The organism is Limnohabitans sp. (genome assembly GCF_030158565.1).
In the GTDB taxonomy this organism is placed as follows: Bacteria; Pseudomonadota; Gammaproteobacteria; order Burkholderiales; family Burkholderiaceae_C; genus Limnohabitans_A.
Map to the genome: position 1 here is coordinate 56707 of NZ_JAOASQ010000057.1, position 56883 is coordinate 113589.

The window sequence follows — 56883 nt, forward strand, 5'->3', positions numbered from 1 at the left end:
AGCAGCGTGCCGCGAATGCGGGCCTGGATGTTCTCTTCGGTCGTGTCTTCTTTCAGCCCCGCAAACTGGGCCGACAGCGCCTGCTTGAAGCCATCAAACAGCGGCGCAATCGAAATTTCGTCGTAACGCACATTCAGGCGCTTGACCATGTCGCGCGAATCGATCCAGCTGATGTCAGCCGTGTAGGGCGAGGGCATCATCACCGCATGGATCTTGTCGGCCCCGATCGCGTCCACCGCAATCGCCAGCACCAGCGCCGAATCGATGCCGCCTGACAGGCCCAAAATCGCGCCCTTGAAACCGTTCTTGCCCAAATAGTCGCGCACACCCAGCACCAGGGCGTCCCACAGCTCGGCATCGGCGCTGGCCAAAGGCACCAGGGCATCGGCCGCTGCGGTCAAGGCCACGCCCTGCTGGCCAACCGATGCCTGCACCGCCAAATCGGCCTCGCGAAAGCCCTCAGCCCGCGCCACGGTCTCGCCTTGGGCAGTGAGCGCAAACGAGCGCCCTTCAAAAATCACCTCATCCTGGCCACCCACCAAATGCGCGTAAATCAGGGGCAAGCCGCAATCGGCCACGCGCTCGCGCATGCGCTGCTCGCGCTCGGCACCCTTGCCTGCATGGAAAGGCGAGGCGTTCAGCACCGCCAGCAACTGCGCGCCGGCATCACGCGCAACGCGTGCCGGTTCGTCAAACCAGGCGTCTTCGCAAATGAGCAAGCCGACCTTCACGCCATCGACTTCGAACACGCCGACACCGTTGCCGGGCGTGAAGTAGCGGCGCTCGTCAAACACCTGGTAATTGGGCAACTCGCGCTTGTCGTAAGGGGCCACCACCTGACCCTCGCACAACACGCTGGCACGGTTGTGTCGGCGCGTCACCGCCACGCTGCGGGTGCGCAGGCCGCCGCCTTCGGGGTGGCCCACCACGACATGCAAACCTTTTAACCCGGCCAACCCGTGGGCCACTGTTTTCAGGGCATCATCACAGGCGTCAATGAAGGCGGGGCGCAGCAACAAGTCTTCGGCGGCATAACCGCAAATCGACAGCTCGGGCGTGAGCACCAGGCGCGCACCCTCGGCATGCGCCCGGGTGGCGAAGTCGATGATTTTTCGGGCATTGCCCGGCATGTCCCCCACGACGAAGTTGAGCTGGGCCACACGAATTTGGAGAGTCATACAGGTGCTGGAAAATGTGAGCTTGAATTATGTCACCCGGGTGCAGGACGACCTGAGCGCCATCGCGCCTGAAGCCTGGGACGGCCTGCTCGCCCGACAAGACGCGCCAAGCCCCTTCATGCAGCATGCCTATTTGTCGGCCATGCAGACCAGCGAATCGGCAGCGCCTGAGACCGGCTGGACGCTGCAAGTCATCAGCCTGTGGCGCAGCACCCCGCAAGGCGATGTGTTGGCCGCCGCCTGCCCGCTCTACATCAAGACCCACTCACGCGGCGAATACGTGTTCGACCACGCCTGGGCCGACGCCTACCAGCGCCACGGCCTCGACTACTACCCCAAAGCCTTGGTCGCCTCGCCCTTCACCCCCGTGCCTGGCAGCCGCTTGCTGGCCGAATCTGACGACGCCCGCCAAGGCCTGTTGGCCGCCCTACTGGACATTTGCCAAACCAACGATATCCCCTCGCTGCACATTTTGTTTGGCAGCGCGCAAGACCTGCAGGCCTGCGAACAAGCCGGGCTGCTGCAACGCGACCAAGTGCAGTTCCATTGGCAAAACCAAGGCTGGCGCGACTTCGATGACTTTTTGGCCAGCCTGACACAAGAAAAACGCAAAAAAATCCGGCAAGAACGCCGCAAAGTAGCCGAGGCGGGCGTCACGTTTCGCGCCGTGCGCGGCCCCGACATGACGGAAGGCGACTGGGCCCTGCTGCTGCGCTGCTACCAGCAAACCTATTGGGAACACGGTAACCCGCCCTACCTGACCCCGGCGTTTTTTGAATCCATGCGCACCGACATGGCCGCCAACTGGCTGTTGTTTGTGGCCGAACATGAAGCGCAGCCCATGGGCATCAGCCTGATCGGCCTGCACCTGGACGCACATGGCCAGCCCGAAGTGGCCTATGGTCGCTATTGGGGCGCGCTGGCTCGGGTGGACTGCCTGCACTTTGAAGCCTGCTACTACCAGCCCATCGAATGGTGCATCCAGCACGGCGTCAAGCGCTTTGAAGGCGGCGCACAAGGCGAACACAAAATGGCCCGCGCCCTGCTGCCCACCCCCACCCACAGCGCCCACTGGCTGGCGCATCCGTCGTTTTCAGAAGCGGTGGCGCGGTTTCTGGAGAGGGAAAAAGCGGGGGTGGAGAACTACCTGGAAGCGCTCAATCAGCACTCACCCTTGAAGAAGGGACCATGAAAAAACGCCTGCACGGTGTGTACCGCACAGGCGTTTTTGGGAGATTTCAACGGCTTCCAGCAGAGGCCGTTGAGACCGGCAATCAGGCCTTGTTGTAGTTGGCGATGCCGTCCAGGATTTCTTTATGGGCCGACTCAATGCCTTCCCAGCCCTTGACCTTGACCCATTTGCCTTTTTCGAGGTCTTTGTAGTGCTCAAAAAAGTGGGCGATTTGCTTGAGTTGCAGCTCGTGGATGTCGTCCAGCGACTTGATTTTGGCGTAGCTGGCCAGGATTTTCTCGGTGGGCACAGCCAACACCTTGCCGTCCATGCCACCTTCGTCTTCCATCAGCAAAATGCCAATGGCGCGGCAAGGCACGACCACACCTGGGGGCAGTGGGAAAGGGGTCATCACCAACACGTCGACCGGGTCACCGTCACCGGCGATGGTCTGGGGCACGTAGCCGTAGTTGGTGGGGTAGTGCATGGCGGTGCCCATGAAGCGGTCCACAAACAAAGCGCCGGACTCTTTGTCCACTTCGTACTTCACAGGGTCGGAGTTCATCGGGATTTCGATGATCACGTTGAATGCATCGGGTACTTTGCTGCCGGGGGTGACTTTGTTCAGGGACATGGTGTCTCGTTGGAAAAGTTGAAAGGAATGTCAATCGCTAGGGATTAACCCCGATTTTACTTTCACCGGGCTTGCGTCCCTTCCGCGTTGAGGGGTTTTGGGCTGTCTCTGGCGTGATTTCCAAATGCCGCAGGGGCATCACAATCGGGTCCATGCAACTGAATTTCATCGCCAACCAATCCGTTCCGGCCCTGGCAGGGCAAACCATCGATGTACTCGACCCGTCTGACGGGCTGGTGTTCGATCAGATCCCGCGCAGCCAAGCCGCTGACATCGATGCCGCGGTGCAAGCGGCCCGTGCCGCTTTCAACGGCCCTTGGGGCAAGCTGACGGCTGTGGAGCGTGGGCGCTTGCTCATGAAGCTGTCTCAAAAAGTGAGTGAGCACGCAGCCGAACTGGCCGCCCTAGAGCTGCGCGACTGCGGCAAGCCCACCAAACAAGCGGCTGCGGATTCGGTGGCTTTGGCGCGTTACTTTGAGTTTTATGCCGGTGCCTGCGACAAGCTGCACGGTGAGACCCTGCCTTACCAAAACGGCTACAGCGTGCTGACCTGGCGCGAGCCGCATGGGGTGACGGGCCATGTGATCCCCTGGAACTACCCGATGCAGATTTTTGGGCGCAGCGTAGGTGGCGCTTTGGCAGCTGGCAATGCCTGCGTGGTCAAACCGGCCGAAGACGCATGCCTGAGCCTGATCCGCGTAGCGCAACTGGCGGCCGAAGTCGGCTTTCCGCCGGGTGCCATCAACATCGTCACCGGTTACGGCCACGAGGTGGGCGACGCGCTGGCCCGCCACCCGGGCATTGACCACATCAGCTTCACCGGCAGCCCCCGCGTGGGCACGCTGATCCAGCAAGTGGCGGCTGAGCGGCACTGCCCCGTGACACTGGAGCTGGGCGGCAAAAGCCCGCAGATCATTTTTGACGACGCCGACCTGGATGCGGCCATTCCGGTGGTGGTGAATGCCATCGTGCAAAACTCCGGCCAGACCTGCAGCGCGGGCTCTCGCGTGCTGATCCAGCAAGGCATTTACGAACCGCTTTTGAAACGTCTGGGCGAAGCCTTCAGCCGCCTGCAAGTGGGCTCGGCCGCCATGAACCTGGACTTGGGGCCACTGATTCGCGCCAGCCAGTTGCAGCGCGTCACCGGCTTTTTGGACCAGGCCCGCGCCGATGGCATTGCCACCGTGGCACAAGGGCAAATTGCGGCGGGCGTGCCTGCGGGTGGCTTTTACCAAGCCCCCACCCTGCTGCGCGATGTGCCGGTGATGCACCGCCTGGCGCAAGAAGAAGTCTTTGGTCCGGTGCTGTCGGCGATGTCCTTCACCGACGAGGACCACGCTGTGGCTTTGGCCAATGCCACCGAATTCGGTTTGGTGGCCGGTATCTGGACGCGTGACGGTGGCCGCCAGTTCCGCATGGCCAAGCGCGTGCGCAGCGGCCAGGTGTTCATCAACAACTACGGCGCAGGTGGTGGCGTGGAGCTGCCTTTTGGGGGTGTCAAGTCCTCGGGCTATGGACGCGAAAAAGGCTTTGAGGCGCTGCTGGGTTTTACCACCCTCAAGACGGTGGCCATTCAGCACGGTTGAAGCCACTGGGTTCAACCCCTTTGTGTACCCCCACTTCATGGGCGCTCCAAGCTTTGGCTCCCTCGATTTGAGCTGGGATCCATACTGCTGTCCTCCCGAACTTGATCCGGGATCCATGCATTCGTCATCCTGGACTTGATCCGGGATCCATGGCATGCAAGTGAGATGAACCCCGGGTCTTCGCCCGGGGTGACAAATGCAAGGTCTTCGCCTGGGATGACAAATCAAGGGTCTTCCCGCGAGGTGATCCATGGGGCGCGGAGGCTGGGGCACAATCGAGGCCATGTCTGAACGCGTCATTCCGCTGGTTGACCAGCGCCACCCCAGCTTGCCTTTGCCCCCCTTGTCGGCGGGGCATGACCTGAGCACCCTGCCGCTGGACGGGCTGCGTCGCCCGCTGACCGATCTGCGCATCAGCGTGACCGACCGCTGCAACTTCCGCTGCAGTTACTGCATGCCCAAGGAGGTCTTTGACAAAGACTACGCCTACTTGCCGCACAGCCACCTGCTGAGTTTTGAAGAAATCACCCGCATCGCCACCGTGTTCGTGGGCCGTGGGGTGCGCAAAATCCGACTGACGGGCGGTGAACCGCTGCTGCGCAAGAACATCGAAATCTTGATTGAACAATTGGCCGCCCTGCGCACGCCCGATGGTCAGCCGCTTGATTTGACGCTGACCACCAACGGCTCACTGCTGGCGCGCAAAGCCCAGAGCCTGAAAAACGCGGGCCTGCAGCGCGTGACGGTGAGCTTGGACGGGCTGGACGACGCCGTCTTCCGCCAGATGAACGACGTGGACTTTCCGGTGGCCGATGTGTTGGATGGCATTGCCGCTGCCCAAGCAGCAGGCTTGGGGCCGATCAAGGTCAACATGGTCGTCAAACGCGGCACCAACGAGCATGAAATATTGCCCATGGCCCGGCATTTCCGGGGCACAGGCATCGTGCTACGCTTCATTGAATACATGGACGTGGGTGCGACCAATGGCTGGTGCATGGACGAGGTGCTGCCCAGCGCAGACGTCGTGCGCCTGCTGCATGCCGAGCTGCCGCTGGTGCAGCTGGACCCAGCCGCCCCGGGCGAGACCGCCGAGCGCTGGGGCTACGCCAACGCCCAAGGCGAGCACGACCCAAGTTTGGGCGAGATCGGCGTGATCAGCAGCGTGACGCAGGCCTTTTGCGGCGACTGCAACCGCGCCCGTTTGTCCACCGAAGGCCGCTTGTACCTGTGCCTGTTTGCCAGCCAGGGCTATGACCTGCGCCAGCTCTTGCGTGATCCCACTCAAGACGATACGGCGCTGGCCGCCACGGTGGACGCCATCTGGCGCGGACGAACCGACCAATATTCGGTGCTGCGCAGCCTGCGCGGCCCCGACACCGCCAGCGGCCCCGGGCGCCGGGTGGAAATGAGCTATATCGGAGGCTGAACGCCATGAACCACACAGCACCGGCCATCACGGGCCTGATTTTGGCGGGCGGGCGCGGCTCACGCATGGGCGGCATCGACAAGGGCCTGCAAAACTTTCGCGGCATGCCGCTGGCGCTGCAAACCCTGATGCGCCTGCAACTGCAAAGCCTGCCGCTGCAAGAAATTTTGATCAATGCCAACCGCAACCTGGCCGCCTACGAGTCCTTGGGCGTGCCGGTCTGGCCCGACAGCATCGATGGCTATGCGGGGCCATTGGCGGGCTTTCTCACGGGCCTGGAGCGCTGCGAAACCCCGCTCTTGCTCACTGTGCCCTGCGACTCGCCGCTGTTTCCACTCGATCTGGTTGAACGCCTGTACAAAGCCATGGATGAGCAAGACGCCGACATGGCGATGGCGGCTGCACCCGAGACCGATGGCGCGGTGCGCCCACAGCCGGTGTTTTGCCTGCTCAAAACAGAGCTGCTGGAGAGCCTGGTCAAGTTCACCCAAAGCGGTGGCCGCAAGATCGACGCATGGACGGGCCAGCACCGCTGCGCCATCGTGCCGTTTGACCAGAGCGGCGACAGCGCCCACGCTTTTGCCAACGCCAACACACTGGCCGAATTGCAAGAACTCGAATCACTTTGAACCGCGCGGCACGGCAGCGCCGTGCCCCATCGCCATTGTTATTGCCATGACCACCCCTGCCCTGTCCCTTGATCAGATCGCCGAGCGCCTGCAAGGCTACGACCCGCAGGCCTTGTCGGCCAGCCAGGTCAATGCGTTTTTGGCCCAACTGGTGCAGCCGGTGCGCGAACAAGAAACCGTGCCGCTGATGCAGGCGCACGGCCGCATACTGGCCCGTGACGTGGTCTCGCCCATCAGCGTGCCGCCGCACGACAACTCGGCCATGGACGGCTACGCCCTGCGGGGGGCTGAACTACAAGCCGGACAAGTCACGCCCTTCAAGGTCGTGGGTACCGCCTTCGCTGGTGCCGCTTGGCAAGGCAACGTGGGTGCCGGTGAATGCGTGCGCATCATGACCGGCGCCATCATGCCCGCCGGACTGGACACCGTGGCCCCGCAAGAGTTGGTGAGAACCGAGGGCGACACGGTGCAGATTGCGCCAGGCCTGCTGCAACCCGGCGACAACCGCCGTTTGCTGGGCGAAGACCTGATGGCGGGCCAAGCCGCCTTGTCGGCCGGGGCGAAATTGACTCCCGCCGCCTGCGGCCTGCTGGCCAGCCTGGGCATGCCCACCGTCACGGTGTGGCGCAGGCCCAAAGTGGCCTATTTTTCAACCGGCGACGAGATTTTGAGTCTGGGTGAAGCCCCCCGCGAAGGCGCGGTGTACGACAGCAACCGCTACACCGTGGCGGGCCTGGTGCAAGCACTCGGCTGCGAGTTGATCGACATGGGCGTGGTGCGCGACGAGCCTGCCGCGCTGGAACAGGCTTTCAGAGATGCCGCAGCGCAAGCCGATGCGGTCATCACCAGCGGCGGTGTCAGCGTGGGCGAGGCAGACCACACCAAGGCCATGATGAAAAAACTGGGCGATGTGGCGTTTTGGCGCATCGCCATGCGCCCCGGCCGCCCCATGGCGGTGGGCCGGATCACGCACGGTGAGCGCTCGGCCGTACTGTTTGGCTTACCCGGCAACCCGGTGGCTGTCATGGTCACGTTTGCCGCCTTTGTGCGCCCTGCCCTGCAGCAACTCATGGGCTGGCAAGCGCCGCCGCTGCCCTTGCTCAAAGCCAAAAGCACAGAAGCCCTGCGCAAGAAACCCGGCCGCACCGAATACCAGCGCGGCATCGTCAGCACCAACGCGACAGGCGAGTTGCAAGTCAGCATCACCGGCAACCAAGGCTCAGGCGTGCTCAGCTCCATGGTGCAGGCCAACGGCCTGATCGTGCTGGGCCATGCCCAAGGCAATGTGGCCGTGGGCGATGCGGTGGACGTCATGATGTTTGACGGACACCTCTGACGACCGCAGCGCCACAAAAAAGGGGCTGAATTTCTTCAGCCCCTTTGGATTTGAAACCTCCATCGGAACGGCTCAATGCGCGCCTGTCGCAGGCTCCTCCAGCGCAAGCGCCTTGTTCGGGCCAGGCACGCTCTTGCGGGCCAACAGCGAGTACATGGTGGGCACCACAAAGATGGTCAGCAATGTGCCCAAACTCATGCCGCCCACAATGACCCAGCCGATTTGCGTGCGGCTTTCAGCGCCAGCCCCTTTGGCCAAGGCCAGGGGCACAGCACCCAACACCATGGCACCCGTGGTCATCAGGATCGGACGCAGACGTTGGCCACTGGCTTTGACCAAGGCCTGCATGGTCTCCACGCCTTGTTCACGCAATTGGTTGGTGAACTCGACAATCAAAATGCCGTGCTTGGTGATCAAACCGACCAAGGTGATCAAGCCAATCTGTGAGTACACATTCAGTGAGCCCCCCGTCCATTTGAGTGCCAGTAAAGCACCGATCATGGACAGCGGCACCGACAACATGATGATGAAAGGGTCGATGAAGCTCTCAAACTGCGCGGCCAGCACCAAAAAGATGAAGAACAGCGCCAACACAAAAACGATCACCAAGGCACCTTGGGAATTGCGAAATTCGCGCGAGGTGCCATTGAGCTCGGTGGTGTATCCCGGCTTGAGCACCTTGGCTGCGGTGGCATCGAGGAACTGGAGGGCCTCACCCAATGAATAGTCCGGCGACAAGTTGGCGGTGATCGACACCGATCGGCGCTGACCAAAGTGGTTCAACTCACGGGGAGAAACACTTTCACGGATTTTCACGAGGGCTGACAACGGAATCATCGCGTCGTTACGTCCCCGGATGTAAATGCTTTCCACATCGTCTGGCGTGTTGCGGCCAGAGGCCTGTGTTTGCACGATCACATCGTACTGCTCGGCATCCCGCTTATAACGGGTGACCACGCGCCCGCCCAGCATGGTCTCCAATGCTTTGGCCACAGCATCCACACCGACCCCCAATTCGGCCGCTTTGGCGCGGTCGACTTCGATGCGCAATTCAGGCTTGTTCAAGCGCAAATCAACATCGGGCGCAACGATGCCGGGGTTCTTGGCAATTTCATCCAGAATTTCGCGCGTCACCGCATTCAAGTTCTGGTAACTGTCCGAAGTTTGGATCACAAAATTGACGGGGCGCTCACGAAAGCCTTGCCCCAACGATGGCGGGGTGATGGCAAACGCGTTCACACCGGGCAAACCATTGAATTTCGGGCCCAACTCACGGGCAATTTCCAGTGTGGTGCGCTGGCGTTTTTCCCAATCAACAGCACGGTAAATGACCGATCCTTGGGCCACTGTGGGGTTACCAATGTTGGCAAAAATGCGGTCAAATTCAGGGTAGGCCTCGCCCATGCGCTCCAACACTTTGGCATATCGGTCGGTGTAATCCAGGGTCGAGCCATCTGGCGCTGTGACGGTGGCCAACAAAGTGCCGCGATCTTCCATCGGGGCCAACTCTTGCTTCATGCTGGGATAAACCAGCGCAATTGCCACGCCACTGCCCACCATGATCAACAGCACCAGCCAACGCGCTTTGCGCAAGACCCAGCTCAACAAGCGCTCATAAGCATCTGACAAAGCCGTCAACAAGCGCTCCATCGTGCGGTCAAACCAGCCCGGGTTGGGGTTGTGCTTGAGCAACTTAGAACTCATCATGGGTGACAGCGTCAAGGCCACAAAGCCAGAGACGATCACAGAGCCGGCCAAGGCCAGCGCAAACTCCGTGAAAAGTTTGCCTGTACGACCGGGCGTAAAGGCCAAAGGCGCGAACACCGCAGCCAAGGTCATGGTCATCGCGACCACCGCAAAGCCAATTTCACGGGAGCCCTTGATGGCAGCCGAAAATGGGTCCAAGCCTTCCTCAATGTGACGGTAAATGTTCTCCAGAACCACGATCGCATCATCCACCACCAGACCAATCGCCAGCACCAGCGCCAGCAGTGTCAAGGTGTTGATGGTGAAACCCGCCAAAGCCATCATGGCAAAGGTGCCAATCAAGCTGACCGGGATGGTGATGATCGGGATGATCGATGCGCGAACGGTACGCAAGAAAACAAAGATCACCAGGGCCACCAAAACCACGGCTTCCACGATGGTCTTGAACACACTCTTGATGGAGCGGTCAATGAACACCGAGTTGTCGTTGGCCACCGTGATGGTGATGCCAGGGGGCAAGTCAGCTTCCAAACGCGGCATCATGTCGCGCACGCCTTTGGACAACTCCAGAGGATTGGCCGTGGCCTGACGAATCACACCTGCAGCTACAGCATGGCGACCGGCCAAACGAACTGCGCTGCGTTCATCGGCTGCAGCCTCTTCCACTTTGGCGACATCCCTGATTTTGACGGGAAAACCATTGACCGTTTTGAGCACGATGTCGGCAAACTGAGCCGGACGCGTGAGGTCGGTTTGCGAGGTCACCGTGAACTCGCGGTTGCTTGACTCAATGCGTCCTGCGGGCAACTCCAGATTGCTGCGTCGGATCGCATCTTCCACATCTTGTGGTGTGAGTTTGTAGCCTGCCAGACGTTCGGGCTCCAACCAGACCCGCATGGCGTATTTGCGTTCACCGTAGATGCGCACATCGGCCACACCCGTGACGGTTTGCAACCGGGGTTTGACCACCCGGTTGATCATGTCGTTGATCTGCAAGGGGTTGAGCGTGTCGCTCGAAAACGCGAGCCAAATCACCGGGAAAGCATCGGCCTCGACCTTGGCAATCACCGGCTCTTCGATGGCTTGAGGCAAGCGGTTGCGCACGCGTGAAGTGCGGTCACGCACTTCGGCGGCAGCCGTGTCAGCGTCTTTTTCGAGTCGAAAACGGACCGTGATCTGCGACTGCTCGGCACGGCTGATGGACGTGATCACATCCACAGCGTCAATCCCAGCAATCGAGTCTTCGAGGGGTTTGGACACTTGCGTCTCAATCACCTCGGCCGAGGCGCCTGGGTATTTGACACTCACAGTGACCGTCGGCTCATCGATCTTGGGATATTCACGCACCGACAAACGGTCAAAACTGACCGCGCCGATCAGCAAGATCAGCAGCGACATGACGACGGCCAGAACGGGCCTGCGGATGGATGTCTCAGCGAGTTGCATCTGCACCTCGCAAGCAAGGGTTGGGGCCACTCAGCGGCTTGGCCGCTGGTGCTGCACGGGCCACATTCGGATTGCCCGTGTTGTTCACCACACCGGCTGGGGACAAACCCGCTGAAGGCGCAGGCGGGACTGCTGCGACTGCAGGCGTTGAAGCGGTGGCAGCAGCACCTGCCACAGGCTTGCCACTGGCTGGACGAGACATGTCCACCACGCGCACGGGCGTACCGTCTTTTTGCAAGCGTTGATGACCGGCGACCACCACGGTGTCATCGAGTTCCAGCCCTTCCAGAATTTCCACTTTGCCAGGTTGGCGCAAACCCACTTTGACAGGCACACGCTGAGATATCAATGTCTCGGGTTTGTCACCGGGAATGACCTTGACCACGAAAGTGCGCCCGCCCTGCGGCACGATGGCTTCTTCAGGAATGACCAAGGCCGAGGGTCGAGAACCAAACACGGCATTGACGCGTGCAAACATGCCAGGGCGCAACTGCTGCTGGCGATTGTCAATGCAGCCACGCACACCCACCGAACGTCCATTGGCATCAATCAATGGATCGACAGCCTGCACCACAGCGGCAAATGAGCGCCCGGGCAAAGCATCCAAGGTCAGCTGTGCGCTCTGACCTGCGCGTACTTTGGCCTGAAAACGCTCAGGCAACCGAAAGTCCACCAGCACAGCATCGATGTCTTCGATGTTGACCACATCGGCGCCATCCTTGAGGTAATCGCCCACGTTGATTTGGCGCAGACCCGTGACGCCATTGAATGGAGCGATGATCTTCAGGCGCTGCAAGGTCGCCTGCGCCAAATCCAATTTGGCCTGGGCGACCTCCAAAGCGGCCGCACTTTCATCGAGCGAACGTTTGCTGATGAAATTTTGAGCCACCAACTCTTGGTTGCGCTTGTGGTTGGCGGCAGCAATCGACATTTCGGCTTTAGCTTGCGAGAGCTGAGCGGCCTGCAGCTGATCATCCAGTTGCACCAGCAGCTGCCCTTTGCTCACGCGCTGGCCATCGTTGAACAGGATTTTGGCCACACGCCCTGCCACTTCCGGGCGGAGCATGACGCCTTGGCGGGACCGCAAACTGCCCACCGACTGGGCTTCATCGACCAAAGTGATCGATGTGACTTTGGCGACCTCCACCGCTGGGGCCCTGGCTGCAGCTGGCGCTGTCGCCGCACTGGGCGGCTGATCACCCGAAGAAGGGCGCTGTGCCCACCAAGCCACACCAGACGCCACACACACACCGATCACTGCGATCAGCACGTACTTCTTTTGATAAGCCATTGCAGAAATCCCGCTACATTGAAGACGCAAACAGTTTCCGAATGTAACAGTCTTGTGCCCGATTCCCGCGAGGGAAAACGACAGGCTTGGCAGCCAAACACCTGTGTTTTCAGGTCTTTACATGAGGTTTACACGCCAAGAGTTCAGCGTTGGAGAACCTTGTCCACCCCTTTATTGGCCAATGCGTCGGCCCTTTCATTACCGGGGTCTCCCGCATGGCCTTTGACCCAGCGCCACTCAATTCGATGTCCCGCACTGGACACCACATGGTCCAACGCTTGCCACAACTCGACGTTTTTGACCGGTTGCTTGGATGCGGTACGCCAGCCTTTGGCTTTCCAGCCGTGGATCCACTCGGTGATGCCTTTGCGAACGTATTCGCTGTCCAAATAAAGCGTGACTTGGCAAGGCCGCTTGAGCGCTTTGAGACCTTCAATCACGGCCGTGAGTTCCATGCGGTTATTGGTGGTACCCAATTCGCCGCCAAAGAGTTCGTGGACATGCTGGCCAGATTGCAGGCGAACGCCCCAGCCTCCAGGACCAGGGTTGCCCTTGCAAGCCCCATCGGTATGGATAACAACGTGATTCAAGAGATATCTTTCGAGGCCGTCCGGCCGCTGATAGGAGAGTCTGATCTGGCCAAGGGCACAGCAGTTGCAGCGGGCGATCGTACAGTGCGCCAGCGACGACCGTCGAGCCAACGGCTACCGGACACCCGCTTGGTGGCCACAATCAAATAAACACCACCCAAAATCGGCCACCACCGCGGCCCTAATGCATCCAACCGGTCGAGTCGCCGCATCCAGCGTTCACTGGCCAAAGCCGGTGGCCAACCCATGAAGCGGCTGACCTGAACTTCAAATCCAAGCAAACGCAGCCAATCCCTTAAACGCCGGTAGCCAATCAGATGCGACTCAAAACTGCCCAGGTCACCCGTTTTACGCTGCGCTCGCTCATATTGCCACCCCCAAAAGCTCACGGGGTTCAAACCAGTAATGAGGACTTGGCCCTCCGGGATCAGGACCCGCTCTACTTCGCGCAAACAAGCGTGCGGATCGGCCGATCTTTCCAGCGCATGCGGCAAAACGACCAAATCCAGGCTATCGGCAGACCAAGGCCATGCCCGGCTGTCAAAACCCACATGCGGGTGCATCGGTGCATCGGCCCCGCTTGTGTTTGTATTGACTGAGGACTCGGCTTCAAATTCAGTCTGTGCCAACCAACGGTGCGGCATGCGGTTGCTTCGTAAACTGTGCAAATCTGGCCAGCCCAATTGCAAGGCGTGGTACCCAAAGACATCGGACAGCAGTTCGTCGGCTTGGGTCTGTTCCCAAGCCAGCAAGCGTCCAGCCACGGGCTGACCCAAATGGCCCAGCCAAGACGAGGCTGAATACTTACTTTCTATAATCGGGGACTCCATGAAACTCATCCCTTTGCCCGCATTCACAGACAACTACATTTGGTTGTTGCACGATGACCATCATGCCCTGGTGGTCGACCCCGGCGACAGTGCCGTGGTGTTGACTTGGCTGGCAGAAAATCCCGGGATCAAACTGGACACCATTCTAGTCACGCATCACCATGCCGATCACACGTCAGGGCTGATCGAGCTGACAGAAAAAACACAAGCTCAAGTGCATGGACCCGCCATGGAAATCATGCCACGGCCAGTCCATGGTGTTCAAGATGGGGATGAAATTGACTGGCATGGCCTTCGTCTGCAAGTGATCGATGTCCCCGGCCATACGGCAGGGCATATCGCTTTTTGGACCCAACAGGCAAACCAAGCGCCCCTGCTGTTTTGCGGTGACACCTTGTTCTCCGGTGGCTGTGGTCGCTTGTTTGAAGGCACGCCTGCACAGATGCTCAAGTCTCTTGACCGCTTGGCAGGTTTACCCGGCAACACACTTGTCTGTCCGGCGCACGAATACACCTTGTCCAACTTGAAATTCGCATTGGCGGTTGACCCTGATAATGCGGCACTGCAGACTTACTTTGATGCCTGCACACAGATGCGCCAAGAAGGCCTGCCCACTTTACCCGTGAGCCTGTCTACCGAGTTGGCAATCAATCCTTTTTTGCGAAGCCGCAGCCGTGCCGTGGCTGCCGCAGTTCAGCAACGCCAAGCATGGGCTGTGGACGATGTCTCCACCTTTGCCGCATTGCGTGCATGGAAAAACGAATTCAAATGAACCTGATTTTTCAGATGTGGTTTTCAAGCCGTCCTGCCGTTTTGGCGGTGACAGCAGGTTTTTGCCTGTTTCTCACCGGTTGCGCAAGTACTGCGCCAAACGCTGAATCGCCACCAGCGCCCGTGCAGGCTCCCGTGGTCAAGCCCAAGCCCGCCCAGACCGTGCAGGTCACCAGCAATGACACCTCTGTCTCACTCAAGCCCCGAGCCAACCTGGGCCTGACCCCCGTGACAGACATCTGGGAGCGCATTCGCCGAGGCTTTGCCATGCCAGACCTCGACGATGAGTTCGTGCGCAATCGAGAGCAGTGGTACGCCAGTCGGCCAGACTACATCTTGCGCATGACCGAACGTTCACGGCCATACCTCTTTCACATTGTTGAAGAGCTTGAGCGCCGCAATATGCCCACAGAGCTCGCTTTGCTGCCGTTCATCGAATCGGCCTTCAACCCGAACGCTGTGTCTTCAGCCAAAGCCGCGGGCATGTGGCAATTCATGCCGGCCACTGGCAAGTATTTCGACTTGAAACAAAATCTCTTTCGCGACGAACGCCGTGACGTGCTTGAATCTACTCGGGCCGCACTGGATTACCTGCAAAAACTCTACGGCATGTTTGGCGACTGGCACCTCGCTCTGGCTGCCTACAACTGGGGCGAGGGCAGTGTCGGTCGTGCTTTGGCTCGCAACAAAGCGCAAGGCAAGCCCCTCACCTACAGCGACTTGAACATGCCCAACGAGACGCGCTATTACGTCCCCAAGTTGCAAGCCGTCAAAAACATCGTGGCGCAACCTGAAGCGTTCAACACCCAATTGCCATTGATCCAGAATCACCCCTTCTTCAAGAGCGTGCAAATCGACCGCGACATTGACGTGACCGTCGCAGCACGACTGGCGGGCATCAGTGTTGAGGACTTCAAAACATTGAATCCTTCGATGAACCGCCCTGTGATACTTGCTGCAGGGACACCCCAGGTCTTGCTGCCTTGGGACAACGCCACAAGCTTTGAAATCAACTTGCAAAACCATGCCAACCAACGATTGGCCACTTGGACCGCTTGGCAAGCACCCCGCACGATGAAGGCGGACGAAGCGGCAAACTTGGTGAACATGCCCACAGATCTGCTTCGCTCCGCCAATGGCATTCCGCCCAACATGATGGTCAAAGCTGGATCGACCTTGCTGGTCCACCGCAAAGGACAACTGGACAACGATGTGACCGAACACACAGCCGACAACGCCCAGTTGGCCTTCGCACCAGAAATTGTCTTGCGCCGCATCATGGTCAGCGCCCGCAAAGGCGACTCACTGGCCAGCCTGGCAGCCCGACATGGTGTGAGCGCAGCAAGCATGGCCACTTGGAACAAGCTCAAACCCAATGCCCATTTGAACGCCGGCCAAAGTTTGGCGGTTTTGGTGCCCACATCCCAATCACCACGGCTGAGCGCCAAAGCCGCAACGCACAAGAGAACAGGGTCTGCGCCCGTGGCACGTCGACCCGCACCCAAGCTCGCCAAACGCTGAAGCAAAGCTCAAACGGCAAATCGGAGTTTTGATTTGCCTGCAAAATTGTTGGTGTAAAGACGCTCAAGTGATTGCCGACTCATCGGACCATAGCCCGTTAAACGGGCATGGGCCTGCCACGCGTTGAGTACAGGCTCGGCGTCGAACAAACCATCCATGGCGTACGATTCGCGCAGCTTCTCAAAAGCACCCAAGTACAGCGCTCGGTCACCCATCCAGTACGCTGGAGGAACATGTTTCAAAATGTCCGTCAAGCCAGCCGTCTGAAGCCATTTGAGTGCGTGGATCACCGCATCGCTCAAGGCCTGAGCCACTTCTGGCTGGCGTTGCAAAAATTCAGTCCGTGTGAACAAGCATGCGCCAGGCACATCCCTCGTCATCACCTTGCGCGTTGAAGTCATGGACCGAGCATCCCCCAATATGCGGATTTCGTTTTTTTGCTCAAGGCCATGCATCATAGGATCGGGGTTGCACAAGGCATCAATCGTGCCGTTGCGCAAGGCCTCTGAAACGCTGGCGGAAGTCCCGACTTCCACGAAAGTCACATCTTCGGGCAGCAAGCCGTGCTGCAACAACCATTGGCAAGACATCCAGTGGGTAGACGAGTCGAGGGCAGAAACGCCAATGCGGGCCCCCTTGAGTTCCATCACCGACCGCATGGCGGCGCCTTTGCGAATGGACACACCCAGCGCAATCTGAGGCGCGCGCCCCAACTGCACAAACCCTTGGTAACCCAGTCCTTTTTGCTGAAGGCCAAACAAATGCTCAAACGCGCCGGCTACAACATCGGCTTGGCCGTTGATGACGCTGCCCAAGGCTTTGCCGCCCCCCTCTTGAGAGACCCACTCCACGACCAAGCCCGCTTGCCGAAAATACCCGAGTTGCTCGGCCAGCGTCAAAGGCAAATGGTAGAGGCTTTGCCTTGCTGCCAATGAGATTTTGACCCGCAAGTTGGCGCGTGGGGCCTCCGCTGCTGACAACGCGCCACTGGCCAGCGACCCCAAGGATGCCAGCATGAATAAACGTCGTGGACGGATCAACCGCGACAAATTTGCACTCCCATTGAAACGACCGATGATTCGATGTTCAGAGCTTAAATGCGCAGATATAAGTTCGCATCAGGATCAATCCTGAGCGGGTTTTCACGTAATGGATTGCAAGTATTGGAAAGGGTCGTTTGCCGAGCGCCTGGCACCATTCACGTGGTTGCCAACTCAGCGCCTGTCGACCAGTGCATGCGCGATGGTGCCCAAATCGACATATTCCAGTTCACTGCCCGCAGGCACGCCACGTGCGAGCCGGGTCACCTTGATGCCCTGCTGGCGAATCATCTCTGAGATGACATGTGCCGTCGCCTCACCTTCGGCCGTGAAATTGGTGGCCAAAATCACTTCCCGCACCAGACCATCACCCACTCTTTTTTTGAGTTTGGCCAAACCAATATCGTGTGGACCAATCCCATCGAGGGGACTGAGTTTGCCCATCAACACAAAATACAAACCGCGGTATGTGTCCGTTCGCTCGATCGCAGACTGGTCTGCAGGCGTTTCGATCACACACAACTGACTGCGCTCGCGCGTCGCATCCTGGCACGTGTCGCAAAGCTCTGCTTCGGTGAAAGTGTGGCAACACGCACAGTGCCGGACGTTGTCCACTGCATTTTGCAAAGCGACTGCCAATTGACGCGCTGTAGCCCTGTCGTTTTGCAGCAATTGAAATGCCATGCGCTGTGCGGATTTGATGCCCACACCCGGCAAGCCCTTGAGGGCTTGAACCAAAGTGGCGAGTGCGTGGGTATCAGCCATGAACAGCAGCGCTTTCGATGAACGGTCAGAAAGGCAGTTTCATGCCCGGTGGCAATCCAGCCGTCAGCTTGCCCATTTTTTGCTGGGACACTTCTTCGGCGTGACGCACCGCATCGTTGAATGCAGCGGCCACCAAGTCTTCCAGCATGTCCTTGTCATCGGCCAGCAGACTCGGGTCAATGGTCACGCGGCGCACATTGTGCTTGCAGGTCATCAAGACCTTGACCATGCCCGAACCGGACTGGCCTTCGACTTCCACATTGGCCAATTCATCTTGGGCTTTTTTCAAGTTGTCTTGCATGGCTTGCGCTTGTTTCATCAAGCCAGCGAGTTGTCCTTTGTTGAACATGGAATTTCCTTCAATTTCAGTTGTTTCAGTGAGAAGAGGTCAGATCACCTGCAAGCTGCCGGGCACAATGCGCGCGCCGAAATCCCGCACCATGGTCTGCACCAGCGGATCGTTTTCAATCAATTCCTGAGCGGCCACCATCTTGGCGGCAGCAGCGACAGCCAAGCGCTTGGCTGGACAGTCGAGCACAGGACCGAGCTCGATTTGCAAGCGCACTTGACCATGCCCTGCTGCGGCCAAAGCCATTTGCAAGCGTTCACGGCTGGCCGGGTGGTTCAAGGATTCACGCTCAATGCGCAGCATCCACTGGTCAACATCACGCGCCACCAGTTGCGACTGCAAAGCCAATTCGCGCACCAGTGCTGTGATGGCTTCTTGCGCCAACAAGCCCTGCACCACGCCAAACCAGACATCGCCTTCTGCGGTGGTCTGCAAGGGTGTGGTGGGCGCAGTCTTGGGCACATCCACACGCACAGAGTCAGAGGCTTCACGCACAGGCAAAGAACGCAAACCCGACTCGACTGGCACAGACGGAGGCAAGGACGCCACAAACGCATCTGCGGCATCGTCGCCGAAATAATCGGAGGCGTCAGGCAGATCCTCCCAAGGTGGCGGCTCAGACACCGGCGCCATTGGAGGCGCTGCCGAAGGCGCAGCACTGGGCGCAATCGCTGCTTGTGACGCTGCTTGTGACGCTGCTTGTGACGCGGATGGTGGAGCTGGTGGAGACTGCGGGGCTGGTGCTGGCCTGGGCGCGACCACCGCAGGCGAAGGCGCTAAAGATGGCTGCGCAGGTGTGGCCGGGACTTCAGTTACTGGGCTACGGCTGATTCGCGGACTTTTTTTTTCAGCCGATCCTGCTGTTGGTTTGAACGCCAACAAGCGCAGCAAAACCATGGTCAAAGCAGCATACTCATCAGGCGCCAAACCCAACTCGGGACGCCCATGCAGGCACAAGCTGTAAAGCAGCTGTGTTTCCTCTGCGGGCATGGCGTGGGCCAAATCGGCCAAACCCTGGGTATCGGGATCATCGCCGTCTTGCGCCATGCCTGGCACCATCTGCATCACGGCCATGCGTTGCAACAGCATCGCCATGTCTTCCAGCGTGGCCGCAGCAGATACACCTTGCAGACGCAAAGCATTGACCTGCCCGACCACGGTCGCACCATCGCCTTCGGCCAAAGCACCGATGAGCTGCAACACATGGGTGCGGTCCACACTGCCCAGCATTTGACGCACGCCCGCTTCTTGCAGTTGGCCGTTGCCGAAAGCGATGGCCTGATCGGTCAAGCTCAAGGCATCACGCATCGAACCCCGTGCGGCCCGAGACAACAAGCGAAGTGCTTGCGGTTCAGCACTCAATTGTTCGGTGGCCAGCACGCGTGTCAGGTGTTCAAAAACGGTCTCTGGCGCCATCGGACGCAGATTGAACTGCAGGCAACGCGAGAGCACCGTGACGGGCACCTTTTGCGGATCGGTCGTTGCCAAGACAAATTTCAGATATTCAGGGGGCTCTTCCAGCGTCTTCAACATCGCATTGAAAGCGGTGTTGGTGAGCATGTGCACTTCGTCGATCATGAAGACCTTGAAACGCCCCTGCACAGGCTTGTAAACCGCTTGCTCCAGCAGGCTTTGCACCTCGTCAACGCCGCGATTGGACGCGGCATCCAGCTCGGTGTAATCGACAAAACGACCGGCATCGATGTCACGGCAAGCCTGGCAAACGCCACACGGCTCAGCGGTGATGCCGCCTTGCCCGTCTGCACCTTGGCAATTGAGCGATTTGGCCAAGATCCGGGACACCGTGGTCTTGCCCACGCCCCGCGTGCCCGTGAACAAATACGCATGGTGCAAACGCTGTTGCACCAAGGCATTGGTCAAGGCCTGAACCACGTGCTCCTGCCCCACCATTTCGGTGAAATTGCGAGGGCGGTATTTGCGCGCGAGAACAAGGTAAGACATGCTTCTGATTCTATCGGGCCGCAAAGCCATTCCGGGAAATGCAGCCATCAAAGCCCCAAGTCCTGCGCATAAAAAGGGAAAAAGTATGGCCAGGCACAGAAAGCCTCCTAAGCTCGCCTACAATTAAAGGCGACGGGCCTTCCCGCATGGTGAAGCGGCCAACCGGGTCAGGTGGGGAACCAAGCAGCCCTAACTGTGGAGCCAGTGCCGGGGTCAAGGCTCGTCAACTTCTTGCGTTAAAGTGAATTAGATCAACAGGTTACCGTGAATTCGGACCTGAACTCTGTTCATTTGTATCACTCAACTGTGTCACCTTGTATCTAACAGGAAGGTCACATGGCACAGTTAACCGGTCTTTTCGAACGTGGGGGCGCTTACTACCTCCGAGTCGTTCTTCCTCTTCACCACCCTCTCTTAGACCGCTACAAAAGCGGCAAAGTAGTCAGTTCTCTTGGCCGTTGTAGCCATCGTGAAGCCATACGCTTGGGGATGATCAAACGAGCTGAGATTCTTTGGGGCGAATTACGCCATCCGAAAAGAATAGACATAGCGACAGACGTCAAGCACCATCAAAGAGCAACGCCCAATACAGTAAAACTTGTGTTGCTTCGTGATGTGTACGACCTCTGGGTTAAAGCAAGCCGTAGAACTGCAGATTCAATTGCTGCCTGCAATCGTGCAGTGAAGCTCTTTGAGCAGTACACACACAACCCACCATTGAACCAAGTGACTCGAAGCTTGGGGAATGAATTTCGCTCATTTGACCTGCCCCCATTGAGCCATACCAAACCGATGGAACTGAGTCCGCTAATTTTGGAGAATGGCGGATATGAAGACCACACGATTTACCGACGAACAGATCATCGGATTCCTCAAGCAAGCTGAAGCGGGCATGGCCATCAAGGACATTTGCCGCTCTGGCGGCTTTAGCCAGCCGACCTTTTACAAATGGCGCTCGCGCTTTGGCGGCATGGAGGCCTCCGATGCGGCCAAGCTGCGCGACCTGGAAGCGGAGAACAACAAGCTCAAGAAACTGCTGGCCGAGGCGCATCTGGACATCCACGCCCTCAAAAGCGTCTTCGGCGTAAAGCGCTAGCCCCGCAGGTCAAACGCGAGGCCATCACCCAGATGATCCAGACCCATCTTCTGTCTGAGCGCCATGCGTGCTGCCTTGTGGGGCTAAGCCGTGACAGCTTTCGCCACCCGCCTAAGCGTGATGCGCTGACGCAGGCCCTGGGCGAACGCATCGTGGACATTGCCCACGTACGCCGCAGATTTGGCTACCGCCGTATCCACGATCTGCTGCGCCCGGAGTTTCCGGGCGTCAACCACAAGCGGATCTACCGCTTGTACAAAGATGCCAACTTGGCCGTGAGAAGGCGCAAGAAGGCCAAGCGCCCACCGTGTGAGCGGGTGCCCTTGCAACTGGCGCAAAAGGTCAACGATGTTTGGAGCATGGATTTCGTCTCGGACATCTCTTGAAGTTCGATGCAGGATACCGCCGTCAAGCAGGGCATAGAAATTGAAGCCTTCCGCTTGGGCTGACAAACCCGCGCTGCCGAGCAAACACACGAGCAATGATTTTTGAAACACAGTTTTCATGAGACCTCCAGGTGGATGACAAAGGAATGCAAATCGCATCCATTGCTGCACCGCAACAAACATGCCAAGGTCTCAGACCATTCATTGCACCGTGAAAGGTCTTTTTCGGCAAATTGCGCACACCGAAAGTGCGCAAAAAACCAAAATTACGGAAATCAAGTGTGCTTCATCAAAAACTTGGGGCATTCCCGTTGGAGTCATTCAACAGAACAAATGCCCCGCAACAAGGCACGCCAACCTGCCCCAGGCACTTGATAGGACTCAGAAAAAGAAATAGGCGCCGCATGGGCGCCTATTCAAAATACCCCACCGAGTGGTGAGGGTCTTCCCCGATCAAGCCATACGGCGACGCAAAGAAGGAAATGGCAAAGCTTTGACCTTGTTGGAGCTCACCAAGCGGGGGGCCTGAGGCGCTGCGCGGAGCAAGTCCGCGACCAGCGCGTCCGCATTGGCGTGTGCGCCTGTTCGGTTGGATTCAAACGCCAAACGGGTTTGCTGGGCCACTTGGGCCACAAAATTTTGAGGGTAATCCCGAACATTGAAACCTCGCAGGGCCATCACTTTCATGAAGGCGTTGGCCGCCTCTTCAACGGCACACTGGTATTCTTTGGATGCATCTGGAGTCATGTCGACCTCGTTCATTGGATGAAGTTACTCACACATCCACAACGCAGCACAAGACCATTAGGAATACATCGATTTCAAGTTTTTTTGAAAATATTTTCCAAAACACCGTGCGCTGCCTGTTTTCCACTGGCCAGACAGGCCGTCAGCAAGTAACCGCCTGTGGGGGCCTCCCAGTCCAACATCTCCCCTGCGCAATAGACATGGGGACAATTTTGGAGCATTAAGTCTGCCGTCAGCCCTTCGAATGCCACGCCCCCTGCCGTGCTGATCGCTTCGTCCACAGGTCTAGCCGCCTTGAGTGGCACACGCAATCCTTTGATGTGACGGGACAGTTTTTCGGCTTGGCTCAAGTCCTCTGGAGGACAAAGCTCATGCAAAAGCCCCATCTTGACCCCATCCAGACCCAAACGGCTCTTGAGATGACTGGACAAACTGCGACTGCCGCGAGGCCATTTGACTGCAGACAACACCTGATCGATAGACTTGTCCGGCAGCAAGTCCATCACCAGCTCGGCCTGGCCGTGGGCTTGGAGGTCATCTCGCAAGCCAGCGGATGCGGCATACACCAAACTGCCCTCGATGCCAGACTCGGTGACCACAAACTCGCCTTTGCGGGAAAGCCGGGCTGGCGCCTTGTCGTCACCCACCACCGGCACAAAAATCGCCACGGACTTCATGGGGTGCCCGGCAAACCGGGTCCGGAAGTGATCACTCCAACCTGCGCCGCCCCGTCCAAGGACATCAAAGCCGCAATTGGCTGGCTTCAGGGCATTGACGGCAACGCCTTGAGCACCCAACAAAGGCACCCAGGCGCCATCCGAGCCCAAGCGTGGCCAACTCGCACCGCCCAATGCCAACACAGTGGCACGGGCGCTCACGGCCAACATGGTCGATGTTGCAGAAGACTTGAAAAACAAGCGATCGCCCTGCCAACCCAGCCACCGATGGCGCATATGAAACTGGACGGGCACGCCCGAGGCCGGATGCCGCAACCTGTGCAGCCAGGCCCGCAGCAGCGGTGCAGCTTTCATCTCAGTCGGGAAAATACGGCCAGATGTCCCCACAAAAGTCTCTACGCCCAAGTCATGGGCCCAGTCCCTGACCCCTTGCGCATCCATCACATCCAGCCAGCGCCCGACTTCGCAGACCTTATCGCCGTAGCGCTGACGAAATGAAGCCGCATCTTCAGAATGGGTCAGATTCAAGCCGCCCCGCCCCGCCAGCAGAAACTTGCGTCCCACCGAAGGCATGGCATCAAACAGATGCACGCGCACCCCGGCCTGAGACAAGACATCGGCGGCCATCAGGCCCGCAGGCCCGCCTCCGACGATGGCGACATCCACAACAAGATCGGATGATGGGGTGGCTGGGGGAGTTGGGGTGATCAAAGACATCAAAACAAAGGGTGGCAACACACGCGTGACAGATGCGTATGTCTGGATTCTGTCAAAATAGCTGTAACTTTAGCCGCATCTTCAATGTTCACAAGGAAAAGGCCATGGCCAGCGATTTGATCAAACACATCACCGACACCAGTTTTGACGCCGACGTCCTCCAGTCGAGCCAACCGGTGGTTGTCGACTTCTGGGCCGAATGGTGCGGCCCCTGCAAAATGATCGCCCCGATCTTGGACGAAGTGGCTGGTGCCTACGAAGGCAAACTGCAAGTGGCCAAAATGAACGTGGACGAGAACCGCGACATCCCAGCCAAGTTCGGCATCCGTGGCATTCCCACCTTGATGATTTTCAAGGACGGTCAACTGGCAGCCACCAAAGTCGGCGCCATGAGCAAATCTCAATTGACAGCCTTCATCGACCAGCAATTGGCCTGATGGCGCATAGCGGCGGCATGAACCGCAGGCCAACAGATAAAACCGGGACATTCGTACCCGGTTTTTCTTTTTCTGGCCTTGCAAAAAACCTGTCATAATTTCCAGCAAGGCATCCCCAACAGGGAAATTCGCCTTACTCACCGGTCGATCCTGCCCCTGACCTCGGGCGACGCCCGGTTCTGAACACCTCCACTCGGTTCACTGATGACGATCCACAACGGGTCGTTGATATACAGGCCAACTCCCATGCATTTGAACGAACTCAAGGCACTTCATGTGTCCGAACTCCTGAAGCAAGCCGACACGCTCGAAATCGAGAACACCGGCCGCATGCGCAAACAGGAGCTGATGTTTGCCATCATCAAAAAGCGCGCCAAAGCGGGCGAACAGGTCTTTGCCGATGGCGTGCTCGAAATCTTGCCGGACGGTTTCGGCTTTTTGCGCAGCCCAGACTCCAGCTACACGGCCAGCACCGACGACATCTACATCAGCCCCAGCCAGGTGCGACGCTTTAACCTGCACACCGGCGACATGATCGAAGGTGAAGTGCGCATCCCCAAAGATGGCGAGCGCTACTTTGCCCTGACCAAGCTCGACAAGGTCAACGACGACCTGCCCGAGAACAACAAACACAAGGTCATGTTCGAAAACCTGACGCCCCTGTTCCCCAAAGAGCAGATGCGTCTGGAGCGTGACATCAAGGGCGAAGAAAACATCACCGCCCGCGTGATCGACATCATTGCCCCGCTCGGCCGTGGCCAGCGCGCCCTGATCGTGGCGCAGCCCAAGTCGGGCAAAACGGTGATGATGCAGCAGATCGCCCACGCCATCACCGCCAACTACCCCGATGTGCACCTGATGGTGTTGCTGGTCGACGAGCGCCCGGAAGAAGTGACCGAAATGCAGCGCAGCGTGCGCGGCGAAGTCATTTCGTCCACCTTTGACGAGCCCGCTTCGCGCCACGTGCACGTGGCCGAGATGGTGATCGAGCGCGCCAAGCGCCTGGTCGAGCTGAAAAAAGACGTGGTGATCCTGCTGGACTCGATCACCCGCCTGGCCCGCGCCTACAACAACGTGGTGCCTTCCTCGGGCAAAGTGCTGTCTGGCGGCGTGGACGCCAACGCCCTGCAGCGCCCCAAGCGTTTTTTTGGCGCGGCCCGCAATGTGGAAGAAGGCGGCAGCCTGACCATCATCGCCACCGCCTTGGTCGACACCGGCAGCCGCATGGACGAAGTGATCTTTGAAGAATTCAAGGGCACCGGCAACTGCGAAATTCACCTGGAGCGCCGCCTGTACGAAAAACGCGTGTTCCCGGCCATCAACTTGAACCGCAGCGGCACCCGACGCGAAGAGTTGCTGCTCCAGCCCGAAGTGCTGCAAAAAACCCGCATCTTGCGTCAATTCATGTACAACATGGACGAAATCGAAGCAATGGAGATGGTCTTGAAGAGCATGAAAGCCACCAAGAACAACTCCGAGTTCTTCGACATGATGCGACGCGGCGGTTGATGCTCTATAATCGACAGGTTTTGCGGAAAGTGCACTCAGATAGGCTGAAGTGTGGCTACCGTAGCGAAAATAAAAGGATTTCCCCATGAAAGACGGCATTCACCCCAACTACCGTGAAATTTGCTTCCAGGACATGTCCAATGGTTTCAAGTTCGTGACCCGCTCATGCGCTAACACCAAAGAAATGATCACCATGGAAGACGGTCGCGAGTTGCCTCTGTACAAGCTGGACACGACCAGCGAGTCGCACCCCTTCTACACCGGCACACAAAAGTCGGTCGACAACATGGGCGGCCGTGTGGAGAAATTCCGCAACCGTTTCGGCAAGATTTCCAGCGGCAAATAATCGGCTGGTCGCAATCCCCACAAGGGCAGTCCGGGCAACCGGCCTGCCCTTGTTGCATTGGGAAACCACTTTTCACAACCTCCAGACCTGCTATCTTCTGATTCTGTGAACCACCCTACCCCAGCCATCGTTGCTCAAAATGCTGTGCGCCGACTGCCGCGCCTGGCTTTGATTTTGCTTTGTGCAGCCTATGTGCTGCCTGGTTTTTGGGGACGTACGCCCTGGAAATCCAACGACATCGAATCGTTTGGCTACATGCTCCAACTGGCCCAACCCGCTTTGGGTGAAATGGTCAGTTGGCTCAGACCCACCTTGCTGGGACAGGTGGACGACAACCTGAGTTTGCTGCCCTATTGGCTGGGTGCCGCCGCCATCCGTTGGGCACCCACAGGCTGGGAAGATGTTTTTGCTCGCATACCGTTCATGGCCATGCTGGTGATCACATTGACCTCGACTTGGTATGCCGTTTATGCGCTGGCACGTCACCCTGCCGCACAGCCCATCGCCTTTGCTTTTGGCGGAGAAGCCAAGCCCAAAGACTACGCTTGCGCACTCGCTGACGGTGGTTTATTAGCCCTGTTGGCCTGCCTGGGGCTGGCACGTTTGTCGCACGAAACGACACCGGCGCTAACGCAGCTGTGTCTGTCCTCACTGCTTTTTTTCGGCCTCTCCACGTTACCGCGACACCGCATCCCAAGCGGCATAGCCATCGCCGGTGGCATGTTGGGACTGACACTGTCTGGGGCGCCCAGCTTGGCCTTGTGGCTGGGCGTTGGCGGTTCACTGATTCGCGCCGTCGCCCATCAAGATCCGACGCAACGCAAACTCAGCATGCTCGACTTGGGCACATTGGCATTGCTTTGTCTGCTGTGCATCACCACGGCGGGTGCGCTGGACCTTTGGCGCTGGCGCGTGGTCGCGCATCAGATGGTGGACGTCCATGTTCTCGCCAAACTGATCATGTGGTTCACTTGGCCTGCTTGGCCACTTGCGCTGTGGTCCCTGTGGCGCTGGCGCAATCAGCTTTCACAAGGCTGGCGCTACCCGCATTTGGGTTTGCCTATTTGGTTTGCGGCCGTCACCATTGGCGCCACATGGTTCACTGGCCTGTCCGATCGGGCCTTACTGGTTTCACTGCCTGCAGTGGCCACTTTGGCCGCATTTGCATTGCCCACCTTGCGTCGCAGTCTGAGCGCATTGATCGACTGGTTTACCCTCCTGTTTTTCAGCGTGTGTGCCCTGATCGTCTGGGTCGTCTGGATCTCCATCCAAACGGGTATACCAGCCCAGCCGGCCGTTAACGTCGCCCGACTGGTACCGGGCTTCACGCCGGAGTTTTCATGGCCCACCTTGGCGCTGGCACTGAGCGCCACAGTGGCATGGTTGGCTTTGGTCAAATGGCGCATTGGACATCACCGCACAGCCATCTGGAAAAGCATGGTTCTGCCCGCCAGTGGTGCTGTACTGTGCTGGCTGCTGGTCATGAGCCTGTGGTTGCCCATGCTTGATTTTTCGCGCAGCTATGCGCCGATGGTCAAAAAAGTCACCGACGTCACTGGCCCGATCGCCTGCCTGCAATATGCAGGGATCACCAGGGCTCAAGGCACGGCTTTTCATTGGCATGCCAAAGTCAAACTTATGCCAGCCCAAGCCCCCCAATCGGAATGCCGCTGGCTGATCGTGGACAGTGCCAATCTGCCCTTGCTGTCAACCAAGCTTCAAATGCTTGGCTGGACACCAGCTGGCAAAGCACGCCGCGTCCAGAGCAAAGAAGAAGGCATGGTCATTTTTCGCCCAACACGGCCGCTGCCTTGAGCGATGTCTGAGCTGGGCATCATCGCCCGTCACGCGGGCACAGTGCTCATCGGCCAATTGGCCGTCATGGCCTTTGGTGTGGCCGACACCTTGATCGCCGGCCGTTACAGCCCACAAGCCTTGGCAGTGCTCTCACTGGCCTCATCGATTTACATCAGCATTTATGTGGCGCTCAACGGCCTGCTTCAATCGGCGCTGCCGGTATGGGCTCAGTTGCGCGGCGCGGGCCGCTCGGTAGAGATTGGCCAATCCGTTCGCCAAGCACTCTATATTTGTGCGGGTGCAGCCCTCATCGGTTGCACTGGCTTGTGGTTTCCCGAACCTTGGTTGAGCTGGACCGACGTCCCCCCTGCACTTTGGCCCGATGTGCGCAAATACCTTCGGGTACTGGCCATCGCGCTGGTGCCTTCCTTGCTGTTTCGCATGTACAGCACGCTCAACCAAAGCTTGGGCTACCCCCGGTTGGTGACTTTCTTGCAAGCAGGTGCCTTGCTGGTGAAAGTTCCTCTGTCCTGGGCTTTGACCTTCGGCATTGACCTGAGCCTCATCCAAACCGAGGGCATGGGAGTGGTGGGCTGTGCCTGGGCCACACTGGGCGTGAATACATTCATGTGCCTCACTGGCCTTTACTTGCTGCGCACGCAAGACATTTACCACCCGTACCAGTTGTGGAGAAAACTGGAGGCGCCACAGTGGCCTGCACTTTGGCGATTTCTGCAACTGGGTGTGCCCGCCGGCTTGTCCATCATGGTGGAAGTCACCTCATTCACTTTGATGGCCCTGTTCATTGCTCGTCTGGGTGCCGTGTCTTCCGCCAGCCATCAAATTGCCGCAAATTTGGCTGCCGTGCTGTACATGGTGCCGCTGGCCCTGGGCATCGCCAGCAGCGCACGCACAGGCTTTTGGCTGGGCGCAGCGCAAGCACACAAGGCACGCCAAGCAGCGGGCCTGGGGATTGGACTGACCATACTGGCCGCACTCTTCGGTGCCGGCTTGCTGGGCACATTCCGGGCCGACATTGCACAAGCGTTCACCACCGATGCGGCCGTGGCACAGGCTGCAACTTTGTGGCTGGGCTGGGTCGCGCTTTACCACTTGGCAGACGCGGTACAGGCCGTGTGCGCTTTCTTGCTGCGTTGCTATGAGATCACCTTGGCGCCCTTGATCCTCTATGCCACATTGCTCTGGGGGCTTGGCCTGTATGGCGGTTACCGCCTCGCCTACCATGGCATCGGTCCTTGGGCACAGCGCCCCAGCGTGGACGCCTTCTGGATGACCAGCACAGTGGCCTTGGCCATCGTGTCAGCCTTGTTTGCGGCGCTGGTTGGGCACGCTTCGCGCCCCAAGCACAAACCCTGAAGCCAGCGCCTTGCATCCCTGATCAGTCACGCAAGCAACCTCAACCTTTTGGAATTTGGGTTAAGGTCAATTCTTCACCAATAACTTTTCAAGTCCGCCATGATCCTCGAAATCGCAGACATCCGCATCCAGCCAGGCCAGCAAGCCGCATTTCAAAAAGCCATCGAGCATGGTCTGAGCACGGTCGCCAGCCAAGCCAAGGGCTTTCGCGGCGCCAAAGTCAACCACGGCATTGAAAATCCCGAACGCTATGTGCTGCAAATTTTCTGGGACACGCTGGAAGACCACACCGTCGGTTTTCGTGAATCGGACTTGTTCACCCAATGGCGAGCGATCGTCGGCCCCTTCTTTGCAGCGCCACCGCAGGTCGAACATTTCAACCTGACTTTCCAGTCAACCTGATCCAATAACCTGATCGGCTTCACTGCGCTTCATGACCGGCCACCAAGCGGGTCAGTAAATCGACAAACTGCAATTGGTCGGCAGCGCTCAAGGGCGCCAAAATTTGCGTTTGGACATCCGCCACCGCAGCCTGCATGTTGGCCAAGGCTTCCACGCCTTGCTGCGTGACAACCAGAAGTTTGCGCCGACGGTCCGTGGCATGGGGCTGTCTGCGCAACCAACCTTTGGACTCCAAACGGCCAATCACCGATCCCGAGGTGGCAGGATCAAAAGCAACACGTTTGGCCAAGGTGACCTGATCAATATCAGGTGTGTCTTGCAAGGCGTTCAAGATGGCAAATTGCACCGGCGTGATGTCGGCCTCGGCCAGGCGTTGCGCAAAAATACCTACCGCTATTTGCTGTGCACGCCGAATCAGGTGCCCCGGTGCAGTGGCCACATCCAAACGCTTCGTCATGCTGTCAAGGCTTCCGTATTTTTTAGGGTTATTGCGGGGCGGCATTGCGATGCCCAGCCTCTATAGTAAGCCCACTTACGAACACATTTTCACGACGCCCTTCCTCCCTTCACAGAAAGTCACCATGCGTTTTGTATTCGAACCCTCAGCACCAGTTTCTTTGCCGGTCACAGGCCAAGACGAGCGTTTCCCGGTACACCGTGTTTATTGCGTAGGACGAAACTACGAAGAACACGCCAAAGAAATGGGCTTCACAGGCCGTGAACCCCCCTTCTTTTTTCTCAAGCCCTCCGACAGCTTGGTGGTCGTGGATGCGGGACAAAGCGGCACCATGCCCTATCCCAGCCTCACCCATAACCTGCACCACGAAATTGAACTCGTCGTGGCCATCGGTGTGGGCGGCAAAAACATCAAGGCAGCAGATGCCGAAAAGCACATCTACGGCTATGCCGTGGGCTTGGACATGACACGCCGCGATCTGCAAAACGACATGAAAAAACAAGGCCGACCTTGGTGCATCGGCAAAGCGTTTGACCAATCAGGCCCCATCGGCCCCATCACCCCAAAAGACAGGGCTGGTGATGTGAACAACGCCGAGATCAGTCTGCAAGTCAATGGCGTCGACCGTCAACGCAGCAGCGTGGCCAAATTGATCTGGAACATTGCCGAAACCATCGAGCACCTCTCCGCTGCCTGGGAACTTCAAGCGGGCGACCTGATCTTCACGGGCACCCCCGAAGGTGTTGCAGCAGTCGTACCAGGTGACCGACTGGTGGGCCAGGTGGCTGGACTGGGCAGCTTGAGCATTGTTGTTCAGCAATGAAAAAAAGTGCATGAAAATCCAAAATACCAGCATTTACCCGCATAAATTCCGATTTGACTTGCAACATAATTCATGTCTAATTCATTCCGATCCCATGGCATTGGGTAAACACCAATTAACCGACCGCTTGGTTGGTTTTAAGATCCATCGCAAGACAAACCCCTTAGGAGCTCTCTGAATGAAACAACTGTTGAAACAAACCGCCTTCGCCGCTGGCCTGGCGCTCATGGGCTTGGGCGTCAACGCTCAGACCGTCACACTGAAAGTTCACCACTTCCTGGGCCCACAGTCCATTCAGCACACCACGATGCTGGGCGATTGGTGCAAAAACATCGCTCGTGACTCCAAAGACCGCCTGAAGTGCGACATCTTTCCTGCCATGCAATTGGGCGGCACACCAGTGCAGTTGTATGAACAAGCCCGTGACGGCGTGATCGATGTGGCTTGGACTTTGCAAGCCTACACACCCAAACTGTCCAAACTCGAAGTGTTCGAGTTGCCTTTCATGATGACCAACGCTGAAGCCACCAGCCGCGCCGCTTGGGACTTTGCACAAAAGTATGCACAGGAAGACTTCAAAGACGTGAAGATGCTGGCCGTCCATGTGCATGGACCAGGCAACATCTACTCCAAGTCCAAGGCCGTCACCAGCATGGCCGACCTCAAAGGCATGAAAGTGCGCGCCCCTACGCGTCAAGTGAACAAGATGGTCGCTATGATGGGTGCCACGCCAGTGGCCATGCCTGTGCCACAAGTGCCTGAAGCCTTGTCCAAGGGCGTGATCGATGGCGCCGTGATTCCCTACGAAGTGGCACCTGGCCTGAAGGTCAACGAGTTGACCAACTTCACGGCAGAAACCGACCGCAGCTACAACGCGCTCTACACCACCGTGTTCGTGGTCCCCATGAACAAGGCCAAGTACGAATCTTTGCCTGCCGATCTGAAAGCCGTGATCGACAAAAACTCTGGCCGTGAAATGTCTGCCTTCTTTGGCAAAACACAAGCAGGTCAAGACGTGCCCAGCAAGAAGGTGTTCGAAGCTTCCGCCAACCAGAAGATCAGCATCATCCCCAAGGCTGAACTGGAAAAGTGGAAAAAAGCCACCGACCAGCTGGACGATGCTTGGGTGGCTGAAATGACCGGCAAAGGCATGGACGGCAAGGGCATGTTGCAATCTGCCACCGACCTGATCAAGCAATACACCAAGTAAGTCAACGACTGAGAACCTGAGCAAAGGCTGATGGCAGCTGGCTCAGGTTTTTTATCGCCTATAGTTTGAGTCTTTGCCAGCGTCTTCGCTACCCGTCGAACTGGTTCTTGCGCTCATCTTTTATATACCTGCAAACACCATGATGTTTTCAAACTCTCTGGAGCGGATTGCCCGGCTCTGCAGCATATTGGGAGGGTTGGTCATGACCGGCCTGATGCTGATGACTTGCTACAGCCTGATTGGCCGCAACTTTTTCGACACCGCCCTGATCGGCGACTTCGAGCTGACTGGGGTCGGCGCTGGCGCCGCCATTGCGCTGTTCATGCCGCTGTGCCAACTCAAGCGTGAAAACATCATCGTTGACTTCTTCACGGCCAAATGCAGTGAGGCCTTCAACTTCAAGCTCGACCGCTTGGGCGACCTGTTCATGACCATCATTTTTGTGTTGCTGGCCTGGCGTTGCGGCGCTGCAGCCATCAACGCCAAAGAGACCATGGGTGCCTCCATGCTGCTGGGTTTCCCTGACTGGATCGTGTTCACCAGCATGTGCATCCCCTTCGGAATCACCGCACTCATTGCTGCAATGCAAGTTCTCACCAAATTTGAAAACAACGATAAGGCCTCGTCATGACCCCGATCACTTTGGCTTTGCTGATTTTCGGCATCATGCTGCTGCTCATGATCGTGCGCGTCCCCATCGCAGGCGCCATGTTCCTGGCCGGTACGGCCGGCTTCATCCTGCAGACCGGCGTATCGCCTTTCCTGAACTTCCTGAACAACCTGGCCTTTGCCCGTCTGGCCAACTACGACTTGTCGGTGATTCCCTTGTTCATCTTGATGGGCCACTTCGCCACGCAAGGCGGCATCAGCAAGGCCCTCTTTCAATTTGCTGCTGCGGTGATGGGTCGCTTCAAGGGCGGCTTGGCCATGGGCGCTGTGCTCGCCTGCGGTGCATTCGGTGCGATCTGCGGCTCATCCGTGGCCACGGCCGCCACCATCACGGGTGTCGCCTTGCCTGAAATGAAACGCCACGGATATTCAGGTCGCCTGTCCACAGGCACACTTGCTGCGGGCGGCACCTTGGGTATTTTGATCCCCCCCTCTGTTCCCTTGGTGATCTATGCGATCCTGACAGAACAGAACATCGCCAAACTGTTTGCTGCCGCCATGATGCCCGGCATCATCGCGATGGTGGGTTACATGATCGCCATCGCGATTTATGTGCGCTTGGTCCCTGGTCAAGCACCTGACCAAGAAGAGCGTGAAAGACTGACGCTCGAATCTCTCAAAGGCATCTTGCCCATCGCCACCATCTTCATCATCGTCTTCGGCGGTATTTATGCGGGTTACTTCACACCCACTGAAGGTGCCGCTGTTGGCGCAGCGTCCACTTTTTTGGCGGCCCTTTTGAAACGTGAATTGACTTGGGAAAAATTTCTCAATTGCTTTCACGCCACCGCACTGAGCAGCGCCATGATCTTCATGATCTTCATGGGTGCTGACGTGATGAACGCTTCATTGGCGCGCACCCAAGTGCCCGGTCAATTGGCAGAACTGGTGGTCTCGATGAACCTGGCGCCATTGATGGTGGTCTCCGGCATTTTGTTGCTCTACGTTTTGCTGGGCGCTGTGATGGACGAGTTGTCCATGCTCTTGCTGACCATCCCGATCTTCTTCCCCATCATCATGAAGCTCGACTTTGGCATGACCCCGGAATACACCGCCATTTGGTTCGGCATCATGGTGCTGATGACCGTGGGCTTTGGCATGCTGGCTCCCCCGGTGGGCCTGAACGTGTATGTGGTCAACGGCATGGCCAAAGACGTACCGCTGAGCGAAAGCTACAAAGGCATCATGCCTTTCCTGATCAGCGACACCATCCGGACCTTGCTGCTGCTGTTCTTCCCGGGCATCACGCTGTTCCTGATCCCGTACCTGACCTGATCCCATACAGTCTCGACAAAAGCCTCCACGGTCAAAGACCCTGGAGGCTTTTTTCTGAGGGAAATGGTTAGACTTGCAGCCAGCCCACACACTTGAAGCACCCACATGATGTTTGACCGCACCATTCGATACTGCCGGCAATGCGGCGCACCCGTCGCCCGCCGCCTGCCCGATGACGGTGACACCCGTGAGCGCGCCATTTGCACCGTCTGCCACACCGTGCACTACGAAAACCCGCTCAATGTGGTGGGCACCGTGCCATGGTTGGGCGACAAAGTCTTGCTGTGCAAACGCAACATCGAGCCGCGCAAGGGCAAATGGACCTTGCCGGCAGGCTTCATGGAACTGGGTGAATCCACTTCGCAAGGCGCTGCCCGAGAGACCACAGAAGAAGCCGGCGCGCAATTCATCATGGAAGACCTGTTCACCGTGATGAGCGTGCCCCGAGTGGGCCAGGTGCATTTGTATTACCGCGCCCGCCTGACCAGCGACGTGTTCGACCCTGGCCATGAAACGATGGAAGCACAGCTGTTCAGTGAATCCGAGATTCCCTGGGATGAACTGGCATTTCGCACCGTGCGTGAAACACTGGAACATTACTTTGTGGACCGGGCGCGTGGTGCATTCGGCACACACGCTTTTGACATCGAATAAAAAATCCACGACAGCCCCGGATTTCCCGCTGACCACTTGGATAATGAAGTCGTTGACTTCACTTTTTTTCGAAATTCAAAAAGGCTTCGCATGATCAAATCCTTCTGTGCCCTTCTGACCAGCAGCTTGGTGGCTGCTGCCGCCATGGCTCAAACTGCAGCACCGGCTGCAGCCCCAGTGCCCACCATCGTGCCCGCAGTGACCACCGCACCTGCGACTGCCCCAGCGGCTGCAACGCCAGCCAAAGCAGAAGCACCGGTGAAGAAAAAGCACGCACAAAAGGCGGACAAAAAAGCGGACAAAAAGGCTGAAAAGAAAACAGCCAAAAAAGCCAAGAAAAGCAAGAAAAAAAGCAAAAAGTGATCGCTTGGACCATCTCCGATGAGGCATGACGCTTGCAGCGCAGCCGCAAAAAAGGCCACCGCGAGGTGGCCTTTTGCATGGACAAGATGAGCGGTCTACTCAAACATTGATGGCCTCAGCTGAGCCTGCCAGTTTGCGCAATTCAAACTTCTGAATCTTGCCGGTGCTCGTCTTGGGCAACTCACCAAACACCACCGCACGCGGTACCTTGAAGCCCGCCAGGTGTTGCTTGCAGTGCGCCACGATCTGCTCGGCTGTGACCTGGGCATCGGCCTTCAGCTCCACAAAGGCGCAAGGCGTCTCACCCCAGCGCGCATCGGGCTTGGCCACCACGGCCGCGGCCAGCACGGCAGGGTGACGGTACAGCACATCTTCTACCTCGATCGATGAAATGTTCTCGCCGCCCGAGATGATGATGTCCTTGCTGCGGTCCTTGATCTTGAAATAGCCGTCCGGGTACTGCACCGCCAAGTCGCCGCTGTGGAACCACCCGCCCGCAAAGGCCTCTTGCGTGGCCTTGGGATTCTTCAGGTAACCCTTCATGGTGATGTTGCCCTTGAACATGATCTCACCCATGGTCTCGCCGTCTTGCGGCACGGGCTGCATGGTTTCGGGGTTGAGCACCCGCACATCGCGCTGCAGGTGGTAACGCACGCCTTGGCGGGCGTTCAAGCGGGCCCGTTCGCCAATGTCCAGCGCGTCCCATTCGGGGTGTTTGGGGCACACGGTGGCGGGGCCATAGACCTCGGTCAGGCCGTACACATGGGTCAAATCAAAACCCATTTGCTCCATGCCTTCGATCATCGATGCGGGCGGCGCAGCGCCCGCCACCATGGCCTTGATGCCTGTGGGCACACCCGCCTTCATGGCGGCTGGGGCGTTGACCAGCAAGCCGTGCACGATGGGCGCGCCGCAGTAATGCGTCACGCCATGGTCGCGCATGGCATCGAACATGGCCTGGGCATCGACCTTGCGCAAACACACGTTCACGCCCGCACGCGCCGCCACCGTCCACGGAAAGCACCAGCCATTGCAATGGAACATGGGCAGCGTCCACAAATAGGCCGCATGTTTGGGCATGTCCCATTCCAGGATATTGGAGATCGCATTGGTCGCCGCACCCCGGTGGTGGTAGACCACGCCCTTGGGGTTACCGGTGGTGCCGCTGGTGTAGTTCAGCGCAATCGCGTCCCACTCGTTGGCGGGCAGGCTCCAGGCAAAGTCGGCATCGCCACGGGCCACAAAACCCTCATAGCTCACTGACCCCAGCTTTTCACTTGGGCCGGTGTACAGCGCGTCCTCCACGTCGATCACCAAGAGCGGTGTCTTGGACTGTCGCAGCGCCAGCGCCTTTTTCATGGTGCCCGAAAACTCCGGGTCCACGATCACCGCTTTGGCCTCGCCATGGTCGAGCATGAAGGCGATGGTTACGGGGTCCAGTCGGGTGTTCAGGGCGTTGAGCACCGCACCGGCCATCGGGATGCCGAAATGCGCCTCCACCATCGGCGGTGTGTTGGGCAAGATCACCGCCACCGTGTCGTTCTTGCCAATGCCCGCCTGCACCAGCGCACTGGCCAACTGGCGGCTGCGGCGGTAAGTGCTGGCCCAGTCCTGGCGCAAATCGCCGTGCACGATGGCCAAACGGGTGGGGTACACCTCGGCCGTGCGCTCGATGAAGCTCAAGGGCGACATGGGCGCATGGTTGGCGGGGGTCTGGGGCAAATCCTGGTCGTAAATCGAGGTCATGACTTTTCCTGTGGCGATCAATGGGCTGATTGGACACAGTTTGCCTGACCCGAGGCTGAAACCCCATGAGGGCCATCCCGCAGGTGTGGTCCGCTTATCGGCGAAAATAGCCCGATGGCCATCCCCCAGTCTTTCATCCAGGAGTTGCTGTCCCGCGTCGACGTGGTCGACATCGTGGGCAAGTACGTGCAGCTCAAGAAAGGCGGCGCCAACTTCATGGGCCTGTGCCCTTTCCACGGCGAAAAATCCCCCAGCTTCAGCGTCAGCCCCACCAAGCAGTTTTTCCACTGCTTTGGCTGCGGCAAAAACGGCAACGCCATCGGCTTTTTGATGGAACACGCGGGCATGACCTTCATCGAGGCGGTGAAGGACTTGGCCCAGCAAACCGGCATGGTGGTGCCTGAAGAACAACAATCGCCCGAAGACCGTGCACGCGCTGCAGCCCAAAAGGCCAAGCAAGACAGCCTGAGCGATGTGCTGGAAAAAGCCGGTCAGGCCTACCGCGAGCAGCTCAAAATCACCCCACATGCCATTGACTACCTCAAGGGCCGGGGCCTGTCGGGCCAGATCGCCAAGCGCTTTGGCCTGGGCTACGCACCCGAGGGCTGGCGCAGCCTGGCCAGCGTCTTCCCCAAATACGACGACCCGCTGTTGGCCGAATCGGGCCTGGTCATCGTCAACGAAGAAGACGACAAACGTTACGACCGTTTTCGCGACCGCATCATGTTCCCGATCCGCAACATCAAGGGCGAATGCATCGGCTTTGGTGGGCGGGTGATCGGCAGCGGCACACCCAAGTATTTCAACTCGCCCGAAACCCCTGTCTTTCACAAAGGCCGCGAGCTGTACGGCCTGTACGAAGCCCGCGAAGCCCTGCACAGCGCGGGCTATGTGCTGGTGACCGAAGGCTACATGGACGTGGTGGCCCTGGCCCAGCTCGGCTTTGCCAACGCCGTGGCCACGCTGGGCACAGCCTGCACGCCCGACCATGTGCAAAAGCTGTTCCGCTTCACCGACTCGGTGGTCTTCAGCTTTGACGGCGACGGCGCAGGCCGCCGCGCCGCCCGCAAGGCGCTCGACGGTGCCCTGCCCTACGCCACCGATGTGCGCAGCATCAAGTTTTTGTTTTTGCCCGCCGAGCACGACCCCGACAGCTATGTGCGCGAGTTCGGCCAAGACGCCTTTGCCGAGCAGATCAAGCAAGCCATGCCCCTGTCGCGCTTTTTGATCGAAGCGGCCAGCGCCGACTGCGACCTGCAAACCGCCGAAGGCCGCGCACGCCTGTCCAGCCAAGCCCGCCCGCTGTGGCAACTGTTGCCCGAAGGGGCACTCAAGCAGCAATTGCTGTCGGAGCTGGCGCAACTGATCCAGTTGGAAACCTCAGGGCTCGAAAAACTCTGGGGCCAGCAAGCCGCCAGTGACCAGCGCTTTGCACCCGCAGCCCGCCCTGCGGCGGCATCCGCCTCCCAGTCGGCCAACGCGGCCTTCAGCCAAGCCAGCAGCGCAGGGCATGACGATTACCCCCACTTTGAGCCGCACTACGTCGAGCCGCCTGCTTGGTCAGGCGCAAACACCTTTACCCCCTCGAACGGCAGCAGCTGGAAAAACAAGAACCCCAACTGGACACCCGGCTTCAAGGGCAACAGCCGCTTCAAGCGCGACCAAGCACCGCCCTACACCGGTCCGCGCACCATACCGGCCAGCCGGGCCGACCACGCGGCACGCCTGCTGCTGAGCAATATGGCGTTGTGGGAAACGCTGGCTGGAGAAGACCACGCCATGCTGTGCGCCCTGCCAGAGCCGCACGGTCCCCTGTTCGCTTGGCTCGAATCTCAGTTCCACGAACACGGCGCACTGGGCTGGTCTGCGCTGCAAAGTGAGATGCAAGCCCAAGCCTTTGCAGATGACGCCAAACGCTGGATGGCGCAGGACAATCTGGGCACCACACCCGGCCAAGAAGACGCCACCCCGCCCGAGCCACACGAAGCACGGCAAGAGCTGCGCAGGCTGCTCAACATGATGTTGATCGACCGCTTGAAACAACTCGAAACCGAGGCGCTGACCCAAGCCAGCTCAGGCCAAGACCCCGAAGCCCAGCAACGCTGGCGCAGCCTGCACGAGCGGCGCAAAGAACTCATGGCCGCAGCGGCAATCACCTCCGTTCAGTGAACATCTCCTGAGGTCTCACGCGCACGGCGCAACGCCCGAAGACGGGTTTTACTTGCCCACCAGCTGATTGAGCTTGTCGGCCTCAAAGTTTTCGTGCGTGGCGGCGTCGCGTGGCAGCTGCACCTGTTGGTGCGCGCAGAGTTGCTCCAGCGCTTTCCAGATCATGGCGATCTGGTGTTCCTGTCCGGCGGCATTGTCGATCAAGCCGCGCATGGCCTGGCTCAGCGGGTCGTCGTTTTGCGTCACGCCATAGGCCGAAAAACCCATTTTGGACGCCACTTCTTCGCGCTTGGCATCCTGCTCGGCCTGGATGATGCGGGCCGGGTTGCCCACGGCCGTGGCCCCTGCAGGCACCGGCTTGGTCACCACCGCATTGGAGCCCACCTTGGCGCCATCGCCCACCGTGAAGCCGCCCAGCACTTTGGCGCCAGCGCCGATCACCACATTGCGGCCCAGCGTCGGGTGGCGCTTGGCCCCTTTGTAAAGCGATGTGCCGCCCAGCGTGACGCCGTGGTAAATCGTGCAGCCCTCGCCAATCTCGGCCGTCTCGCCAATCACGATGCCCATGCCGTGGTCAAAAAACACGCGCTCGCCAATCTGGGCGCCCGGGTGAATTTCAATGCCCGTCAACCAGCGCGAGATGTGCGAGATGAAGCGCCCCAGCCACTTGAAGCCGTGGTTCCAGCACCAGTGCGCACGGCGGTGCAACACCAAAGCGTGCAAACCCGGATAGCAGGTCAAGACCTCCCAAGCGGTGCGGGCCGCAGGGTCCCGGTCAAGGATGCACTGGATGTCGGAGCGAAGGCGAGAAAACATAGCCTCTAGTCTATCGCTTGGCCTGAGTGGCCTGGATCATGGCCTTGGCCACCCCACGCAGGATGTGGATTTCTTCGGGGCTCAGCTCCGCCCGGTTGAACAACTGGTTCAAACGGGGCATCAGTTTTTTGGGCGCGGCCGGGTCCAGAAAACCAATGTCGGTCAACGCCTGCTCCCAATGCGTGAGCATGCCCGCGACCTGCTGCGCATCGGCCTTGTCTGCCGGTGCGATCACGTCTTGCACCGGAAAACCGCCCAAAGCCACCCGCCAGTCGTACGCAATCACCTGGATGGCCGAGCCCAGATTGAGCGAGCCGAACTGCGGATTCGTCGGGATCGACAGCGCCACATTGCAGCGGTAAACGTCTTCGTTTTTCATGCCGAAGCGCTCGGAGCCGAACAAAAACGCCACGCTCTGCGCGGGGGCTCCCGCTTTCGTCAGCTCGGCAAAGTGCTCACGGGGCGAGCGGGTGGGCGGGCCAAAGTCGCGCGGCGTCATGGCCGTGGCACACAAATGGGTCACGCCGTCCAAAGCTTCTTCGAGCGTCTCAACCACGCGGGCTTTGGCCAGCACATCGTTGGCACCGCTGGCGCGCTGGATGGTTTCTTCCTTGCGCAGCACATTGGGCCAGCGCGGTTTGACCAGCACCAGGTCGTCAAAGCCCATGACCTTCATGGCCCGGGCGGCCGCCCCCACATTGCCGGCATGGCTGGTTTCTATCAGGATGAATCGCGTTTGCATGCCCCGATTGTCCATGCAAGACCTGCTGCCCCCGGGACAAACCGCCCCATCTGGCGCAAAAGTGCGCCACAAAAGCCCAATTTCGTGGGAAAATCATGGCTTGCCTGCGTGATCGTGCGTGGGCCCATCCCGTTCTTCACACAATTCATGTCGTCCAATCTCCACCCCATGCTCAACGTGGCCATCAAGGCTGCGCGCGCCGCTGGCGCCATCATCAACCGCGCCGCGCTCGACGTTGAGGCTGTTCGCATCTCGCAAAAGCAAGTCAACGACTTTGTGACCGAGGTCGACCACGCGAGTGAAAAAGTCATCATCGACACCCTGCTGACCGCCTACCCTGACCACGGCATCCTGGCCGAAGAGTCGGGCAGCCAGCACGGCAACCCCAACGCTGACCACATCTGGATCATCGACCCCCTGGACGGCACGACCAACTTCATCCACGGCTTCCCTGTTTATTGCGTGAGCATTGCCCTGCAAGTGCGCGGCAAGATCGAGCAAGCCGTCATTTACGACCCCACCCGCAACGACCTGTTCACCGCCACCAAAGGCCGTGGCGCGTTCATGAACGACCGCCGCCTGCGCGTGAGCAAGCGCATCCGCCTGCAGGAATGCATCATCTCCACAGGTTTCCCCTTCCGCAAGGGCGACAACTTCAACCAGTACCTGCGCATGATGGGCGACGTGATGCAACGCACCGCTGGCCTGCGCCGCCCAGGTTCCGCCGCCCTTGACCTGGCCTATGTGGCTGCTGGTTTCACCGATGGTTTCTTTGAAACCGGCCTCTCGCCTTGGGACGTGGCTGCAGGATCGCTGCTGGTCACCGAAGCCGGTGGCCTGATCGGCAACTTCACCGGCGAGTCCGACTTTCTGGAACAAAAAGAATGCCTGGCCGGTGCGCCGCGCATTTACGGCCAATTGGTCACGATTTTGGGCAAGTTCAGCAAATTCGCCAGCGCTGGCGACAAAGCCGCTGCGCGCAGCGCCGTCGATACGCTGAGCCGCGAACGCACCTCGGACAGCCACGACCCGGAGGCCGAAGCGCCTGACGCAGCGGCTGATGGCAGCGAACCCAAAGACGCACCGTTTTAAGCCATGAGCGCGCTCGACCTGAGTGCCCACACCCCCATGATGGCCCAGTACCTGGGCATCAAGGCGGAGTTTCCTGACACGCTGGTGTTCTACCGCATGGGCGACTTTTACGAGTTGTTCTTTGCCGACGCCGAAAAAGCCGCCAGCCTGCTCGACATCACCCTCACGCGCCGTGGCCAGTCGGCAGGGCAACCGGTGGTCATGGCGGGCGTGCCCTTCCATTCGGTCGAGACCTATCTGGCCCGCCTGATCAAGCTGGGCGAATCGGTGGCGCTGTGTGAACAGGTCGGCGACGTGGCCACGGCCAAAGGCCCGGTGGAGCGCAAAGTGGTGCGCGTGGTCACCCCCGGCACCCTGACCGACACCGAGCTGCTGCCCGACAAGAGCGAAGCCATCTTGCTGGCCGTGCACCAGGCGGGCAAAAACCGCTGCGGCCTGGCGTGGCTGAGCGTCACGCAAGGCGTGGTGCATCTGGCCGAATGCGCACAAGACGAACTGGCCGACTGGATCGACCGCATCAGCCCCAGCGAATTGCTGGCCAGCGCAGGCATGACGCCCACGTTTGAGCAAAAGCTGCGCGCCCTCAAAACCACCGGGCGCGGCAGCTGGGCACTGGCCCTGCGGCCCGATTTTCAGTTTGACGCGGGCCTGGGCCAGCGCAAGCTGCTGGAGCAACTGCAAGCCGCATCACTGGCCGCCTGGAGCGCCGACACGCTGAGCGACGCCCAAGCCGCCGCTGCGGCGCTGCTCACTTACGCCGAACACACCCAAGGCCGCAGCCTGCCGCATGTGCAGCGGGTGCAGGTGCAGCGCTCGGACGCGCTCATTGACCTGCCCGCCAGCACCCGCCGCAACCTGGAGCTGACGCAAACCCTGCGCGGCGAGGATTCACCCACGCTGTTTTCGCTGCTGGACACCTGCATGACCGGCATGGGCAGCCGCCTGCTCAAAAGCTGGCTGCTGAGCCCACCGCGTGACCGCCAAGCCGCGATGGACCGCCTGCAAGCCCAAGCCGTGTTGCGCGGCGAAAGCGGTGCTGGCGTGTGGAGCAGCCTGCGCGAACAGCTCAAAGGCGCGAGCGATGTGGAGCGCATCACCGCCCGCACCGCGCTGCGCCAGGTGCGCCCGCGCGAGCTGGTCGCCCTGCGCCATGCGCTGGCGCGTGCGGCCTCGCTGTCCACGCAACTGCAAGCCCTCAAGCCCGAGCCCGGCAGCTTGCTGGCCGGTATGGCCCGCTGGCTCACGCCGCCCACCAACTGCGCCGAGCTGCTGCAAATGGCCCTGCTTGAAGAGCCCGCTGCGCTGGTGCGCGACGGCGGCGTGATCGCCGACGGCCTGGACGCCGAGCTGGACGAGCTGCGCGGCATCCAGACCAACTGCGATGCGTTTTTGCTCGACTTGGAAACCCGCGAAAAAGAGCGCACCGGCATTGCCAACCTGCGCGTGCAGTTCAACAAGGTGCACGGCTTTTACATCGAGGTCACGCAAGGGCAACTCGACAAAGTGCCCGACGACTACCGCCGCCGCCAGACCCTGAAAAACGCCGAGCGTTTCATCACGCCCGAGCTCAAAACCTTTGAAGACAAGGCCTTGTCGGCGCAAGAGCGGGCTCTGGCCCGCGAAAAATGGCTTTACGAAGGCCTGCTCGACCAGCTGCAGCCCTATGTGCCCGCGCTCACCGCTTTGGCGCAGGCCATGGCTTCGCTCGACGTGCTGTGCGCCCTGACCGAGCGCTCGCTCACCCTGAATTGGTGCGCGCCCGAGTTCACCAAAGAGCCCTGCATCGAAATCCGCCAAGGCCGCCACCCGGTGGTCGAGGCGCGGCTGGCTGAAATGTCAGGCGCCAGCTTCATCGCCAACGACACGGTGCTGGGCCCGCGCCAGCGCTTGCAGATCATCACCGGCCCCAACATGGGCGGCAAATCGACCTACATGCGCCAGGTGGCACTGATCGTGCTTTTGGCCAGCATCGGCAGCCATGTGCCCGCCAGCCGCTGCCGACTCGGCCCCATCGACGCCATCCACACCCGGATCGGCGCGGCCGACGACCTGGCCAACGCCCAATCGACCTTCATGCTGGAGATGACCGAAGCCGCGCAAATCTTGCACAGCGCCACGCCGCACAGCCTGGTGCTGATGGACGAGATCGGGCGCGGCACCTCCACCTTTGACGGCCTGGCGCTGGCCAGCGGCATCGCCACGCACCTGCACAACAAAACGCAAGCCTTTGCGCTGTTTGCCACACACTATTTCGAGCTGACCGAATTCCCGGCCACGCACAGCGCCGCCGTCAACATGCATGTGAGCGCGGCCGAGTCCGGCGCGTCCATCGTGTTTTTGCACGAGCTACAACCCGGCCCCGCCAGTAAAAGCTATGGCGTGCAGGTGGCGCGGCTGGCGGGCATGCCTGCTGCCGTGCTCAACCACGCCCGCCATGCGCTTAGCGCGCTCGAGTCGGGCGCGCAAGATGCTCGCGCCCAAGTGGACCTGTTTGCCCCGCCGCCCGAAGCCGAAGCCGCTGGCCCCACCGCTGTCGAAGCGGCCCTGGCCCAAATCAACCCCGACGCCTTGAGCCCCCGCGAGGCGCTCGATGCCCTGTATGCCTTGCAGCGCCTGCTGCCGAAAAATCAAGAGTGAATTCATGACTTATTGCGTTGCCGTCAAAACCCGAGCAGGTCTGGTGTTCCTCTCAGATTCCCGCACCAATGCGGGCCTGGACCAGATCAGCACCTTCCGCAAAATGATCGTCTATGAAAAAGCGGGCGACCGCTTCATGACTTTGTTGTCAGCGGGCAACCTGAGCATTTCTCAATCAGTGCGCGAAGTGCTGCAGATTGAAAAACTGGTCGAGCCTGGCCAAGACGAACCGCTCACCATCTGGAACGCCAAGAGCATGTTCGATGCGACCCGCGTGCTGGGCGCAGCCGTGCGCCGCGTGTACGAGCGCGATGCCGCAGCCCTCAAAGCCTCGGGCGTGGAGTTCAACGTGTCCATGATCTTCGGCGGCCAGATCGGCGGCGAGGGCATGCGCTTGTTCCAAGTCTATTCGCCCGGCAACTTCATCGAAGCGACTGACGAAACGCCTTACTTCCAGATTGGCGAGTCCAAATACGGCAAGCCCGTGCTCGACCGCGTCATCACGCCCGACACCCCGCTGGACGAAGCCGCCAAGTGCGCCCTGGTGTCGATGGACTCGACCCTCAAATCCAACCTGTCAGTCGGCTTGCCGCTGGACATGGTGGTCTACAAAGCGGGCAGCCTGCAAACCGACCGCATCATGTGCATCGACGAGCACAACCCCTACTTTCAGATGCTGCGCTCCAGCTGGGGCGACAAACTGCGCCAGATGTTCGACAGCATCGAAGACCCCATGTGGAACGGCGGCGCGACCGACATCCCGCTCATGGTGCCGCCCACCCGCAATGCCTTGCTCAAGAAAATCACCACACCAGACGAAAAACTGATCTGATGGCCGCCCGCATCGTCTTCTCGCACGGCAACAGCTTTCCGGCCAGCACTTACCGGGTCTTGTTCGACAGCCTGCGTCAGCGCGGGTTTGAAGTCGATGCGGTCGAAAAATTTGGCCACGACCCGAAATACCCGGTCACCAACAACTGGCCGCACCTGGTGCAGCAGTTGGCTGACTTTGCGCGTGAAAGACAAAGTGACAGCGAACCCGCCTTTTTGGTGGGCCACTCACTGGGCGGCATCCTGAGCCTGATGTGCGCAGCCCGTCACCCCGAGCTGGCGCGTGGCGTGGTGCTGATCGACTCGCCCGTGCTGGGCGGCTGGCGCGCCACCACGCTGGGCCTGGCCAAACGCACCCCTTTGATCGGGGCGCTTTCACCCGGACGCATCAGCCAAAAGCGCCGCCACCACTGGCCCAGCGCACAGGCCGCGCTGGAGAGTTTTCAGCACAAAAAATCCTTTGCCCGCTTGGACCCGCAGGTCTTGCGCGACTACATCGAGCACGGCACGCACGACGAAGGCGGCCAGCGCGTGCTCAGTTTTGACCGCGATGTGGAAACCGCGATCTACAACAGCCTGCCGCACAAACTCGACAGCCTGCTCAAGCGCCACCCGCTCAAATGCCCTGCGGCCTTCATCGGCGGCACGCACTCGGCCGAAATGCGCCAGGCGGGGGCAGAACTGACCCACAAGGTGGTCAAGGGCCGCATCATGATGCTCGACGGCTCACACCTGTTCCCCATGGAAAAGCCCCTGGCCACGGCAGCGGCCATCGAAGCAACGCTGCGCAACATCGGGGCCTGATCCGTTCGTGAAAGTCACCATCCCGGACTTGAAGCCAAACTCGTCATCCTGGACTTGATCCAAAACTCGTCATCCCGGACTTGATCCGGGATCCATGACTTGCAGGAGAGATGGCCCCCGGGTCTTCGCCCGGGGTGACAGAACAAGGTCTTCGCCCGGGGTGACAAAAACAAGTTCCTCGTCGAGATGACAAGACAACTTTTCAGCCGGGGGTCACAAAACAACGTCTCTGACCGACTCAAGCCCCGAAAAAACTCATGGTGCCCAAGTCACCAAACCGCTGTAGCTGGTGCCCAGAACCACCAAGCCGAACACGATCCGGTACCAGGCGAAGACCTCAAAGCTGTGGCTGGAGATGAACTTGAGCAGCCAGCGCACGCACACCCAAGCGCTGATGAAAGAGAACAACAAGCCGACACCAAACATCGGCGCATCGGCCATGCTGAGCAAGGCGCGTTCTTTGTACAGGCTGTAAGCCCCCGCGCCAATCAGCGTGGGAATCGCCAGGTAAAAAGAAAAGTCCGTCGCCGCCTTGCGCGACAAGCCCAACAGCATGCCGCCAATGATGGTGGCGCCGCTGCGGCTGGTGCCCGGGATCATGGCCAGGCACTGCACTAGGCCCACCTTGAGCGCATCGCGCCCGCGCATGTCTTCCACCTCGTGGATGCGCACCGTGCTGGCGGGACGACGCTCAGCCCACAAGATGATCAAACCGCCCACGATGAACGTGCTGGCCACAACGCCCGGGGTGAACAAATGCGCCTTGATGGCCTTGCCCAGCAGCAAGCCCAAAATCACTGCGGGCACAAAGCCGATGAACACATTGAAAGCAAAGCGCTGCGCCGCCGCGCTGTGTGGCAAGGCCTGGATGGTCGAGCTGATCTTTTGCCAATACACGATGATCACCGCCAGGATGGCCCCGGTCTGAATGGCAATTTCAAATACCTTGGACTTGTCATCATGCAGCCCCAGCAAATGACCGGCCAAGATCAAATGCCCCGTAGAAGAGATCGGCAAAAACTCTGTCAAACCTTCGACCAGCCCCATCACGGCGGCTTTGATCAGCAATAAAGAATCCACAAGTACTCCAGAAATTTGGAATGGATTATCGCTCGCAGGGCTGCGCATCAGACTCAATGAAGGAATCATCATCAGAACCTGTGTCAAAGTACTGTTTAAAAAATCAAGGAGGAACCATGCAGTGGATTGATGTATCGGCTTGTTTGGTGACTGGCGCATTCACTTTGCTGCCAGGACGCTTGTTGGGCCAATGGCTTTGGTTTGGGTCTGTGGGGTGAGTATGTCCAAGCCAACCCTCCAGCAAACCACCCGCCTTGGCGCTCTGGCCATCACCGCCGTGTGGCTGGCAGTGGCTGCGGTGCTGTACCTGGTGTTTGATCGCATTGAGCAAAACCGCCAGGCGAGCCTCAAGCCCTATGCACTCAGCTCGGGCGATCTGGTCATACCGCGCCAGAGGGACGGTCATTTTCATGTGGAAGGCGAAGTCAACCGCCAGCCTGTGACGTTTTTGGTTGACACCGGCGCCAGCCATGTGAGCGTGAGCCAGGCACTGGCGCAACAAGCGGGACTGCCTTCGGGGCAGGACATCACTTTGCACACCGCCAACGGCCAGCGCCCCGGCCAATTGGTGCGAAACGTGCCGGTGCGTGCTGGCCACTTGGTGCTCAACGATGCCGGTGTGACCGTGGGTCTGAACGGACTTCGGCCTGAACAGGCACTGCTGGGCCAGAACTTCCTGAAACACTTCGATGTGGAAATCCGCCGCGACGAGATGATCCTGCGTCAACGCCCCTGAGGGCCTGCAAGCTCAAGCGGCAGCTGAAGCGCCATCAGCGGCGGCTTTGAGCAGCAACAAAGAATCCACAAGTACTCCAGAAATTTGAAGTGGGTTATCGCCGCTGGCCCCATACGCCACGTCCGGCGCCGCGTACAGCGTCTCGTCCATTGTGAACACTGGGCGCCACACGCCCATGTCCACCCCATACAGGGCGAGGCAAAGCATGACCGTGGTGCTGCTGAATGGATGGCGGTCTGTAGATCGGCATCATCTGAGGGGCATACATGGGCGCCGGCCTGACCATGACCTGCGGGTAATAGACCACCGATGGCGCCGGGTGGGCATAAACCTGCGGATGCCCTATGCGTGAGTGGATCACCACCGAAGGCTCCACCATCACGGGGTGGGCACAGCCGGTCTGCGCAAAAGCGGCCCCCAGCAAACCCAACAGGTACGCCGCTCTGGAAATGGCATTTGGGACTGAAAAACGCATGGTTGGACTCCTTGGATCACGTTGGCTTTTCTTGAAAGCAGACTCCCCTTGTGCCTTAGCGCGCCAGCCACGCCATGCGAGGACAAACAACGCTTCACAATGGTGTCCATTCGTAACGCCGCCCAGCGGGATTGCCCTTTGGCAAGCCCTAAAATCAATCGCTATGACCACCCCCACCAACAACGACACTTCCGCTGACCACAAAGTCAGCAACTTCCTGCGCCAGATCATCGAAAACGACCTGGACAAAGGCACCTACGCCAGCCGCCGCTGGGCCGGCAGCCCCGGCGACGCCGCGCACCACGCTGCGGGCGAGCCCGACCCGGCCAAGATCCGCACCCGCTTTCCGCCCGAGCCCAACGGCTACCTGCACGTGGGCCACGCCAAAAGCATCTGCATCAACTTCGGGCTGGCCCAGGAATACGGCGGCGTGTGCCACCTGCGCTTTGACGACACCAACCCCGAAAAAGAAGACACCGAATACGTCAACAGCATCATCGACGCCGTGAAATGGCTCGGTTTTGACTGGGCCCAGCTCGGACAAGCCGCTGGCAGCGCCGCACCCTACCAAGCCAGCGACTACTTCGACTTCATGTACCGCGCTGCCGAGGCCTTGATTGAAGCCGGACACGCCTATGTGGACGAACAAAGCGCGGAAGACATGCGCGCCAACCGGGGCGACTTTGGCAAGCCCGGCGTGGACAGCCCCTTCCGCACCCGCACCGTGGCAGAAAACCTGACGCGATTCAGAGAAATGCGCGACGGCCAACTGGCCGACGGCGCGGCCGTGCTGCGCGCCAAGATCGACATGGCGTCGCCCAACATCAATATGCGCGACCCGGCCATCTACCGCATCCGCCGCGCCACCCACCACCACACGGGCGACACCTGGTGCATCTACCCGATGTACACCTTTGCCCACCCCATCGAAGACGCGCTGGAGCAAATCACCCACAGCATTTGCACGCTGGAGTTTGAAGACCAGCGCCCGTTTTACGACTGGCTGATGGAGCGCCTGTGCGAATGCCAGCTGCTGGCCGCGCCCAGCCCCAAACAATACGAATTTGCCCGCCTGAACCTGACCTATGTGATCACCAGCAAACGCAAGCTGGCGCAACTGGTCAATGAAGGCAAAGTCAGCGGCTGGGACGACCCGCGCATGCCGACCATCGTGGGCCTGCGCCGCCGGGGCTACACGCCCGAGAGCCTGCGCCTGTTTGCCGACCGCATTGGCGTGACCAAGAGCGACAGCTGGATCGACTACAGCACGCTCGAAGGCTGCCTGCGCGAAGACCTGGAAAACAAAGCCCACCGCGGCATGGCCGTGCTCGACCCCGTCAAGCTGGTGCTGAGCAACTGGGCCGAAGCCTTTGGCTCAGAGGCCTACACCGAAGACTGCACCCAGCCCGCCCTGCCCCACAGCGCCATCGCAGAGGGCCAAACGCACCCGGCTGAGCGCGTGTTCAAAATCGGCAAAGAGGTGTGGATCGAACGCGAAGACTTTGAAGAAGTGCCGCCCAAGGGCTACAAACGCCTCTTCCCCGGCAACGTGGTGCGGCTGAAAGGCGGCTACGTGATCGAATGCACCGGCTGCGCACGCGACGCGGCGGGCAACGTGACCGAGGTGCACGCCAAAGTCATCCCCGGCACCAAGAGCGGCACCCCCGGCGCCGACAGCGTCAAAGCCAAAGCCGCCATCACCTGGGTGTGCGTGGCCGACGGCGTGCAAGCCGAAGTGCGCCTGTACGACCGCCTGTTTGCCGACGCTCACCCCGACGCGGGCGGCAAAGACTTCTTGCAGTCACTCAACCCGAACAGCCTGAAAGTGGTGACGGCCTACGTGGAGCCGTCACTGGCCCAAGCGCAGCCGGACCAGAAGTTTCAGTTTGAGCGCTTTGGGTACTTTGTGGCGGATCGCGCGGATCACGTGGCTGGAGCGAAGCCGGTGTTCAACCGGGTGACGGGGTTGAAGGACAGTTGGGGCAAGTGAGCTCGTTCTGCTAATTTGCCAAGCTGTCATGAAAATTGTCACGTGGAATTGCAATGGTGCACTTCGCAATAAAACCGAAGCACTAGACGAGCTCCGCGCGGACGTTTATGTCGTCCAAGAATGCGAGAACCCGGCCCTGTCAACTTCTACATTTCAAAACTGGGCTGGCGATTACTTGTGGATTGGAAACTCGAAACACAAAGGCTTAGGGATCTTTCCAAAGAACGGCAATCACGTTCGCGCGGCGGACTGGTTTGGAACGTTTTCTCAACCAGGCGTGGTTAATAGCAATCAAGCATCGCAATGGTCAACAACGGACCTCAAACTGTTTGCCCCCTTTATCCTGAACGAAAAATACCAAGTACTTGGCTTATGGACTAAGGCTGAAAATGCCGACGCCTTCCGCTACATTGGGCAACTTTGGAAATACCTGCAAATCCACAGAGACCAGCTTCGTAATGGCAACACCATTGTGTTGGGTGATTTCAATAGCAATCGAATATGGGACAAGCCAGATCGCTGGTGGAACCACTCTGATGTGGTCGAAGAATTAGCTGACATTGGGCTCCAAAGTGTTTATCACCATCAAAAGTGTGAGCGCCAAGGAGAAGAAACTACACCCACTTTCTTTCTCCAACGCAACTTGAACAAGTCCTATCACATCGACTATGTTTTTGTGTCCGATGACTTGCTGCAACATTGCAAAGTTCAAATCGGTGACAGTCGTCAGTGGCTTAGCGTGAGCGACCATATGCCAATGTCATTGGATATCAACGCAGCAGCCTGATCTGTTGGCAATATGACTCCAGAAAAGATCCTCCACTTCTGGTTCACCGAACTCACCTCCAAGCACCACTTCGCCAAAGACCCCGCCTTGGACGAAGCCATCCGCACCCGCTTCGGGGCCACGCTGGAGACGGCGGCGCGGTGTGAGTTGTTTGCCTGGCGCGCCACACCCGAGGGACGCTTGGCCGAGGTCTTGGTGCTGGACCAGTTCTCGCGCAACGTCTACCGCGACACGCCCCGCGCCTTTGCGCAAGACGCTCTGGCCTTGGCGCTGGCGCAAGAGCTGGTGGCCAGTGGGCAAGACCGCAGCCTGCCCCTGGCGCAGCGCAGCTTTGCCTACATGCCCTACATGCACAGCGAGTCCGCCCTGGTGCACGCGCAAGCGGTGGTCCTGTTTGATCAGCCGGGCATGGAAGACACCTTGCGCTTTGAACTGCGCCACCAAGCCATCATCGAGCGCTTTGCCCGCTACCCCCACCGTAACGCCATCCTGGGCCGCGAGTCCACGCCCGAGGAGCTGGTGTTTTTGAGTGAGCCGGGGTCGGGGTTTTGAGCCTGACCGGCAAGTGTTGTCATTCTTGACAACATGCAAGCCATGTTGGCACAATCGCCAACATGCCCGCTGAGCTGATCACCCGATTCAAGAACATCACGCCCGATGGTGGCGTGATTGAACTGGTGGTCTGGCGGGTGCCCACCCCGATTCCACCCACCGAGCACGGTTTCAAATACCGTGCGGTCTATGCCAAGGATGGCGTTCGCATCGTTGGCTTTGACAACGAGCGGGGCAAAGGCGACCACTGCCATTTGGACGGGCAAGAACTGTCATACACATTTGCAGGCGTGGATCAACTGGTGGAAGACTTCATTGCTGCCGTCGCAGCCAGGAGAGCAACATGACCGAACGTTTTTTGACCATCACTTTGCAACCCGACTGGCAAGCCGGTTTGCGTGCCGCCGCACAAGCGGCCCAGCAAAGCACTTACCAAGGCGAGGTGCTCAACTTTGAAAGCCCCGGCCATTTCTTTGGCCAGCTGACCGAAAAGCGCTGGGCGCTGGTACGCACCGCTCAAGGCAAGGGAGAGCTGTCAGTGCGCGAATTGGCACGCTTGGTGGACCGCGACGTCAAGCGCGTGCACGAAGACGTGGTGGTGCTGGCCGACCTGGGCCTTCTGGAACGCACCGAGTCTGGTGGGGTGGTCTGCCCCTATTCGTCCATGCACATCGACATGTACCTCAAGGCGGCATGAGCCATGACCGCCCAACACATCACCACCATCCCCGCCCTTCGCGCCCTCTACGGCCCCGCACGTGAGCGTTCGCTCAAAAAGGAAATCCTGGCGCTGGATGCGCATGCGGTGCAGTTCATTGGCCTGTCGCCGTTTGTGGTGCTGGCCAGCAGCGATGCAGATGGGCACATGGACGCCTCGCCTCGCGGGGGTGAGCCGGGTTTCGTCAAGGTGTTGGACGCACAGACGCTCTTGGTGCCCGATGCGCCGGGCAACAACCGCTTGGACACGCTGGAGAACATCATCGCCACTGGGCGTATTGGCTTGTTGTTCATGGTGCCGGGCTTTGACGAGACTTTGCGGGTGAATGGCCGCGCTGTGCTGTCCACCGACCCGGCTGACTTGGCGCTGTGTGCCGATGCGCGGCGTACGCCTGCGCTGGCCATTCGCGTGGCGGTGGCGTCGGTGTATCTGCATTGCGCCAAGGCCTTCATGCGCTCGCAGTTGTGGGACGCCTCACGCCACGCCGACCGGGCGCAGCTGCCCAGCATGGCCGAGATGATGCGTGACCAGATCCGCGCTTTCAAAGGCGAAGAGATCGTGGCCGAAACGCAGGCCCAGATGCTGGAGCGTTATCGGCAGACCTTGTGAACGCGTGCACCGTTGCGGTGCAGCAAGTTGTTCCGTGCTTCTGTGAATGAAGCTGTGGACAAGTCCATGAACATCCCTGCGAAGCCTTGCCCAGCGGGGCTTGGCGCGCATTGCCTTTTTAAGAGGCAGCCGAGTCGGCTTATTTTTTCTGCACCGGATTGGCCAGCAGCAAGTTGGCCGGATAGGCCCGCATGAATTCACGTGCTTTGTCGATCGGTGCGCTCAGCCAAGCGGCCAAGGCCCCTTCGTTCAGGATGGCGGGCATGCGTTTTTCGTTGCCGTTTTGGCCGTAGCGGTTCATCAGCGCGTGGCTGTTGGCGTTCACCGTGAGCAAGGTGAAGCTGGTGATGCTTTCGCCGTCTTTGGCCCAGTGTTCCCACAAACCAGCCACGCCCATGGGTTTGCCGTCCACGCGAGCGATGCGGGTGGGCACGGCTTTGCCGCTGCGCCAGTCGTCTTCCAAAAAGGCTTGCATCGGGATGATGCAGCGCTGGCCCTTGAGCCAGGTGTCGCGCGTAGGCGTGGCGGTGCTCATGGTTTCGTAGCGGGTCACGGCCAGTTTGGTCGAGCGCAGTTTGGCGTCCGAGGTGGACTTGACCCATCCGGGCACCAGGCCGAATTGGCCCTGGGCGAGTTCCATCACCAGCGGCTGCTGGGCGTCTGCTGTGGCGGTGTCGCCCTCAGCCTGTGCCTTGCGGATGAAAAAGCCCTGTTTGCGTGGCCAGACTTCTTTGTCCAGCAGTGTTTCGGGGGCCGAGACGCCAAAGGCCTCGGCATAAAGGTCGGCGCTTTTCAGGCATTCGTATTGAGAGCTCATGCGGGGGATGCTAACCCACGCATCGTGGGGCGCCACACATTGTCGGACCTGAAGGGGCCGACCTCAAGGAGCCAGATGGTGTGACCTGATACGCTCACGGCCATGCTGATCCGCTTCAACAAACCCTATGGCGTGCTCAGCCAGTTCACCCCCGAGGGGCGCTGGCAGGGCCTGAAGGACCACATCGACCTGCCCGGTGTGTACGTGGCCGGGCGGCTGGACGCAGACAGCGAGGGTTTGCTGCTGCTGACCGACGATGGTCAACTGCAGGCGCGCATTGCCGATCCGCGCTTCAAGATGGAAAAGACTTACTTGGTGCAGGTCGAGGGCGTGGTGGACGACAAAGCACTGACGGCCCTGGCCCGGGGCGTGACGCTGAACGACGGCCTCACCCTGCCTGCCCGCGCCCAGGCGGTAGCGCCGCCAGCTGACTTGTGGCCGCGCAACCCGCCCATTCGCGAGCGTAAGAACATCCCGACTTCGTGGCTGGAGTTGTCCATCCGCGAAGGCCGCAACCGGCAAGTGCGCCGCATGACCGCTGCGGTGGGCTTGCCCACGTTGCGCCTGATCCGCACCGCCATTGGCCCGTACCACTTGCGTGACCTGCCTACAGGCACATGGCAGCAGGTGGAATAGGGTTTCGGACACAATCTCGCATCCGCTCAATCACCAACAAGGAAAAACATGTCCGATTTGCTCCAGAAAATGCAGTGGCGCTACGCTTGCAAAAAGATGGACCCGACCAAAGTCGTGCCGCAAGACAAAGTCGACCGCATCGTGGAAGCCGCACGCCTGGCCCCCACATCGAGCGGCTTGCAGCCGTTTGAAGTGATCGTGGTCAGCAACGCAGCTGTGCGTGCGCAGATCCAGCCCAAGGCCTACAACCAGGCCCAAGTGACCGAAGGCTCGCACCTGCTGGTGTTTGCCGCGTGGGACAACTACACGGCCGAGCGCATCAACCACATGTTTGACCTGACCAACGCCGAGCGCGGTGGCACCAACGAAGGCTGGGAAAACTACCGCAAGATGCTGTTGGCCAATTACCCAGGCCGCGATGCCAAGGTGAACTTCGAGCACGCAGCTCGCCAGGCCTACATTGGCTTGGGCGCTTCCTTGATTGCGGCGGCTTTTGAAGAAGTCGACGCCACCCCGATGGAAGGCTTTGAGCCTGCCGCGGTGGATGAGATTCTGGGCCTGGCTGCGCGTAACCTGCGCAGCGTGGCCATCGTGCCGCTGGGCTACCGCGCTGAAGGCGACTGGCTGGTCGGTCTCAAAAAGGTCCGCCGCCCACGCGAGCAGTTTGTGACCGAAGTGAAATAAGTCATGGATGCCGGATCAAGTCCGGCATGACATCTGATTGCTCAAGTCCGGCATGGCGTTGGTCTGTTCAAGTGCGACATGACGTTGACTTGTTCAAGCCTGGCATGACATCAAGCGATGGATATGTCACCCCGGGCTTGACCCGGGGTCCATCGCGTCACAGGGCATTGACGCTGGTCCAGTGCATTGCGGCAGCGCCCATCAACGAGTTTGTGCCTTACCATCGAAGACTTCCCAATCCGGGATGACCACCGAGGATGCATCATGGCCAAAGGCGAACAACGCAGCAACAAAATGGCCAAGAAGCCTAAAAAAGACATGTCTGCACCGAAGACTTACACCTCGGACCGCCCCATGGCACCGACCACTTTTGTGGCGCCTCGCGGCAAAGTCAAACCCTCCTGATCTGCTGCCCTGATGGGCCCGGGCTCACTGGCCCTTTGAGTTTTCGATGACACCGATCCATGAAGATGAGCACCTGCTGGTGCTCGAAAAACCCAGCGGACTGCTCTCTGTGCCCGGTCGCGGCCCCGACAAGCAAGACTGCCTGTCCAAACGCGTGCAAGACGTCTACCCCGAAGCCCTGATCGTGCACCGGCTCGACCAGGACACCTCCGGCTTGCTGCTCATGGCGCGGGGCATCGAGGCACAACGCCGCCTGAGCCGTTTGTTTGAAACCCGTCAGGTCAAAAAGCGCTACGTGGCCGTGGTGGCGGGTCATCCCGCACAAACGCAAGCCGCGCAGGCGGCCGACGAAGAGGGCTGGCGCACGATCGACGGCCCCATCTTGCTGGACTGGGAGCGTCGCCCCATCCACATCATCCACCCCGATGGCAAAGCCAGCCGCAGCCGCTGGCGTGTGCTGGATACGGGCGAGACGGTCACCTTGATCGAGCTGGAGCCCGTGACGGGACGCACCCACCAGCTGCGCGTGCACCTGCAAAGCATTGGCCACCCCATGCTGGGTGACTCGCTGTATGCGCCGCCCGACATCAAAGCGCTGAGCCCGCGCTTGATGCTGCATGCACAAGAATTGGCGTTTGCGCACCCCTTCACCGAGGCCGAAATGGCCTTCAAAATCCCCACTGCATGGTCGGCGTCGGCGCCTTATTGGGTCATCTGATCAACATCTCCATCTGGCCCAGGGAAGGCGCCTGCGACTGGCTACAATTCTCAGGTTCCAGAAATACCAATGAGGCTATGTTTTTTGATCAAAAATCGCTGTCTTTGACGGCACCAAAGCATTCATATTCACGGATGATTTGGGCGCTGCAAGTAGCCCTGGGCTTGACCGGTGCAATGACCGCTCAGGCAGCCCTGTCTCCACAAGACAACATCAAACAAGCCATTCAGACCGGTCAACTGGAGCAGGCCCTCAAGCTCGTCCAGCAAGAGCGCCAAGCCGCCCCCAAAGATTTGCAGCTGCGCTTTCTCGAAGGCGTGATCCAGGCCCAGCAAGGCCAAACCGACAAGGCCATCGACACGTTCAAGAAACTCACCGAGTCCAACCCCGACTTGTCCGAGGCCTACAACAACCTGGGCGTGCTGTATGCGTCCAAAGGCAAGCTCGAAGAATCCCGTGCCAACCTGGAAAAAGCCCTGCTGACGCACCCCAGCTATGCTGCGGCTCACCGGAATTTGTCCGACATCCAAAGTCAGTTGGCCAAACAAACCTATGCCAAGGCTTTGCAAGTGGACAGCAAAGTCAAAAACAGCACCCCGCAACTGACCTTGCTCGGCAGCATGGACCCCAGCAAGCGAGCACCCGCCCAAGCCACTGCGCCCACT

The 56883-nt window shown here is 59.4% G+C and carries 56 protein-coding genes, 1 other RNA gene and 1 pseudogene (2 of these 58 cut by a window edge); 39 read left to right on the forward strand and 19 right to left on the reverse strand.

Going from position 1 to position 56883, the window contains the following annotated elements; all coding sequences use genetic code 11:
* Positions 1 to 1178, reverse strand: the 5' portion of a protein-coding gene (locus Q1W40_RS12200; protein ID WP_300712390.1) for an NAD+ synthase. Its footprint begins 496 nt before the window's first position; only the first 1178 of its 1674 coding nucleotides appear in the window; its start codon is at positions 1176 to 1178; its stop codon lies off the left edge, out of view.
* A gap of 4 nt (positions 1179 to 1182) precedes the next feature.
* On the opposite strand from Q1W40_RS12200, the gene Q1W40_RS12205 reads away from it, so the two are divergent.
* Positions 1183 to 2370 (forward strand): GNAT family N-acetyltransferase, encoded by a 1188-nt coding sequence (locus Q1W40_RS12205; RefSeq protein WP_300712393.1) that lies wholly within the window; start codon positions 1183 to 1185, stop codon positions 2368 to 2370.
* Between the two features lie 82 nt (positions 2371 to 2452).
* Here Q1W40_RS12205 and ppa read toward each other — a convergent pair whose 3' ends face one another.
* Complete coding sequence (gene ppa / locus Q1W40_RS12210; protein ID WP_300712396.1) at positions 2453 to 2983, reverse strand: inorganic diphosphatase; 531 nt, start codon at positions 2981 to 2983, stop codon at positions 2453 to 2455.
* 152 nt (positions 2984 to 3135) lie between these two features.
* On the opposite strand from ppa, the gene Q1W40_RS12215 reads away from it, so the two are divergent.
* From Q1W40_RS12215 to glp, 4 genes are all read left to right on the forward strand, one after another.
* Complete coding sequence (locus Q1W40_RS12215; protein ID WP_300712399.1) at positions 3136 to 4569, forward strand: aldehyde dehydrogenase family protein; 1434 nt, start codon at positions 3136 to 3138, stop codon at positions 4567 to 4569.
* A gap of 283 nt (positions 4570 to 4852) precedes the next feature.
* The gene (gene moaA, locus Q1W40_RS12220; protein ID WP_300712402.1) at positions 4853 to 5995 is read left to right on the forward strand and encodes a GTP 3',8-cyclase MoaA; all 1143 of its coding nucleotides are present in this window, start codon (positions 4853 to 4855) and stop codon (positions 5993 to 5995) included.
* Positions 5996 to 6000: 5 nt separating this feature from the next.
* On the forward strand, positions 6001 to 6624 hold the full coding sequence (gene mobA / locus Q1W40_RS12225) for a molybdenum cofactor guanylyltransferase MobA (RefSeq protein WP_300712405.1): 624 nt from the start codon (positions 6001 to 6003) through the stop codon (positions 6622 to 6624).
* Between the two features lie 46 nt (positions 6625 to 6670).
* Entirely contained in the window at positions 6671 to 7960 is a 1290-nt protein-coding gene (glp, locus tag Q1W40_RS12230; RefSeq protein WP_300712408.1) for a gephyrin-like molybdotransferase Glp, read from the forward strand.
* A gap of 72 nt (positions 7961 to 8032) precedes the next feature.
* On the opposite strand, the gene Q1W40_RS12235 is transcribed toward glp, so the two are convergent.
* From Q1W40_RS12235 to Q1W40_RS12250, 4 genes are all read right to left on the reverse strand, one after another.
* Positions 8033 to 11113, reverse strand: coding sequence for an efflux RND transporter permease subunit (locus Q1W40_RS12235; RefSeq protein ID WP_300712411.1), 3081 nt, complete (start codon positions 11111 to 11113; stop codon positions 8033 to 8035).
* Positions 11100 to 12404: an efflux RND transporter periplasmic adaptor subunit gene (locus tag Q1W40_RS12240; protein ID WP_300712414.1), complete on the reverse strand. Its 1305-nt coding sequence runs from the start codon at positions 12402 to 12404 to the stop codon at positions 11100 to 11102. Before Q1W40_RS12240 ends, Q1W40_RS12235 begins: the two co-directional genes overlap by 14 nt.
* Positions 12405 to 12547: 143 nt before the next feature.
* Positions 12548 to 12994, reverse strand: a complete 447-nt coding sequence (gene rnhA, locus Q1W40_RS12245) for a ribonuclease HI (RefSeq protein WP_300712417.1) — start codon at positions 12992 to 12994, stop codon at positions 12548 to 12550.
* A complete protein-coding gene (locus Q1W40_RS12250) occupies positions 12991 to 13746 on the reverse strand; it encodes a methyltransferase domain-containing protein (protein ID WP_300712420.1) in 756 nt (251 codons plus the stop codon). The genes rnhA and Q1W40_RS12250 overlap by 4 nt, the downstream gene beginning before the upstream one ends.
* 76 nt (positions 13747 to 13822) lie before the next feature.
* Here Q1W40_RS12250 and gloB point away from each other — a divergent pair, with 76 nt between their 5' ends.
* Together gloB and Q1W40_RS12260 are read left to right on the forward strand one after the other, a co-directional pair.
* Positions 13823 to 14596: a hydroxyacylglutathione hydrolase gene (gloB, locus tag Q1W40_RS12255; RefSeq protein ID WP_300712423.1), complete on the forward strand. Its 774-nt coding sequence runs from the start codon at positions 13823 to 13825 to the stop codon at positions 14594 to 14596.
* Positions 14593 to 16116 (forward strand): transglycosylase SLT domain-containing protein, encoded by a 1524-nt coding sequence (locus Q1W40_RS12260; protein ID WP_300712426.1) that lies wholly within the window; start codon positions 14593 to 14595, stop codon positions 16114 to 16116. Before gloB ends, Q1W40_RS12260 begins: the two co-directional genes overlap by 4 nt.
* Before the next feature lie 8 nt (positions 16117 to 16124).
* On the opposite strand, the gene Q1W40_RS12265 is transcribed toward Q1W40_RS12260, so the two are convergent.
* From Q1W40_RS12265 to dnaX, 4 genes are all read right to left on the reverse strand, one after another.
* Positions 16125 to 17132 (reverse strand): ABC transporter substrate-binding protein, encoded by a 1008-nt coding sequence (locus tag Q1W40_RS12265; RefSeq protein ID WP_300712429.1) that lies wholly within the window; start codon positions 17130 to 17132, stop codon positions 16125 to 16127.
* Between the two features lie 198 nt (positions 17133 to 17330).
* Entirely contained in the window at positions 17331 to 17921 is a 591-nt protein-coding gene (gene recR / locus Q1W40_RS12270) for a recombination mediator RecR (protein WP_108325125.1), read from the reverse strand.
* A gap of 25 nt (positions 17922 to 17946) precedes the next feature.
* Positions 17947 to 18270 carry a YbaB/EbfC family nucleoid-associated protein gene (locus Q1W40_RS12275; RefSeq protein WP_300712434.1) on the reverse strand — a complete coding sequence of 108 codons (324 nt, stop codon included), beginning with the start codon at positions 18268 to 18270 and terminating at the stop codon, positions 17947 to 17949.
* Between the two features lie 39 nt (positions 18271 to 18309).
* Positions 18310 to 20232 (reverse strand): DNA polymerase III subunit gamma/tau, encoded by a 1923-nt coding sequence (gene dnaX / locus Q1W40_RS12280; protein ID WP_300712437.1) that lies wholly within the window; start codon positions 20230 to 20232, stop codon positions 18310 to 18312.
* A gap of 131 nt (positions 20233 to 20363) precedes the next feature.
* Between dnaX and ffs the strand changes: the two genes are divergently transcribed.
* The 3 genes and pseudogenes from ffs to Q1W40_RS12295 form a co-directional block, all read left to right on the forward strand.
* Positions 20364 to 20460: signal recognition particle sRNA small type (gene ffs / locus Q1W40_RS12285), an RNA gene on the forward strand.
* 108 nt (positions 20461 to 20568) lie between these two features.
* Entirely contained in the window at positions 20569 to 21117 is a 549-nt protein-coding gene (locus Q1W40_RS12290) for a hypothetical protein (protein WP_300712440.1), read from the forward strand.
* Positions 21062 to 21705, forward strand: a pseudogene (locus Q1W40_RS12295) (transposase); the annotation flags it as partial. The gene Q1W40_RS12290 and the pseudogene Q1W40_RS12295, both read left to right, overlap by 56 nt.
* A 462-nt stretch (positions 21706 to 22167) precedes the next feature.
* Here Q1W40_RS12295 and Q1W40_RS12300 read toward each other — a convergent pair.
* Both Q1W40_RS12300 and Q1W40_RS12305 read right to left on the reverse strand, forming a co-directional pair.
* Positions 22168 to 22461 (reverse strand): hypothetical protein, encoded by a 294-nt coding sequence (locus Q1W40_RS12300; protein ID WP_300712443.1) that lies wholly within the window; start codon positions 22459 to 22461, stop codon positions 22168 to 22170.
* Positions 22462 to 22535: 74 nt separating this feature from the next.
* Positions 22536 to 23855, reverse strand: a complete 1320-nt coding sequence (locus tag Q1W40_RS12305) for a TIGR03862 family flavoprotein (protein ID WP_300712446.1) — start codon at positions 23853 to 23855, stop codon at positions 22536 to 22538.
* A gap of 104 nt (positions 23856 to 23959) precedes the next feature.
* Between Q1W40_RS12305 and trxA the strand changes: the two genes are divergently transcribed.
* The 6 genes from trxA to Q1W40_RS12335 all read left to right on the forward strand — a co-directional run bounded on the left by trxA (position 23960) and on the right by Q1W40_RS12335 (position 29723).
* Positions 23960 to 24292 (forward strand): thioredoxin TrxA, encoded by a 333-nt coding sequence (gene trxA / locus Q1W40_RS12310; RefSeq protein ID WP_108325119.1) that lies wholly within the window; start codon positions 23960 to 23962, stop codon positions 24290 to 24292.
* Between the two features lie 246 nt (positions 24293 to 24538).
* Entirely contained in the window at positions 24539 to 25801 is a 1263-nt protein-coding gene (gene rho / locus Q1W40_RS12315) for a transcription termination factor Rho (protein WP_062405887.1), read from the forward strand.
* Positions 25802 to 25886: 85 nt separating this feature from the next.
* Positions 25887 to 26147, forward strand: a complete 261-nt coding sequence (locus tag Q1W40_RS12320) for a type B 50S ribosomal protein L31 (RefSeq protein WP_300712453.1) — start codon at positions 25887 to 25889, stop codon at positions 26145 to 26147.
* A gap of 105 nt (positions 26148 to 26252) precedes the next feature.
* On the forward strand, positions 26253 to 27962 hold the full coding sequence (locus tag Q1W40_RS12325) for a hypothetical protein (protein WP_300712456.1): 1710 nt from the start codon (positions 26253 to 26255) through the stop codon (positions 27960 to 27962).
* Between the two features lie 3 nt (positions 27963 to 27965).
* Positions 27966 to 29321: an MATE family efflux transporter gene (locus Q1W40_RS12330; protein ID WP_300712459.1), complete on the forward strand. Its 1356-nt coding sequence runs from the start codon at positions 27966 to 27968 to the stop codon at positions 29319 to 29321.
* A gap of 99 nt (positions 29322 to 29420) precedes the next feature.
* Positions 29421 to 29723, forward strand: a complete 303-nt coding sequence (locus Q1W40_RS12335) for an antibiotic biosynthesis monooxygenase (protein ID WP_108325109.1) — start codon at positions 29421 to 29423, stop codon at positions 29721 to 29723.
* A 19-nt stretch (positions 29724 to 29742) separates the two neighbouring features.
* Here the strand turns inward: Q1W40_RS12335 and Q1W40_RS12340 are convergent, their stop codons facing one another.
* Positions 29743 to 30180 (reverse strand): MarR family transcriptional regulator, encoded by a 438-nt coding sequence (locus Q1W40_RS12340; RefSeq protein ID WP_108325107.1) that lies wholly within the window; start codon positions 30178 to 30180, stop codon positions 29743 to 29745.
* 124 nt (positions 30181 to 30304) lie between these two features.
* On the opposite strand from Q1W40_RS12340, the gene Q1W40_RS12345 reads away from it, so the two are divergent.
* The 6 genes from Q1W40_RS12345 (at position 30305) to Q1W40_RS12370 (ending at position 35174) form a co-directional block, all read left to right on the forward strand.
* Positions 30305 to 31003: a fumarylacetoacetate hydrolase family protein gene (locus tag Q1W40_RS12345; RefSeq protein ID WP_300712462.1), complete on the forward strand. Its 699-nt coding sequence runs from the start codon at positions 30305 to 30307 to the stop codon at positions 31001 to 31003.
* Between the two features lie 178 nt (positions 31004 to 31181).
* Positions 31182 to 32213, forward strand: coding sequence for a TRAP transporter substrate-binding protein (locus Q1W40_RS12350; protein ID WP_300712465.1), 1032 nt, complete (start codon positions 31182 to 31184; stop codon positions 32211 to 32213).
* Between the two features lie 202 nt (positions 32214 to 32415).
* Positions 32416 to 32844, forward strand: a complete 429-nt coding sequence (locus Q1W40_RS12355) for a TRAP transporter small permease (protein WP_300712468.1) — start codon at positions 32416 to 32418, stop codon at positions 32842 to 32844.
* Entirely contained in the window at positions 32841 to 34157 is a 1317-nt protein-coding gene (locus Q1W40_RS12360) for a TRAP transporter large permease (protein ID WP_108325098.1), read from the forward strand. The genes Q1W40_RS12355 and Q1W40_RS12360 overlap by 4 nt, the downstream gene beginning before the upstream one ends.
* Before the next feature lie 105 nt (positions 34158 to 34262).
* Positions 34263 to 34811: an NUDIX hydrolase gene (locus Q1W40_RS12365; protein ID WP_300712472.1), complete on the forward strand. Its 549-nt coding sequence runs from the start codon at positions 34263 to 34265 to the stop codon at positions 34809 to 34811.
* Between the two features lie 36 nt (positions 34812 to 34847).
* Positions 34848 to 35174 (forward strand): hypothetical protein, encoded by a 327-nt coding sequence (locus Q1W40_RS12370; RefSeq protein ID WP_300712474.1) that lies wholly within the window; start codon positions 34848 to 34850, stop codon positions 35172 to 35174.
* Between the two features lie 99 nt (positions 35175 to 35273).
* Here Q1W40_RS12370 and Q1W40_RS12375 read toward each other — a convergent pair whose 3' ends face one another.
* Positions 35274 to 36920, reverse strand: a complete 1647-nt coding sequence (locus tag Q1W40_RS12375; RefSeq protein WP_300712476.1) for an acyl-CoA synthetase — start codon at positions 36918 to 36920, stop codon at positions 35274 to 35276.
* Between the two features lie 114 nt (positions 36921 to 37034).
* On the opposite strand from Q1W40_RS12375, the gene dnaG reads away from it, so the two are divergent.
* Entirely contained in the window at positions 37035 to 39089 is a 2055-nt protein-coding gene (dnaG, locus tag Q1W40_RS12380) for a DNA primase (protein ID WP_300712479.1), read from the forward strand.
* 48 nt (positions 39090 to 39137) lie between these two features.
* Here dnaG and cysE read toward each other — a convergent pair whose 3' ends face one another.
* Positions 39138 to 39905, reverse strand: a complete 768-nt coding sequence (gene cysE / locus Q1W40_RS12385; RefSeq protein WP_300712482.1) for a serine O-acetyltransferase — start codon at positions 39903 to 39905, stop codon at positions 39138 to 39140.
* A 10-nt stretch (positions 39906 to 39915) separates the two neighbouring features.
* On the reverse strand, positions 39916 to 40647 hold the full coding sequence (locus Q1W40_RS12390) for an RNA methyltransferase (protein WP_300712485.1): 732 nt from the start codon (positions 40645 to 40647) through the stop codon (positions 39916 to 39918).
* A gap of 147 nt (positions 40648 to 40794) precedes the next feature.
* Here Q1W40_RS12390 and Q1W40_RS12395 point away from each other — a divergent pair, with 147 nt between their 5' ends.
* Genes Q1W40_RS12395 through Q1W40_RS12410 form a run of 4 tightly spaced genes read left to right on the forward strand, consistent with a single transcriptional unit; the run spans position 40795 to position 46011 of the window.
* Complete coding sequence (locus tag Q1W40_RS12395) at positions 40795 to 41739, forward strand: inositol monophosphatase family protein (protein ID WP_300712488.1); 945 nt, start codon at positions 40795 to 40797, stop codon at positions 41737 to 41739.
* 3 nt (positions 41740 to 41742) lie between these two features.
* Entirely contained in the window at positions 41743 to 44376 is a 2634-nt protein-coding gene (gene mutS, locus Q1W40_RS12400) for a DNA mismatch repair protein MutS (RefSeq protein ID WP_300712491.1), read from the forward strand.
* A 4-nt stretch (positions 44377 to 44380) separates the two neighbouring features.
* The gene (locus Q1W40_RS12405) at positions 44381 to 45208 is read left to right on the forward strand and encodes a proteasome-type protease (protein ID WP_300712494.1); all 828 of its coding nucleotides are present in this window, start codon (positions 44381 to 44383) and stop codon (positions 45206 to 45208) included.
* Positions 45208 to 46011 carry an alpha/beta hydrolase gene (locus Q1W40_RS12410; RefSeq protein ID WP_300712497.1) on the forward strand — a complete coding sequence of 268 codons (804 nt, stop codon included), beginning with the start codon at positions 45208 to 45210 and terminating at the stop codon, positions 46009 to 46011. The genes Q1W40_RS12405 and Q1W40_RS12410 overlap by 1 nt, the downstream gene beginning before the upstream one ends.
* A 255-nt stretch (positions 46012 to 46266) precedes the next feature.
* Here Q1W40_RS12410 and Q1W40_RS12415 read toward each other — a convergent pair whose 3' ends face one another.
* Positions 46267 to 47091, reverse strand: coding sequence for an undecaprenyl-diphosphate phosphatase (locus tag Q1W40_RS12415; protein ID WP_300712500.1), 825 nt, complete (start codon positions 47089 to 47091; stop codon positions 46267 to 46269).
* A 220-nt stretch (positions 47092 to 47311) separates the two neighbouring features.
* Here Q1W40_RS12415 and Q1W40_RS12420 point away from each other — a divergent pair, with 220 nt between their 5' ends.
* Positions 47312 to 47827, forward strand: a complete 516-nt coding sequence (locus Q1W40_RS12420) for a retropepsin-like aspartic protease (protein WP_158270100.1) — start codon at positions 47312 to 47314, stop codon at positions 47825 to 47827.
* Between the two features lie 94 nt (positions 47828 to 47921).
* Here the strand turns inward: Q1W40_RS12420 and Q1W40_RS12425 are convergent, their stop codons facing one another.
* The gene (locus Q1W40_RS12425; RefSeq protein WP_300712505.1) at positions 47922 to 48302 is read right to left on the reverse strand and encodes a hypothetical protein; all 381 of its coding nucleotides are present in this window, start codon (positions 48300 to 48302) and stop codon (positions 47922 to 47924) included.
* Between the two features lie 163 nt (positions 48303 to 48465).
* Between Q1W40_RS12425 and Q1W40_RS12430 the strand changes: the two genes are divergently transcribed.
* From Q1W40_RS12430 to Q1W40_RS12455, 6 genes are all read left to right on the forward strand, one after another.
* Positions 48466 to 50292, forward strand: coding sequence for a glutamine--tRNA ligase/YqeY domain fusion protein (locus Q1W40_RS12430; RefSeq protein WP_300712508.1), 1827 nt, complete (start codon positions 48466 to 48468; stop codon positions 50290 to 50292).
* Between the two features lie 28 nt (positions 50293 to 50320).
* Positions 50321 to 51079 (forward strand): endonuclease/exonuclease/phosphatase family protein, encoded by a 759-nt coding sequence (locus tag Q1W40_RS12435; protein ID WP_300712511.1) that lies wholly within the window; start codon positions 50321 to 50323, stop codon positions 51077 to 51079.
* A gap of 12 nt (positions 51080 to 51091) precedes the next feature.
* Positions 51092 to 51631: a DUF924 family protein gene (locus Q1W40_RS12440; RefSeq protein ID WP_300712514.1), complete on the forward strand. Its 540-nt coding sequence runs from the start codon at positions 51092 to 51094 to the stop codon at positions 51629 to 51631.
* A 62-nt stretch (positions 51632 to 51693) separates the two neighbouring features.
* Entirely contained in the window at positions 51694 to 51978 is a 285-nt protein-coding gene (locus Q1W40_RS12445; protein WP_300712517.1) for a DUF6516 family protein, read from the forward strand.
* A complete protein-coding gene (locus Q1W40_RS12450) occupies positions 51975 to 52328 on the forward strand; it encodes a hypothetical protein (protein ID WP_300712519.1) in 354 nt (117 codons plus the stop codon). The genes Q1W40_RS12445 and Q1W40_RS12450 overlap by 4 nt, the downstream gene beginning before the upstream one ends.
* A gap of 3 nt (positions 52329 to 52331) precedes the next feature.
* Complete coding sequence (locus Q1W40_RS12455; RefSeq protein ID WP_300712522.1) at positions 52332 to 52958, forward strand: pyridoxamine 5'-phosphate oxidase family protein; 627 nt, start codon at positions 52332 to 52334, stop codon at positions 52956 to 52958.
* Between the two features lie 139 nt (positions 52959 to 53097).
* On the opposite strand, the gene Q1W40_RS12460 is transcribed toward Q1W40_RS12455, so the two are convergent.
* On the reverse strand, positions 53098 to 53775 hold the full coding sequence (locus Q1W40_RS12460) for an SOS response-associated peptidase family protein (protein WP_300712525.1): 678 nt from the start codon (positions 53773 to 53775) through the stop codon (positions 53098 to 53100).
* A 102-nt stretch (positions 53776 to 53877) separates the two neighbouring features.
* Between Q1W40_RS12460 and Q1W40_RS12465 the strand changes: the two genes are divergently transcribed.
* The 5 genes from Q1W40_RS12465 to Q1W40_RS12485 all read left to right on the forward strand — a co-directional run.
* Entirely contained in the window at positions 53878 to 54411 is a 534-nt protein-coding gene (locus Q1W40_RS12465; RefSeq protein WP_300712528.1) for a pseudouridine synthase, read from the forward strand.
* A gap of 48 nt (positions 54412 to 54459) precedes the next feature.
* Positions 54460 to 55095 (forward strand): NAD(P)H-dependent oxidoreductase, encoded by a 636-nt coding sequence (locus Q1W40_RS12470; RefSeq protein WP_108325053.1) that lies wholly within the window; start codon positions 54460 to 54462, stop codon positions 55093 to 55095.
* A 264-nt stretch (positions 55096 to 55359) separates the two neighbouring features.
* A complete protein-coding gene (locus Q1W40_RS12475; protein ID WP_300712533.1) occupies positions 55360 to 55500 on the forward strand; it encodes a hypothetical protein in 141 nt (46 codons plus the stop codon).
* A gap of 46 nt (positions 55501 to 55546) precedes the next feature.
* Positions 55547 to 56218 (forward strand): RluA family pseudouridine synthase, encoded by a 672-nt coding sequence (locus tag Q1W40_RS12480; protein ID WP_300712536.1) that lies wholly within the window; start codon positions 55547 to 55549, stop codon positions 56216 to 56218.
* Positions 56219 to 56394: 176 nt separating this feature from the next.
* A protein-coding gene (locus Q1W40_RS12485) for a tetratricopeptide repeat protein (protein WP_300712539.1) crosses the window boundary here: on the forward strand, positions 56395 to 56883 show its beginning. 585 nt of this gene lie beyond the right edge of the window; the window shows 489 of its 1074 coding nt (coding positions 1-489); the start codon lies at positions 56395 to 56397; the stop codon falls past the right edge of the window.

Coding starts and splice junctions, on each gene's coding strand:
- Q1W40_RS12375 (WP_300712476.1), bottom strand. CDS start 36,920: ATGACCTCGATTTACGACCAGGATTTGCCCCAGACCCCCGCCAACCAT.
- Q1W40_RS12460 (WP_300712525.1), bottom strand. CDS start 53,775: ATGAGCTCTCAATACGAATGCCTGAAAAGCGCCGACCTTTATGCCGAG.
- Q1W40_RS12420 (WP_158270100.1), top strand. CDS start 47,312: ATGTCCAAGCCAACCCTCCAGCAAACCACCCGCCTTGGCGCTCTGGCC.
- recR (WP_108325125.1), bottom strand. CDS start 17,921: ATGGCTGATACCCACGCACTCGCCACTTTGGTTCAAGCCCTCAAGGGC.
- dnaX (WP_300712437.1), bottom strand. CDS start 20,232: ATGTCTTACCTTGTTCTCGCGCGCAAATACCGCCCTCGCAATTTCACC.
- Q1W40_RS12480 (WP_300712536.1), top strand. CDS start 55,547: ATGACACCGATCCATGAAGATGAGCACCTGCTGGTGCTCGAAAAACCC.
- cysE (WP_300712482.1), bottom strand. CDS start 39,905: ATGTTTTCTCGCCTTCGCTCCGACATCCAGTGCATCCTTGACCGGGAC.
- Q1W40_RS12360 (WP_108325098.1), top strand. CDS start 32,841: ATGACCCCGATCACTTTGGCTTTGCTGATTTTCGGCATCATGCTGCTG.
- Q1W40_RS12465 (WP_300712528.1), top strand. CDS start 53,878: ATGCTGATCCGCTTCAACAAACCCTATGGCGTGCTCAGCCAGTTCACC.
- Q1W40_RS12365 (WP_300712472.1), top strand. CDS start 34,263: ATGATGTTTGACCGCACCATTCGATACTGCCGGCAATGCGGCGCACCC.
- rho (WP_062405887.1), top strand. CDS start 24,539: ATGCATTTGAACGAACTCAAGGCACTTCATGTGTCCGAACTCCTGAAG.
- Q1W40_RS12260 (WP_300712426.1), top strand. CDS start 14,593: ATGAACCTGATTTTTCAGATGTGGTTTTCAAGCCGTCCTGCCGTTTTG.
- Q1W40_RS12395 (WP_300712488.1), top strand. CDS start 40,795: ATGTCGTCCAATCTCCACCCCATGCTCAACGTGGCCATCAAGGCTGCG.
- Q1W40_RS12470 (WP_108325053.1), top strand. CDS start 54,460: ATGTCCGATTTGCTCCAGAAAATGCAGTGGCGCTACGCTTGCAAAAAG.
- Q1W40_RS12405 (WP_300712494.1), top strand. CDS start 44,381: ATGACTTATTGCGTTGCCGTCAAAACCCGAGCAGGTCTGGTGTTCCTC.
- Q1W40_RS12305 (WP_300712446.1), bottom strand. CDS start 23,855: ATGTCTTTGATCACCCCAACTCCCCCAGCCACCCCATCATCCGATCTT.
- Q1W40_RS12215 (WP_300712399.1), top strand. CDS start 3,136: ATGCAACTGAATTTCATCGCCAACCAATCCGTTCCGGCCCTGGCAGGG.
- mutS (WP_300712491.1), top strand. CDS start 41,743: ATGAGCGCGCTCGACCTGAGTGCCCACACCCCCATGATGGCCCAGTAC.
- ppa (WP_300712396.1), bottom strand. CDS start 2,983: ATGTCCCTGAACAAAGTCACCCCCGGCAGCAAAGTACCCGATGCATTC.
- Q1W40_RS12265 (WP_300712429.1), bottom strand. CDS start 17,132: ATGCTGGCATCCTTGGGGTCGCTGGCCAGTGGCGCGTTGTCAGCAGCG.
- dnaG (WP_300712479.1), top strand. CDS start 37,035: ATGGCCATCCCCCAGTCTTTCATCCAGGAGTTGCTGTCCCGCGTCGAC.
- mobA (WP_300712405.1), top strand. CDS start 6,001: ATGAACCACACAGCACCGGCCATCACGGGCCTGATTTTGGCGGGCGGG.
- gloB (WP_300712423.1), top strand. CDS start 13,823: ATGAAACTCATCCCTTTGCCCGCATTCACAGACAACTACATTTGGTTG.
- trxA (WP_108325119.1), top strand. CDS start 23,960: ATGGCCAGCGATTTGATCAAACACATCACCGACACCAGTTTTGACGCC.
- Q1W40_RS12430 (WP_300712508.1), top strand. CDS start 48,466: ATGACCACCCCCACCAACAACGACACTTCCGCTGACCACAAAGTCAGC.
- Q1W40_RS12435 (WP_300712511.1), top strand. CDS start 50,321: ATGAAAATTGTCACGTGGAATTGCAATGGTGCACTTCGCAATAAAACC.
- Q1W40_RS12235 (WP_300712411.1), bottom strand. CDS start 11,113: ATGCAACTCGCTGAGACATCCATCCGCAGGCCCGTTCTGGCCGTCGTC.
- Q1W40_RS12345 (WP_300712462.1), top strand. CDS start 30,305: ATGCGTTTTGTATTCGAACCCTCAGCACCAGTTTCTTTGCCGGTCACA.
- Q1W40_RS12450 (WP_300712519.1), top strand. CDS start 51,975: ATGACCGAACGTTTTTTGACCATCACTTTGCAACCCGACTGGCAAGCC.
- Q1W40_RS12335 (WP_108325109.1), top strand. CDS start 29,421: ATGATCCTCGAAATCGCAGACATCCGCATCCAGCCAGGCCAGCAAGCC.
- Q1W40_RS12320 (WP_300712453.1), top strand. CDS start 25,887: ATGAAAGACGGCATTCACCCCAACTACCGTGAAATTTGCTTCCAGGAC.
- Q1W40_RS12300 (WP_300712443.1), bottom strand. CDS start 22,461: ATGACTCCAGATGCATCCAAAGAATACCAGTGTGCCGTTGAAGAGGCG.
- Q1W40_RS12290 (WP_300712440.1), top strand. CDS start 20,569: ATGGCACAGTTAACCGGTCTTTTCGAACGTGGGGGCGCTTACTACCTC.
- Q1W40_RS12240 (WP_300712414.1), bottom strand. CDS start 12,404: ATGGCTTATCAAAAGAAGTACGTGCTGATCGCAGTGATCGGTGTGTGT.
- Q1W40_RS12425 (WP_300712505.1), bottom strand. CDS start 48,302: ATGCGTTTTTCAGTCCCAAATGCCATTTCCAGAGCGGCGTACCTGTTG.
- Q1W40_RS12440 (WP_300712514.1), top strand. CDS start 51,092: ATGACTCCAGAAAAGATCCTCCACTTCTGGTTCACCGAACTCACCTCC.
- glp (WP_300712408.1), top strand. CDS start 6,671: ATGACCACCCCTGCCCTGTCCCTTGATCAGATCGCCGAGCGCCTGCAA.
- Q1W40_RS12355 (WP_300712468.1), top strand. CDS start 32,416: ATGACCGGCCTGATGCTGATGACTTGCTACAGCCTGATTGGCCGCAAC.
- moaA (WP_300712402.1), top strand. CDS start 4,853: ATGTCTGAACGCGTCATTCCGCTGGTTGACCAGCGCCACCCCAGCTTG.
- Q1W40_RS12390 (WP_300712485.1), bottom strand. CDS start 40,647: ATGCAAACGCGATTCATCCTGATAGAAACCAGCCATGCCGGCAATGTG.
- Q1W40_RS12475 (WP_300712533.1), top strand. CDS start 55,360: ATGGCCAAAGGCGAACAACGCAGCAACAAAATGGCCAAGAAGCCTAAA.
- Q1W40_RS12330 (WP_300712459.1), top strand. CDS start 27,966: ATGTCTGAGCTGGGCATCATCGCCCGTCACGCGGGCACAGTGCTCATC.
- Q1W40_RS12275 (WP_300712434.1), bottom strand. CDS start 18,270: ATGTTCAACAAAGGACAACTCGCTGGCTTGATGAAACAAGCGCAAGCC.
- Q1W40_RS12340 (WP_108325107.1), bottom strand. CDS start 30,180: ATGACGAAGCGTTTGGATGTGGCCACTGCACCGGGGCACCTGATTCGG.
- Q1W40_RS12455 (WP_300712522.1), top strand. CDS start 52,332: ATGACCGCCCAACACATCACCACCATCCCCGCCCTTCGCGCCCTCTAC.
- Q1W40_RS12350 (WP_300712465.1), top strand. CDS start 31,182: ATGAAACAACTGTTGAAACAAACCGCCTTCGCCGCTGGCCTGGCGCTC.
- Q1W40_RS12445 (WP_300712517.1), top strand. CDS start 51,694: ATGCCCGCTGAGCTGATCACCCGATTCAAGAACATCACGCCCGATGGT.
- Q1W40_RS12410 (WP_300712497.1), top strand. CDS start 45,208: ATGGCCGCCCGCATCGTCTTCTCGCACGGCAACAGCTTTCCGGCCAGC.